General features: G+C 63.6%; 55 protein-coding genes, 2 tRNA genes and 1 pseudogene (2 of these 58 only partly in view). 26 read left to right on the forward strand and 32 right to left on the reverse strand.

Annotated features, from left to right (window positions below; translation table 11 throughout):
* From addB to BRA1417_RS0104040, 4 genes are all read left to right on the forward strand, one after another.
* A protein-coding gene (addB, locus tag BRA1417_RS0104025; protein ID WP_027514713.1) for a double-strand break repair protein AddB crosses the window boundary here: on the forward strand, window positions 1-1362 show its 3' portion. 1785 nt of this gene lie to the left of the window's left edge; the window shows 1362 of its 3147 coding nt (coding positions 1786-3147); the start codon falls outside the window, past its left edge; it ends in the stop codon at window positions 1360-1362.
* Entirely contained in the window at window positions 1356-4865 is a 3510-nt protein-coding gene (addA, locus tag BRA1417_RS0104030; RefSeq protein WP_027514714.1) for a double-strand break repair helicase AddA, read from the forward strand. The genes addB and addA overlap by 7 nt, the downstream gene beginning before the upstream one ends.
* A 63-nt stretch (window positions 4866-4928) precedes the next feature.
* A complete protein-coding gene (trxA, locus tag BRA1417_RS0104035; RefSeq protein ID WP_007598398.1) occupies window positions 4929-5249 on the forward strand; it encodes a thioredoxin in 321 nt (106 codons plus the stop codon).
* Window positions 5250-5391: 142 nt separating this feature from the next.
* A complete protein-coding gene (locus BRA1417_RS0104040; RefSeq protein ID WP_027514715.1) occupies window positions 5392-6405 on the forward strand; it encodes an ATP-dependent DNA ligase in 1014 nt (337 codons plus the stop codon).
* A gap of 24 nt (window positions 6406-6429) precedes the next feature.
* Here BRA1417_RS0104040 and BRA1417_RS0104045 read toward each other — a convergent pair whose 3' ends face one another.
* The 12 genes from BRA1417_RS0104045 to aroA all read right to left on the reverse strand — a co-directional run bounded on the left by BRA1417_RS0104045 (window position 6430) and on the right by aroA (window position 18638).
* Window positions 6430-7170 carry a metallophosphoesterase gene (locus BRA1417_RS0104045; RefSeq protein WP_027514716.1) on the reverse strand — a complete coding sequence of 247 codons (741 nt, stop codon included), beginning with the start codon at window positions 7168-7170 and terminating at the stop codon, window positions 6430-6432.
* Window positions 7171-7246: 76 nt separating this feature from the next.
* Entirely contained in the window at window positions 7247-8590 is a 1344-nt protein-coding gene (locus BRA1417_RS0104050) for a folylpolyglutamate synthase/dihydrofolate synthase family protein (RefSeq protein WP_027514717.1), read from the reverse strand.
* On the reverse strand, window positions 8587-9528 hold the full coding sequence (accD, locus tag BRA1417_RS0104055; RefSeq protein ID WP_027514718.1) for an acetyl-CoA carboxylase, carboxyltransferase subunit beta: 942 nt from the start codon (window positions 9526-9528) through the stop codon (window positions 8587-8589). The genes BRA1417_RS0104050 and accD overlap by 4 nt, the downstream gene beginning before the upstream one ends.
* A 150-nt stretch (window positions 9529-9678) precedes the next feature.
* The gene (gene trpA / locus BRA1417_RS0104060; RefSeq protein ID WP_027514719.1) at window positions 9679-10515 is read right to left on the reverse strand and encodes a tryptophan synthase subunit alpha; all 837 of its coding nucleotides are present in this window, start codon (window positions 10513-10515) and stop codon (window positions 9679-9681) included.
* Window positions 10512-11729 (reverse strand): tryptophan synthase subunit beta, encoded by a 1218-nt coding sequence (gene trpB, locus BRA1417_RS0104065; protein ID WP_027514720.1) that lies wholly within the window; start codon window positions 11727-11729, stop codon window positions 10512-10514. Before trpB ends, trpA begins: the two co-directional genes overlap by 4 nt.
* Window positions 11726-12397 (reverse strand): phosphoribosylanthranilate isomerase, encoded by a 672-nt coding sequence (locus BRA1417_RS0104070; RefSeq protein ID WP_027514721.1) that lies wholly within the window; start codon window positions 12395-12397, stop codon window positions 11726-11728. Before BRA1417_RS0104070 ends, trpB begins: the two co-directional genes overlap by 4 nt.
* Window positions 12398-12478: 81 nt before the next feature.
* Window positions 12479-12871, reverse strand: a complete 393-nt coding sequence (locus BRA1417_RS0104075) for a lipopolysaccharide assembly protein LapA domain-containing protein (protein WP_027514722.1) — start codon at window positions 12869-12871, stop codon at window positions 12479-12481.
* Window positions 12872-12941: 70 nt separating this feature from the next.
* Window positions 12942-13247 carry an integration host factor subunit beta gene (locus BRA1417_RS0104080; RefSeq protein WP_007598410.1) on the reverse strand — a complete coding sequence of 102 codons (306 nt, stop codon included), beginning with the start codon at window positions 13245-13247 and terminating at the stop codon, window positions 12942-12944.
* A gap of 172 nt (window positions 13248-13419) precedes the next feature.
* Window positions 13420-14400, reverse strand: a complete 981-nt coding sequence (sppA, locus tag BRA1417_RS0104085; protein WP_027514723.1) for a signal peptide peptidase SppA — start codon at window positions 14398-14400, stop codon at window positions 13420-13422.
* Window positions 14401-14632: 232 nt separating this feature from the next.
* Window positions 14633-16339, reverse strand: coding sequence for a 30S ribosomal protein S1 (gene rpsA, locus BRA1417_RS0104090; protein ID WP_007598413.1), 1707 nt, complete (start codon window positions 16337-16339; stop codon window positions 14633-14635).
* A 266-nt stretch (window positions 16340-16605) separates the two neighbouring features.
* Window positions 16606-17244 (reverse strand): (d)CMP kinase, encoded by a 639-nt coding sequence (gene cmk, locus BRA1417_RS0104095; protein WP_027514724.1) that lies wholly within the window; start codon window positions 17242-17244, stop codon window positions 16606-16608.
* Window positions 17241-18638 (reverse strand): 3-phosphoshikimate 1-carboxyvinyltransferase, encoded by a 1398-nt coding sequence (aroA, locus tag BRA1417_RS0104100; RefSeq protein ID WP_371259972.1) that lies wholly within the window; start codon window positions 18636-18638, stop codon window positions 17241-17243. The genes cmk and aroA overlap by 4 nt, the downstream gene beginning before the upstream one ends.
* A 112-nt stretch (window positions 18639-18750) precedes the next feature.
* Here aroA and BRA1417_RS0104105 point away from each other — a divergent pair, with 112 nt between their 5' ends.
* From BRA1417_RS0104105 to BRA1417_RS44630, 3 genes are all read left to right on the forward strand, one after another.
* Window positions 18751-19161 (forward strand): TIGR02300 family protein, encoded by a 411-nt coding sequence (locus BRA1417_RS0104105; RefSeq protein ID WP_027514726.1) that lies wholly within the window; start codon window positions 18751-18753, stop codon window positions 19159-19161.
* A 66-nt stretch (window positions 19162-19227) separates the two neighbouring features.
* Window positions 19228-19303 (forward strand) — tRNA-Ala (locus BRA1417_RS0104110).
* 158 nt (window positions 19304-19461) lie between these two features.
* Complete coding sequence (locus tag BRA1417_RS44630; protein ID WP_027514727.1) at window positions 19462-19698, forward strand: GIY-YIG nuclease family protein; 237 nt, start codon at window positions 19462-19464, stop codon at window positions 19696-19698.
* A 3-nt stretch (window positions 19699-19701) separates the two neighbouring features.
* Here the strand turns inward: BRA1417_RS44630 and BRA1417_RS0104120 are convergent, their stop codons facing one another.
* Entirely contained in the window at window positions 19702-20163 is a 462-nt protein-coding gene (locus BRA1417_RS0104120) for a MarR family winged helix-turn-helix transcriptional regulator (protein ID WP_027514728.1), read from the reverse strand.
* A 150-nt stretch (window positions 20164-20313) separates the two neighbouring features.
* Here BRA1417_RS0104120 and BRA1417_RS0104125 point away from each other — a divergent pair, with 150 nt between their 5' ends.
* The 8 genes from BRA1417_RS0104125 (at window position 20314) to BRA1417_RS0104160 (ending at window position 27772) form a co-directional block, all read left to right on the forward strand.
* On the forward strand, window positions 20314-20739 hold the full coding sequence (locus tag BRA1417_RS0104125; protein WP_007598424.1) for an organic hydroperoxide resistance protein: 426 nt from the start codon (window positions 20314-20316) through the stop codon (window positions 20737-20739).
* A gap of 175 nt (window positions 20740-20914) precedes the next feature.
* Complete coding sequence (locus BRA1417_RS0104130) at window positions 20915-22132, forward strand: CaiB/BaiF CoA-transferase family protein (RefSeq protein WP_027514729.1); 1218 nt, start codon at window positions 20915-20917, stop codon at window positions 22130-22132.
* Between the two features lie 416 nt (window positions 22133-22548).
* Window positions 22549-23865: a sn-glycerol-3-phosphate ABC transporter substrate-binding protein UgpB gene (gene ugpB / locus BRA1417_RS0104135; protein ID WP_027514730.1), complete on the forward strand. Its 1317-nt coding sequence runs from the start codon at window positions 22549-22551 to the stop codon at window positions 23863-23865.
* 48 nt (window positions 23866-23913) lie between these two features.
* A complete protein-coding gene (gene ugpA, locus BRA1417_RS0104140; RefSeq protein ID WP_027514731.1) occupies window positions 23914-24795 on the forward strand; it encodes a sn-glycerol-3-phosphate ABC transporter permease UgpA in 882 nt (293 codons plus the stop codon).
* Entirely contained in the window at window positions 24795-25643 is an 849-nt protein-coding gene (gene ugpE, locus BRA1417_RS0104145; RefSeq protein WP_027514732.1) for a sn-glycerol-3-phosphate ABC transporter permease UgpE, read from the forward strand. The genes ugpA and ugpE overlap by 1 nt, the downstream gene beginning before the upstream one ends.
* Window positions 25644-25648: 5 nt before the next feature.
* Complete coding sequence (locus BRA1417_RS0104150; protein WP_027514733.1) at window positions 25649-26728, forward strand: sn-glycerol-3-phosphate import ATP-binding protein UgpC; 1080 nt, start codon at window positions 25649-25651, stop codon at window positions 26726-26728.
* 294 nt (window positions 26729-27022) lie between these two features.
* Window positions 27023-27448 (forward strand): Hsp20 family protein, encoded by a 426-nt coding sequence (locus BRA1417_RS0104155; RefSeq protein WP_007598583.1) that lies wholly within the window; start codon window positions 27023-27025, stop codon window positions 27446-27448.
* Between the two features lie 51 nt (window positions 27449-27499).
* Window positions 27500-27772 (forward strand): DUF1150 domain-containing protein, encoded by a 273-nt coding sequence (locus BRA1417_RS0104160; protein ID WP_007598581.1) that lies wholly within the window; start codon window positions 27500-27502, stop codon window positions 27770-27772.
* A 210-nt stretch (window positions 27773-27982) separates the two neighbouring features.
* Here BRA1417_RS0104160 and BRA1417_RS0104165 read toward each other — a convergent pair whose 3' ends face one another.
* The 11 genes and pseudogenes from BRA1417_RS0104165 to BRA1417_RS0104220 all read right to left on the reverse strand — a co-directional run bounded on the left by BRA1417_RS0104165 (window position 27983) and on the right by BRA1417_RS0104220 (window position 39453).
* The gene (locus BRA1417_RS0104165; protein ID WP_245286140.1) at window positions 27983-29146 is read right to left on the reverse strand and encodes a tetratricopeptide repeat protein; all 1164 of its coding nucleotides are present in this window, start codon (window positions 29144-29146) and stop codon (window positions 27983-27985) included.
* A gap of 53 nt (window positions 29147-29199) precedes the next feature.
* Window positions 29200-29325: pseudogene (locus BRA1417_RS43595) on the reverse strand (transcriptional regulator); the annotation flags it as partial.
* A 412-nt stretch (window positions 29326-29737) separates the two neighbouring features.
* A complete protein-coding gene (ptsN, locus tag BRA1417_RS0104180) occupies window positions 29738-30199 on the reverse strand; it encodes a PTS IIA-like nitrogen regulatory protein PtsN (RefSeq protein ID WP_027514736.1) in 462 nt (153 codons plus the stop codon).
* A 237-nt stretch (window positions 30200-30436) separates the two neighbouring features.
* A complete protein-coding gene (gene hpf, locus BRA1417_RS0104185) occupies window positions 30437-31054 on the reverse strand; it encodes a ribosome hibernation-promoting factor, HPF/YfiA family (protein ID WP_027514737.1) in 618 nt (205 codons plus the stop codon).
* Window positions 31055-31135: 81 nt separating this feature from the next.
* On the reverse strand, window positions 31136-32749 hold the full coding sequence (gene rpoN / locus BRA1417_RS0104190; protein ID WP_027514738.1) for an RNA polymerase factor sigma-54: 1614 nt from the start codon (window positions 32747-32749) through the stop codon (window positions 31136-31138).
* 91 nt (window positions 32750-32840) lie between these two features.
* A complete protein-coding gene (gene lptB / locus BRA1417_RS0104195; RefSeq protein WP_027514739.1) occupies window positions 32841-33839 on the reverse strand; it encodes an LPS export ABC transporter ATP-binding protein in 999 nt (332 codons plus the stop codon).
* A 256-nt stretch (window positions 33840-34095) separates the two neighbouring features.
* A complete protein-coding gene (locus BRA1417_RS0104200) occupies window positions 34096-34806 on the reverse strand; it encodes an LptA/OstA family protein (RefSeq protein ID WP_027514740.1) in 711 nt (236 codons plus the stop codon).
* Window positions 34807-34811: 5 nt separating this feature from the next.
* Window positions 34812-35540, reverse strand: a complete 729-nt coding sequence (gene lptC / locus BRA1417_RS0104205) for an LPS export ABC transporter periplasmic protein LptC (RefSeq protein WP_027514741.1) — start codon at window positions 35538-35540, stop codon at window positions 34812-34814.
* 144 nt (window positions 35541-35684) lie between these two features.
* Window positions 35685-36299: a ribonuclease D gene (locus BRA1417_RS0104210; protein WP_027514742.1), complete on the reverse strand. Its 615-nt coding sequence runs from the start codon at window positions 36297-36299 to the stop codon at window positions 35685-35687.
* A 119-nt stretch (window positions 36300-36418) separates the two neighbouring features.
* Window positions 36419-37933 carry a 4-amino-4-deoxy-L-arabinose transferase gene (locus BRA1417_RS0104215; protein ID WP_027514743.1) on the reverse strand — a complete coding sequence of 505 codons (1515 nt, stop codon included), beginning with the start codon at window positions 37931-37933 and terminating at the stop codon, window positions 36419-36421.
* Window positions 37930-39453, reverse strand: coding sequence for a hypothetical protein (locus tag BRA1417_RS0104220; protein WP_027514744.1), 1524 nt, complete (start codon window positions 39451-39453; stop codon window positions 37930-37932). The genes BRA1417_RS0104215 and BRA1417_RS0104220 overlap by 4 nt, the downstream gene beginning before the upstream one ends.
* A gap of 538 nt (window positions 39454-39991) precedes the next feature.
* Here BRA1417_RS0104220 and BRA1417_RS0104225 point away from each other — a divergent pair.
* On the forward strand, window positions 39992-40477 hold the full coding sequence (locus BRA1417_RS0104225; RefSeq protein ID WP_027514745.1) for a lysozyme inhibitor LprI family protein: 486 nt from the start codon (window positions 39992-39994) through the stop codon (window positions 40475-40477).
* A gap of 307 nt (window positions 40478-40784) precedes the next feature.
* On the opposite strand, the gene BRA1417_RS0104230 is transcribed toward BRA1417_RS0104225, so the two are convergent.
* Window positions 40785-41636, reverse strand: coding sequence for a hypothetical protein (locus BRA1417_RS0104230; RefSeq protein ID WP_027514746.1), 852 nt, complete (start codon window positions 41634-41636; stop codon window positions 40785-40787).
* A 161-nt stretch (window positions 41637-41797) separates the two neighbouring features.
* Here BRA1417_RS0104230 and BRA1417_RS0104235 point away from each other — a divergent pair, with 161 nt between their 5' ends.
* Complete coding sequence (locus tag BRA1417_RS0104235) at window positions 41798-42073, forward strand: hypothetical protein (RefSeq protein WP_027514747.1); 276 nt, start codon at window positions 41798-41800, stop codon at window positions 42071-42073.
* A gap of 143 nt (window positions 42074-42216) precedes the next feature.
* A complete protein-coding gene (locus BRA1417_RS0104240; RefSeq protein ID WP_027514748.1) occupies window positions 42217-42573 on the forward strand; it encodes a hypothetical protein in 357 nt (118 codons plus the stop codon).
* Window positions 42574-42854: 281 nt separating this feature from the next.
* Here BRA1417_RS0104240 and BRA1417_RS0104250 read toward each other — a convergent pair whose 3' ends face one another.
* Both BRA1417_RS0104250 and BRA1417_RS0104255 read right to left on the reverse strand, forming a co-directional pair.
* The gene (locus tag BRA1417_RS0104250; RefSeq protein ID WP_027514750.1) at window positions 42855-43076 is read right to left on the reverse strand and encodes a hypothetical protein; all 222 of its coding nucleotides are present in this window, start codon (window positions 43074-43076) and stop codon (window positions 42855-42857) included.
* A gap of 383 nt (window positions 43077-43459) precedes the next feature.
* A complete protein-coding gene (locus BRA1417_RS0104255; RefSeq protein ID WP_027514751.1) occupies window positions 43460-44470 on the reverse strand; it encodes a hypothetical protein in 1011 nt (336 codons plus the stop codon).
* A gap of 206 nt (window positions 44471-44676) precedes the next feature.
* Here BRA1417_RS0104255 and BRA1417_RS0104260 point away from each other — a divergent pair, with 206 nt between their 5' ends.
* From BRA1417_RS0104260 to BRA1417_RS0104270, 3 genes are all read left to right on the forward strand, one after another.
* Window positions 44677-45315: a recombinase family protein gene (locus tag BRA1417_RS0104260; RefSeq protein ID WP_027514752.1), complete on the forward strand. Its 639-nt coding sequence runs from the start codon at window positions 44677-44679 to the stop codon at window positions 45313-45315.
* 122 nt (window positions 45316-45437) lie between these two features.
* The gene (locus BRA1417_RS0104265; protein WP_027514753.1) at window positions 45438-45950 is read left to right on the forward strand and encodes a DUF488 family protein; all 513 of its coding nucleotides are present in this window, start codon (window positions 45438-45440) and stop codon (window positions 45948-45950) included.
* A 118-nt stretch (window positions 45951-46068) separates the two neighbouring features.
* Window positions 46069-46650 (forward strand): hypothetical protein, encoded by a 582-nt coding sequence (locus tag BRA1417_RS0104270; RefSeq protein ID WP_245286141.1) that lies wholly within the window; start codon window positions 46069-46071, stop codon window positions 46648-46650.
* Here BRA1417_RS0104270 and BRA1417_RS39495 read toward each other — a convergent pair whose 3' ends face one another.
* Together BRA1417_RS39495 and BRA1417_RS0104280 are read right to left on the reverse strand one after the other, a co-directional pair.
* The gene (locus tag BRA1417_RS39495) at window positions 46651-48264 is read right to left on the reverse strand and encodes a DUF6538 domain-containing protein (protein ID WP_051448268.1); all 1614 of its coding nucleotides are present in this window, start codon (window positions 48262-48264) and stop codon (window positions 46651-46653) included. It lies immediately after the preceding gene.
* 47 nt (window positions 48265-48311) lie between these two features.
* Window positions 48312-48398, reverse strand: a tRNA-Leu gene (locus BRA1417_RS0104280).
* 161 nt (window positions 48399-48559) lie between these two features.
* Here BRA1417_RS0104280 and BRA1417_RS0104285 point away from each other — a divergent pair.
* Complete coding sequence (locus tag BRA1417_RS0104285) at window positions 48560-49525, forward strand: complex I NDUFA9 subunit family protein (RefSeq protein WP_027514755.1); 966 nt, start codon at window positions 48560-48562, stop codon at window positions 49523-49525.
* 64 nt (window positions 49526-49589) lie between these two features.
* On the opposite strand, the gene BRA1417_RS0104290 is transcribed toward BRA1417_RS0104285, so the two are convergent.
* A complete protein-coding gene (locus BRA1417_RS0104290) occupies window positions 49590-50396 on the reverse strand; it encodes an undecaprenyl-diphosphate phosphatase (RefSeq protein ID WP_027514756.1) in 807 nt (268 codons plus the stop codon).
* 170 nt (window positions 50397-50566) lie between these two features.
* Between BRA1417_RS0104290 and BRA1417_RS0104295 the strand changes: the two genes are divergently transcribed.
* From BRA1417_RS0104295 to BRA1417_RS0104305, 3 genes are all read left to right on the forward strand, one after another.
* A complete protein-coding gene (locus tag BRA1417_RS0104295) occupies window positions 50567-51259 on the forward strand; it encodes a glutathione S-transferase family protein (protein ID WP_027514757.1) in 693 nt (230 codons plus the stop codon).
* Window positions 51208-52383 (forward strand): tRNA epoxyqueuosine(34) reductase QueG, encoded by a 1176-nt coding sequence (gene queG / locus BRA1417_RS0104300; protein WP_027514758.1) that lies wholly within the window; start codon window positions 51208-51210, stop codon window positions 52381-52383. Before BRA1417_RS0104295 ends, queG begins: the two co-directional genes overlap by 52 nt.
* 195 nt (window positions 52384-52578) lie before the next feature.
* On the forward strand, window positions 52579-53376 hold the full coding sequence (locus BRA1417_RS0104305) for an acyl-CoA thioesterase domain-containing protein (RefSeq protein WP_027514759.1): 798 nt from the start codon (window positions 52579-52581) through the stop codon (window positions 53374-53376).
* A 16-nt stretch (window positions 53377-53392) separates the two neighbouring features.
* On the opposite strand, the gene BRA1417_RS0104310 is transcribed toward BRA1417_RS0104305, so the two are convergent.
* Together BRA1417_RS0104310 and BRA1417_RS0104315 are read right to left on the reverse strand one after the other, a co-directional pair.
* A complete protein-coding gene (locus tag BRA1417_RS0104310) occupies window positions 53393-53863 on the reverse strand; it encodes a nuclear transport factor 2 family protein (RefSeq protein WP_027514760.1) in 471 nt (156 codons plus the stop codon).
* A gap of 185 nt (window positions 53864-54048) precedes the next feature.
* Window positions 54049-54885 carry a carboxylesterase gene (locus tag BRA1417_RS0104315; RefSeq protein ID WP_027514761.1) on the reverse strand — a complete coding sequence of 279 codons (837 nt, stop codon included), beginning with the start codon at window positions 54883-54885 and terminating at the stop codon, window positions 54049-54051.
* Between the two features lie 249 nt (window positions 54886-55134).
* Here BRA1417_RS0104315 and infC point away from each other — a divergent pair, with 249 nt between their 5' ends.
* Window positions 55135-55212, forward strand: partial view of a translation initiation factor IF-3 gene (infC, locus tag BRA1417_RS0104320; RefSeq protein WP_085349942.1) — the beginning only. Its footprint extends 462 nt past the window's final position; only the first 78 of its 540 coding nucleotides appear in the window; its start codon is at window positions 55135-55137; its stop codon lies beyond the right edge, outside the window.

A 55212-nucleotide genomic window follows, 5' to 3' on the forward strand; every position in this document is an offset into this window, starting at 1 on the left:
CTGCCCGACTACGCAGACGTGTTCCAGACCGCGTTCAGTGATCGCGCGGTGCGACGGCGGGACAGGCCGGGCGCTCGCCTGCAGATTTACGGCCCGCTGGAATCGCGCCTGATGCAGGCCGACCGAATCATCGTCGGTGGGCTGATCGAGGGGGTCTGGCCACCAGCGCCGCGTATCGATCCGTGGTTGAGCCGGCCGATGCGGCACCAGCTGGGCCTCGATCTGCCGGAACGCCGTATCGGCCTCTCTGCGCACGATTTTGCGCAATTGCTCGGCGGCGACGAGGTCATCCTCACCCACTCCGCAAAGGCTGGCGGTGCCCCGGCGGTCGCCTCGCGCTTCCTGCACCGGTTGGAGGCGGTCGCGGGCGATGCGCACTGGAAGGCCGCGATTCGCGCGGGCGAAAAATACGTGCAGTTCGCAGCCGCGCTGGACCAGCCCGACGAGGTGAGACCGATCAAGCAGCCCGAGCCGCGACCGCCACGCGCGACCCGGCCGCTCAGGATGTCCGTGACTGGGATCGAGGACTGGCTGCGCGATCCCTATACGATCTACGCCAAACACATTTTGCGGCTCGACGCACTCGATCCCGTCGACATGCCGCTGTCGGCCGCCGACCGCGGCTCGGCGATCCATGATGCACTCGGCGAGTTCACGGAACGCTACGCCACCAATCTGCCCGACGATCCCGCGCGCGTGCTGCGCGCGATCGGCGAAAAATACTTTGCACCGCTGATGGAGCGGCCTGAGGCGCGGGCGCTGTGGTGGCCGCGCTTCCAGCGCATCGCGCGCTGGTTCGGCGAATGGGAGACGGCGCGGCGCGACGCGATCGAGGCGATCGCCGCGGAAACTCGCGGCGAGATTTCGATCCCGCTCGATCATGGGCGCAGCTTCCGTCTTTCAGCCCGCGCCGACCGCATCGAGCGGCGCCGGGGCGGCGGCTACGTCATCCTCGACTACAAGACCGGCCAGCCACCGACCGGCAAGCAGGTCCGCATGGGCCTGTCACCGCAGCTCACGCTGGAAGCCGCGATCCTGCGCGAGGGCGGTTTTCCCGACATCGACGCCGGCGCGTCCGTGAGCCAGCTCGTCTATGTTCGCCTGAGCGGCAACAATCCGCCGGGCGAAGAACGCATTCTCGAGCTCAAATATAGGCAAGGCGACGAGCCGCAGCCGCCGGACACCGCGGCTGCCGAGGCCAGGGCCAAGCTCGAGGCGCTGATTCGCGCCTTCGAGGACGAGAACCAGCCCTATACCTCGTTGAACCTGCCGATGTGGACCAACCGCTACGGCGCCTATGACGATCTCGCCCGGATCAAGGAATGGTCCGCGGCCGGCGGATTGGGGATCGAGGAATGGTGAAGGCACCGCGCCCCATCCCGGATGAGGTGCGCGCCAGGCAAGCGCGCGCATCGGACCCGACCGCATCGGCCTTCGTGTCGGCCAATGCCGGATCGGGCAAGACGCATGTCCTGGTGCAGCGGGTGATCCGCCTGCTGCTTGCGGGCGTGCCGCCGGAAAAGATCCTCTGCATCACTTTCACCAAGGCGGCCGCCGCCAACATGGCCGAGCGCGTCTTCACCACGCTCGGGCATTGGGTGACACTCGACGACACCGCACTCGATGCGGCGATCCGCGCGGTCGGCATCCCGCACCCCACTGCAAAATTGCGGCGCGACGCCCGGAAGCTGTTCGCCTGTGCGCTGGAGACGCCGGGCGGGCTGAAGGTGCAGACCATCCACGCGCTGTGCACTCGCCTGCTTCAGCAGTTTCCGTTCGAGGCCAATGTCCCCGCGCGCTTTGCCGTGATCGACGAGCGCGACCAGACCGACATGATGGAACGCGCCAATCTGAAGGTGCTGCTGGACGCCGCGCGCGACCCTGATAGCGTCACCGGCCGCGCGCTGCTGACCGCGATGGCGAGCGCCGCCGATGTCACCTTCAAGGAAGTGGTGCGCGAGGCCTGCCTGAGCCGCGATCATTTCATGGCCTGGACCGACGAGGCCGGCAGCGCGGAGCTGGCTGCCGCGCAGATGGCGGCCGCGCTGGGGGTGGACGCGAGCGATCGCATCGAAGACGTCGAGACGGAGATTGTCGACGGTCCGTTGCTGCCGCGATCGCGCTGGGATGACATCGCTTTTGCACTGGAGGACGGCAGCAAGTCCGACAACGACCAGGCCTGCCGGCTTCGCGAGGCAAAAATCTTTTCCGGCGCCGCGCAGGTCGATGCCTATCTCAGCGTTTTCCTGACCGACGAAAAGCTGCCGCGCAAGGCGGTACTGACCAAGAAGTTTTGCGATCACAACCCGTCCGTCGCCCGCCTGTTCGAGAACGAAGCGCAGCGCGTCAGTGGGTTGGTCGAGACGCGCCGTGCGGTGACCATGCGCGACCGCACCGCGGCCCTGCTGCATATCGCGACCGCGGCTGCCGCAAACTACCGCCGCGAGAAGCAGGAGCGCGGTCTGCTTGACTATGACGATCTCATCGACAAGACGCTGGCGATGCTCGACCGCGTTTCCTCCGGCTGGGTGCATTACAAGCTCGACCGCGGCGTCGATCACGTTCTGATCGACGAAGCCCAGGACACCAGTCCGCGGCAATGGGACATCGTCGCGCACATCATCTCGGAATTTACCGCCGGCGAAGGCGCGCGCGAGGGCCTCAACCGCACCGTCTTCGCTGTCGGCGACGAGAAGCAGTCGATCTTCTCGTTTCAGGGTGCTCAGCCCCGGGAATTCGACGCGCGCCGGCGCGAACTGCACCGCAAGTTCACGGCGGCCGGACTGAAATTCGATCCGGTCGCCTTCACCTATTCGTTCCGCTCCGGCGCGGCGATCCTGCATTCGGTCGACCACGTCTTCCGCGAGCCCTCGATCTACAAGAGCATCCATTCGGTCGAGACCGGTCATCCCCTGCACAATGCTCTCGGCGATGCCGGCCCCAGCGTGATCGAGCTGTGGGACCTTGCGGAGGCCGACGACAGGCAGGAGATCGAGGGCTGGCGCGCGCCATTCGACGGCGTCGCCGCCACCAGCCCCGAGGTGAAGCTCGCGCGCCGGATCCAGACCGAGATCAAGCGGCTGGTCGAGAGCGGCACGCTGACCGGGCACAAAGGCGAGCGGCGTCCGCTGCGCTATGGCGACATGCTGATCCTGGTGCGCCGGCGCGGCAATGCGTTCGACGCGGTGATCCAGGCGCTGAAGCACGCCAACGTTCCGGTCGCCGGCGCCGACCGGCTCAAGCTCACCGAGCACATCGGCATCATCGACCTGATGAATCTTGCCGACGCGCTGCTGCTGCCGCAAGACGATCTCGCGCTCGCGGTGGCGCTGAAGAGCCCGCTGTTCGGGTTCGATGACGACGATTTGTTCCAGCTGGCCCATGACCGCAAGGGATCGCTGCGTCGCGCGCTGGGCGAACATGCCCCGACAAGCGAGACATTCGCTGCGGCCTTGCGACGCTTCGAAGCCTGCGAAATCCGAGCCCGCGAGGAAACGCCGTTCGCCTTTTACGCCTGGCTGCTCGGGGGCGACGGCGGCCGTGCGCGCATGCTGCGCCGGCTCGGTCATGAGGCCAATGACGCGCTCGACGAGTTCCTGGAGCTGGCGCTGAACTACGAGCGCAAGGCGCCGGCCTCGCTGCAGGGTTTCATGGCCTGGCTGCGCTCGGCCGATACCGAGGTGAAGCGCGACATGGAGATCTCGCGCGATGAAGTGCGGGTGATGACCGTGCACGGCGCCAAGGGCCTGGAAGCCTCGGTCGTGTTCATGGTCGACACCACATCGTCGCCTGCGGATTCGCAGCGGCTGCGGCTGATCCATGTCCCGCGCGGCAATGGCGGCGAGGTGGTGGTCTGGGCCGGACGCAAGGCGGATGATCCCAAGCCCGTCGCCGACGCCCGCAAGGCGATGCTCGAGGAGACCGAGGACGAATATCGCCGCCTGCTCTACGTCGCGATGACGCGCGCCGCCGACCGGCTCATCATCGGCGGCTGCATGCCCGGCAACATGAAGACGGTCCGCAAGCTGAGCTGGTACGATCTGGTCGACACCGGCCTCGCCGGCTCGGGCCTGGCGAAAGAGACAATCGAGACGCCGCTCGGAAAGGTGACGCGCTTCTCCCGACCGGAGGATGTCGTGGCGCTGGGCACGCCTGCGACCTCGTTGGACCAGACGACCGCGCTCCCGGACTGGCTGCGGACGCCGGCACCGCGCGAGACCATCGACGACGATCCGGTGCGCCCCTCCGGCCAGGCGTCCGGGGAAGGCCGCGCCGTGCTGTCGGGCGAATCAGTGCAGTCCCGCGCGCTGGCGCTGCAACGCGGCACGCTGGTGCACCGGCTGCTGCAATCGCTCCCCGACATCGCCATTGAGCGCCGGCGCGAGGCCGCGCTCGGCTTCATGGCGCGCAATGCCGCGGACTGGGCGGAGGCTGACCGCGCCGCGCTGGCCGACAAGGTGCTCGCCTTGATCGCCGAGCCGCGGTTTGCGCCGGTGTTTGCCGCCGGCAGCCGGGCGGAGGTCGCGATCGTCGGCCGGCTGGAGCGGCCGGGCCACGCCACTGCACTGGTGTCCGGCCAGATCGACCGGCTGGTGGTTCGGCCGGATGAGGTCCTGATCGTCGATTTCAAGACCAATCAGGCGGCTCCCAAGAGCGCCGCCGCGGCGCCCGCCGCCTATGTCCGGCAGCTGGCGCTGTACCGGGCGGTGCTATCGCGGCTTTATCCCCAAAAGCCTGTCCGCGCCGTCCTGCTCTGGACCGAGGCCCTTGAATATATGGAGATTTCGGCTCCCGCGCTGGACGCGGCGCTGGCATCTCTTCATCTCGGTGTGAGCGTCCTTGACCCGGCAAGGAGCCATTCATAGGTTGACGCCATGATCTCGGGCGCGATTCCCGTCGCGCCCTTCTCTCAGGTACGAGGTACTCCGATGGCCGTTGGTAAGGTTTCTGACACCGATTTCGAAGCCGAAGTGCTCAAGGCAAACGGCCCCGTGGTCGTCGATTTCTGGGCCGAGTGGTGCGGCCCCTGCCGCATGATCGCACCCGCGCTCGACGAGATCGCCGGCGCGATGGGCGACAAGGTCAAGATCGTGAAGCTCAACGTCGACGAGAGCCCGAAGACCGCGTCGAAATATGGCGTGATGTCGATCCCGACCCTGATGATCTTCAAGGGTGGCGAGATGGCATCCCGCCAGGTCGGCGCAGCGCCGAAGGCGAAGCTGCAGCAGTGGATCACCTCCGCAGTCTGATCCGCCTCGCACAATAATATTTTTGGAAGCGGCCGGCGAAAGTCGGCCGTTTTGCGTTGATGGGACAGTTCCAGCGTAAGACGAGTCCCTGCCTGTGCCTCCCCCCGCAAGACGCGCGCGAAAATCGACGTCCCTCATGGCGATGGAGGCGCGCTCGGTCGACGTAATCCCGCGCGGCAAGGAGTGGCAATACGAGCCGAAATGGGATGGCTTCCGCTGTCTGCTGTCGCGCAACGGCGGCGGCATTGATCTGCGCTCGAAATCCGGCGAAGACCTCGCGCGCTATTTCCCCGAGATTGTCGCCGCGGCGCTGAAGCTGAAGGCGGATCGCTTCACGCTCGACGGCGAGATCGTCGTGCCACACGGCAAGGGGTTTTCCTTCGACGCGCTGCTGCAACGCATTCACCCTGCGGCGAGCCGCGTGAACAAGCTCTCGGAGCAAACGCCGGCGCTCTACCTCGCGTTCGATCTGCTCGCGACGGCCGGGGAGAAACAACTTGCCGAGCAGCCGTTGAGCGAACGGCGACCGGCGCTGGAAGCGTTTGCCAAGGCCAATCTGAAAAGCAGTCTCTTCCGCCTCTCACCGGCGACGACGAGCTACGCCATTGCGAAAAAATGGCTGGCGCAATCCGGCGGCGGCTCGGATGGCGTCATCGCCAAGCGCATCGACCTGCGCTACCAGGCGGGAAATCGCGACGGCATGCAGAAGATCAAGAAATTCCGCAGCGCCGATTGCGTGGTCGGCGGCTTCCGCTATGCGACCAACAAGCTCGCCGGCCGCAAGGTGGTGGGGTCGCTGCTGCTCGGACTCTATGATGATGAAGGTCTCCTGCACCATGTCGGTTTCACCTCGGCGATCAAGGCGGCGGAAAAGCCCGACCTGACCGATCGGCTGGAGGCGTTGATCGGCGAGCCCGGCTTCACCGGCAACGCGCCGGGCGGGCCAAGCCGCTGGTCCACCGAGCGGTCGGCGAAGTGGTGTCCGCTCGAGCCGAAGCTCGTGATCGAGGTCTGTTACGACCATTTCAGCGGCGAGCGTTTTCGCCACGGCACCTCGATCCTGCGCTGGCGCCCCGACAAGGCACCGCGGCAATGCAGCTTCGAGCAGCTGAAGCAGAAAGTGGTGGACCCGATGAAGCTGTTGAAACAGATGTAACCGGTAGCGCCGATGGAGCGATAACTATCCGATCCATCCCGTCGCCAGCGCGTTCGCCAACTCCGGCTGACCGTTGCGGCGAGCGAGCGCGGCCATCGCCTCGTGATCGTAGACGACATGGCGGAACGTGATCTGCCAGGCACCATCGGTGAGCTCGAGGATCGCATAGCGCGCGTGCGGCGTACCGGCCTCGACGACATGCGGGAACGGATGCTTGTCACGAAAGCCGGGGCCGCCGACGCTGCCGGGATTGACGATCAGCCTCCCGTCGCGAAGTCGCACGGCACGGGCGAGATGGGTGTGGGCGCACAGGATCAGCGATTGCGCAATGCCTTGCGCAAACTGCTCGATGCGATCGAGCGGCGACAGCGCCACCGCGCCGTCGGGATGCACGATATCGAGCCAATAGACTTCGTCATTGTAGGGCGTCGCATGACACATGAAAACCTGCTCGCGAAACACGCGCGTCATCGGCTGCGCGCGCAGCCAGTCGAGTTGCGCGGCATCGAGTGCTGCATGGGCCGGACGATCCCACGAGCCCATCTTCTCCGGAGGACGGTCGAGCAGATAGCGATCGTGGTTGCCGAGCACGTGCACGGCATCGAGCTGCATCAGGATCTCGATGGTGCGGCGCGCATCGAGCGGGCCGCTCAGCATGTCGCCGAGATTGACGATCTCGGAGACGCCTTGCGCGCGGATGTCGGCGAGCACAGCTTCCAGCGCGAGGTAATTTCCGTGGACGTCGGCAATCGCTGCAAAACGCATCGGCATTTCTCACTCTATCGTGCCCCGGCTCTGCGGAGCAGCGTTGCACGCTGCACCGCGTCCGGGACAAGAGGAATCATACAGGAGGCGTGCCGTTGATGGCGAGCACGTGGCCGGCGAGATAGAGCGAGCCGGTGATCAGGATGCGCGGCGGCACTTCGTAGGCGAGCTTCGCCAAGGCGCGCAGTGCGGCCTCGACGCCGGGCGCGGGCTCGACGCGCATGCCGAGGCTGCGGGCGGCATCCGTGAGCCGGTCGACCGGCATGGCATTGTCGGTGTCGGGAATCGGCACCGCGATGATGTGGCGGGTCAGACCGGCGAAATTGGCGAGAAAACCCTGCGCGTCCTTGTTGGCCATCATGCCCGCGATGACGACCAGCGGCCGCGACACCCGCTCTTCGAGATCGCCAAGCGCGGCCGCCGCAACGCGGCCGCCTTCCGCATTATGGCCGCCGTCGAGCCAGATCTCCGATCCCAGCGGCCCCCAAGCGAGCAGCTCTCCAGACGCAATGCGCTGCATCCGCGCCGGCCATTCCGCACCGACGATCCCGGCCTCGAACGCCGCCTGGTCGATCTTGAAGGCGTTGGTGGCCCGCAGCGTCGCGATCGCAAGGCCGGCATTGTCGAACTGGTGGCGGCCGAACAGGCGCGGCGCGGTGAGATCCATCAAGCCGCGCTCATCGGAATAGACCAGCCGCCCGTGCTCGACATTGACATGCCAGCTCTCGCCCGCGGCAAACAACGGCGCGCGCATCCGCTTCGCCTCCGCCTCGATCACAGCCATCGCCTCAGCCGACTGCTCGGCGCAAACCACGGGCACGCCGCGCTTGATGATCGCAGCCTTCTCGCCGGCGATCGACGTCAAGGTGTCGCCGAGGAAATCCATGTGGTCCATGCTGACAGGCGTGATCACGCAGGCCGCCGGCGCATCGATGACGTTGGTTGAATCAAGTCGGCCACCGAGGCCGACCTCCAGCAGAACCACATCGGCGGGGTTCTGCGCGAACAGATGAAATGCAGCCGCCGTCTTGAGCTCGAACAGTGTGGCCGGCTCGCCGGCATTGACACGCTCGACCTCTTCCAGAGCCGCGCGCAACTCGTCGTCACCGACCAGCACACCGCCCCCGACGCGGCCGAGCCGGAAACATTCATTGATGCGAACGAGATAGGGCGACGTGTAGGCGTGGACGCGCAGGCCGGCGGCCTCCAGCGTCGCGCGCAGATAAGCGAGCGTCGAGCCCTTGCCGTTGGTACCGGCGATGTGGATCACCGGCGGCAGCTTGCGCTCGGGATGACCGAGCCGGTCGAGCAGGCGGTGCATCCGCTCCAGCCCGAGATCGATGCGTTTCTGATGCAGGGCCGACAGCCGCCCGATCAATTCGCCGAGCGGCGGCTTTGCGCGGTCAGAGGAAGCGTTCACGCGTGCGGCGCGGCCGGCGCCGTTTCGGGAGCCGATACGATCTGTGCCGGGCTCACGACCGGCTGCACCGGTTTCGATGCGCTCTCCAGCGCCGGTGCCCTGGTCAACAGCCGGCAGAGCCGCGCCAGGGTCGGGCGCAATTCGTGGCGATGCACGACCATGTCGACCATGCCGTGCTCCTTGAGATATTCGGCGCGCTGAAAACCTTCGGGGAGTTTTTCGCGAATGGTCTGCTCGATCACGCGCGCGCCGGCAAAACCGATCAGCGCGCCCGGTTCGGCAATCTGCACGTCACCGAGCATCGCATAGGACGCGGTGACGCCGCCGGTGGTCGGGTTGGTCAGCACGACGATGTAGGGCTGTTTCGCTTCACGCAGCATCTGCACCGCCACCGTGGTGCGCGGCATCTGCATCAACGACAGGATGCCTTCCTGCATGCGCGCGCCGCCTGAGGCGGCGAATACGATGAAGGGCGACTTCTTCTCGACCGCGAGTTCAAGCCCGCGCACGATAGCTTCGCCCGCGGCCATGCCGAGCGAGCCGCCCATGAAGTCGAAATCCTGCACGGCGACGACCACGGCGGCACCTTCGAGCTTGCCGTAGCCGACGTTGATCGCGTCGTTGAGGTTGGTTCGCGCGCGGGCATCCTTGATGCGGTCGACGTATTTCTTCTCGTCACGGAACTTGAGCGGATCGGGCGTGACGTCGGGCAGCGCGACGTCGTACCAGGTCTCGTTGTCGAAAATCGACTTCAGACGCGCCACCGCGTTCATGCGCATATGATAGTTCGAGCCGGGGATGACGAACTGGTTGGCCTCGACGTCCTTGTAGAACACGAGCTGTCCGGAATCCGGGCACTTGATCCAGAGATTCTCCGGCGTCTCCCGCCGCAGCATGTTGCGGATCTTCGGCCGGACCACATTGGTAAGCCAGTTCATGGTTTGCTCCGATGTGCGATCCCGCCTGGGGACCACCTGAAGGGATATATGGCGGCCGGACCCCGGCCCGGCAAGCCGCCGTATCGTCCGCCTTGCTCGTCCGCCTTGCTCGTCGGACTTGCTCGTCGGACTTGGCAGCGGAATTAAGGCCTATTCCGCCGCCTGTTGCGCGCCTTTGACGCCCTGGGCCAGGGCCGCCGTCAGCTCGGCGACGGCGTTGACGGTTTTGCCGGTGGCGTGCCCGTCCGCATCGAGGCTGTTCTTGAGGGCATCGACCAGCGCGGTGCCGACCACGGCGCCATTGGCATGCGAGGCAATCGCGCGGGCGGTCTCCGGTGTACGGATGCCAAAGCCGACGCAGACCGGCAGTTTTGTATGCCGCTTGATGCGGGCAACTGCCTCGCCGACGGCCGTGGAGTCCGCGGCCGCAGCGCCGGTGATGCCTGTGATAGAGACGTAGTAGACGAAGCCCGAGGTGTTGGCGAGCACTGCGGGCAGCCGCTTGTCGTCGGTGGTCGGCGTCGCCAGGCGGATGAAATTGAGGCCGGCCTTCATCGCGGGCAGGCAGAGCTCGTCGTCCTCCTCCGGCGGCAGGTCGACGATGATGAGGCCGTCGATGCCGGCGCTCTTCGCATCACCTAAGAATTTGTCGACGCCATAAATGTAGATTGGGTTGTAGTAGCCCATCAGCACGATCGGCGTGGCATTGTCGTCCTTGCGGAAGCCGCGCACGAGATCGAGCGTCTTCTTCAGCGTCATGCCGGCCTTGAGCGCGCGCAGGCCTGCCGCCTGGATCGACGGACCGTCGGCCATCGGGTCGGTGAAGGGCATGCCGAGCTCGATCACATCGGCGCCCGCTTTCGGCAGCGCCTTGATGATCTCGAGCGAGGTGGCCGGATCGGGATCTCCGGCCATCAGGAAGGTGACGAAGGCCGAGCGGCCGGCTTTCTTCAGCTCGGCGAAACGGGTGTCGATACGCGTGGTCACTTGCTCTTGCCCCTCAGGATGTCGCCGACCTGCGGGACGTCCTTGTCGCCGCGGCCGGAGAGGTTGACGACCATCAGGTGATCTTTGGTCCGCTTCGGCGCGAGCTCCATCACCTTGGCGATGGCATGCGCCGGCTCGAGCGCGGGGATGATACCTTCCAGCTTTGACAGCAACTGGAACGCTGCGAGGGCCTCGTCGTCGGTCGCGGAAAGATAGTTCACGCGGCCGATCTCGTGCAGCCAGGAATGCTCGGGGCCGATGCCGGGATAATCGAGGCCCGCCGAGATCGAATGCGCGTCCTGGATCTGGCCGTCGGCATCCATCAGGAGATAGGTGCGATTGCCGTGCAGCACGCCGGGACGGCCGCCTGCGATCGATGCCGCATGCAGTTGCGTCAGCCCGTGGCCCGCCGCTTCGACGCCGAAGATCTCGACGGTGGAATCGTCGAGGAACGGATGAAACAGGCCCATCGCGTTGGAGCCGCCGCCGATGCAGGCGACCAGCGAGTCCGGCAGGCGGCCTTCGATCTCCTGCATCTGCGCCTTGGTCTCGTTGCCGATGATCGACTGGAAGTCGCGCACCAGCGTCGGATAGGGATGGGGACCTGCGACCGTGCCGATGCAGTAGAAGGTGTTGTGCACGTTGGTGACCCAGTCGCGCAGCGCCTCGTTCATGGCATCCTTCAGCGTGCGCGTGCCCGACTGCACTGGAATGACCGTTGCGCCCAGCATCTCCATCCGGATGACGTTGGGCTGCTGCCGCTCGACGTCGACGGCGCCCATGTAGACGATGCATTCCAGGCCGAAGCGCGCGCACAGAGTCGCGGTGGCAACACCGTGCTGGCCGGCGCCGGTCTCGGCGATGATACGCTTCTTGCCCATGCGCCGCGCCAGCATGATCTGGCCGAGCACGTTGTTCACCTTGTGCGAACCGGTGTGGTTGAGCTCTTCGCGCTTGAGATAGATTTTGGCGCCGCCGAGATGTTCGGTCAGACGCTCGGCGAAATAAAGCGGCGAGGGCCGGCCGACATAATTCTTGAGATAGCCGTTCATCTCGGTCTGGAAGGCCGGGTCGGCCTTGGCCTCGGTGTAGGCTTTCTCCAGATCGAGGATCAGCGGCATCAGGGTTTCGGCAACGAAGCGTCCGCCGAAAATGCCGAAATGGCCGCGCTCGTCGGGGCCGCTGCGATAGGAATTGGGTTTTACAACATTCATCGGACGCTCAACTCTTGACTTGCATCTTGGCTTGCGCGCGCGGCGCGAATGAAGGCCTTGATCATCTCGGGGTCTTTCACGCCCGGGGCGCTCTCGACACCGGAGGAGACGTCGACACCACCGGCCCGGGTGACGCGAACGGCTTCGGCGACGTTGCCGGCGCCGAGGCCGCCCGAGACCATATACGGTAACGCAAGCTCCAGGTTTCCGAGCAAATGCCAATCGAACGGTGCACCGAGGCCGCCCGGCCGAGTCGCGTCCTTCGGTGCGCGCGCGTCGAACAGGATGCGTTCGGCCACCTCTGCGTAGCCGGGCAGCACGGCGAGATCGGCTGACGTTGCGACTGGCACGACCTTCATCACCGGGCGATCGAACCGTTGCCTGATGTCGCGCAGCCGGGCCACGCTTTCCGTGCCATGAAGCTGAAAAATGTCCGGCGACAGCGCGTCCACGATGTTGTCGAGCGTGGCGTCGTCGGCATCGACCGTGAGGGCGACCTTGAGCGCGCGCCGCTTCACCTGGCGGCCGAGCTCCCGGCCGGCTTCCAGCGACAAATGCCGCGGCGACGGCGGAAAGAACACAAAGCCCACCATGTCGGCACCCGCCTCGAGCGCCGTTTCGAGCGTCTCGGGCGTGGACAGGCCGCAGATTTTGACGAGCAAGGACATGTTCTCGACGGATATGGGCTCAAAGCAAATGGAGGCCGCAGGTCCGCGGCCGGAAAACGGGCTTTTCGGTTGCGGCCGCTTCTACAACGTCGCGCGCTGCTTGTCTCGCCCGACGGGCCCGTAAAGCCCCATCCCGGAGGGAACGGGGAGGCGCTGGGACTCAGGCCTTGCTGCGGCCGCCTGGGCCCGCAGATCGGCCAGCTCGCTTCGCGCGGCCCGGGCATCCGCGTCATGCCGGCGCGCCGCACGCCGCCAGTGCCGCTGCCCGAACCAGACGGCACACCCGCCGACGAGGACCCCGAGCGCAGCCACCACGATCAGGAGCAGGAACAGCGGCAGCGTGACCGAGAATGACGGTTCGTTGGCAACGAAGGGATCGAACGAGACCGTGACGAAATGCCGGTTGGCGACGGCAAAGACCATCAGGATCAGGCCCAGCGGAATTACGACCAGCGCGGTCAGGAATTTTCGCATCTCGGCTCGCTCGCCTTGAATCAAGGTGCGGCCGCATCGCTCGCGACCGCAGGAAACCCTGAGGTGGACCTCAGTCTGGCGCGCCTGGATCCGGATGGTCGCGATTCAGCCGTTCGCGCATTTCCTTGCCGGTCTTGAAGAACGGAACGCTCTTCTGATCGACAGGCACATGGGCGCCGGTGCGCGGATTGCGCCCTGCGCGTGCAGGGCGATGCTTGACCGAGAAGGCACCGAAGCCGCGCAACTCGACGCGATCACCGCGCGCGAGAGCCGCTACGATCTCTTCGAGAATCGCATTCACAATGTTCTCGACATCCCGCTGGTACAGATGCGGGTTGTGCTCGGCGATACGCTGAACAAGTTCGGATTTGATCATCGAGAGATAGGACCCGGGAGCGTGCGGACGACCATTTCCGTGAAAATACCGTGATCTGTCAAGACGCTAAATGAAGGTTGAGCGTCGTGAAAATACGTGACAAATGCCGAAAAAGCGGGCTGGCCCTGCACGCGCCGAACGGGAAAACCCTCTGGAGTTCGCCCGGTTCCGGTCAGTTCGACGCCGCCGGCTGCCACAAGGCGAGCATTCCATCCATTCCGAGCCGATCGACCGCCTGTGCGACGCCGGTTTGTCCGATTTGATGCGCAATCGAGCCTAAACCCAGTGCTTCCAGCGTCACTGCGGCCGCCGTCTTGAGGAACGGCAGATCGCTGAAGCGCGGCTGCAGCTTGTAATCGCGCACGGAGAGCCCCTTCTTGACGCCCTTCTGCTCGACCAGCCAGGTCACCGCGGTCTTCTCGTCGCCGATCTGATCGATCAGCTTGAGATCGATGGCCTGGCGTCCGGTGAAGACACGGCCATCAACCACTTTCTCGAGCTGCGTGTCATCCATGCCACGCCGTTCCTTCACCAATCCCTTGAACCAGGCATAGGAATCCTTCACCAGCGCATCGAGCGCCGCCCGTGCCTCGGGGCTGGTCGGCTCGAAACCGTTGGGCGCGGCCTTCAGCGGCGTGGATTTTACCTCCTCGACCTTGACGCCGACGGTCTTCAACAGCTCCGAGACGTTCGGGAATTGGAACAGCACGCCGATCGAGCCGACCAGCGAGCTCTGCTGGGCGATGATGTGATCGCTGGCGATCGCGGTGATATAGCCGCCGGAGGCGGCGAGGCCTTCGACGACCACGACGAGCGGCTTCTTTGCCTTCAGCCGTACAAGCGAATCATAGAGCTGCTCGGAGCCGGCGGTGGTGCCGCCCGGCGAATTGACGTGAACGATGACGGCGGCAGCCTGCGAATTCTCCAGCCGCTCGAGCGCCTGCGTGCGATCGGAATCGCTGCGGATCAGGCCGTCGATCTGGACCCGCGCGATCGAGCCGGCGGACGCGAACGTGCCGCGCGCACCCGGCGTCGCGACCAGCGCGAAGCCTGCGATCGCGGCGATCGCGATCAGCGCGGCCAATACGCGCCAGAACGTCAGCTTGCGGCGGATCCTGCGGCGATCGACGATGATGTCCGAATCGAGCGACATCTCAGTATCTCCAAATGAAAGGCCAGGCGCGTTGTGCCGTCGCAGCGTGACCATTGGCTTATCTGGATACATCAATTGCGGCGCAATTAGAAGAAAACAAGGCCGGCAGCGGCATGGGCCCCGGCGTAGCGACACACTCATTGTCGTCCCGGCCTTCGCCGGGACGACCAAGCTCAACAAAAAAAGCCCCGGCTTGCGCCGGGGCTTTGATGCAGCGAAACCTGCGTTTCGCTTACTTGGTGTCGCGGTTCTTGAGCGCGGTGCCGAGAATGTCGCCGAGCGTTGCTCCCGAATCGGAGGAGCCGTACTGCGCGATGGCTTCCTTCTCTTCGGCGACTTCGAGCGCCTTGATCGACACCTGGACCTTGCGGGCCTTCTTGTCGAACTGGATCACGCGGGCATCGACCTTCTCGCCGACGGCGAAGCGTTCGGCACGCTGATCGTTGCGGTCACGGGCGAGCTCCGAGCGCTTCACGAACGTGGTGAAGTCAGTCCCGGTGATCTTCACCTCGATGCCGCTCTCCTTCACGTCGATCACTTCGCAGGTCACGACCGCGCCCTTCTTGACATCGCCCGGCTCGGCGAAGGGGTCGCCTTCGAGCTGCTTGATGCCAAGCGAGATGCGCTCCTTCTCGACGTCCACATCGAGCACCACGGCCTTCACCATGTCGCCCTTCTTGTAGTTGTCGATCACCTGCTCGCCCGGCTGCTTCCAGTCGAGGTCGGAGAGATGGACCATGCCGTCGACGTCGCCCTCGAGGCCCAGGAACAGACCGAACTCGGTCTTGTTCTTGACTTCGCCCTCGACCGTCGAACCGGTCGGGTGACCTTCGACGAAGACCTCCCACGGGTTGCGCATGGTCTGCTTGAGGCCGAGCGAGATGCGGCGCTTGACGGAATCGACTTCCAGCACCTGCACTTCGACTTCCTGCGAGGTCGAAACGATCTTGCCGGGGTGCATGTTCTTCTTGGTCCACGACATCTCGGAGACGTGGATCAGGCCTTCGATGCCCGGCTCGAGCTCGACGAACGCGCCGTAGTCGGTGATGTTGGTGACGCGACCGGTGAAGCGGGCACCCAGCGGGTACTTGGCTTCGATGCCCTGCCACGGATCGTCCAACAGCTGCTTCATGCCCAGCGAGATGCGGTGCGTCTCGTGGTTGATCTTGATGATCTTGACCTTCACGGTCTGGCCGATCGAGAGCACCTCGGTCGGATGGTTGACGCGGCGCCACGCGATATCGGTGACGTGCAGCAGACCGTCGATGCCGCCGAGATCAACGAACGCACCGTAATCGGTGATGTTCTTGACCACGCCGTCGATGACCTGACCCTCTTCGAGATTCTGCACCAGCTCCTGACGCTGCTCGGCGCGAGTCTCTTCGAGAACCGTGCGGCGCGACACGACGATGTTGCCGCGGCGACGGTCCATCTTGAGGATCTGGAACGGCTGCGAGTTGTTCATCAGCGGCGCAACGTCGCGGATCGGACGGATGTCGACCTGCGAACGCGGCAGGAAGGCCACGGCACCGTCGAGGTCGACGGTGAAGCCGCCCTTGACCTGGTTGAAGATGACGCCGTTGACCTTCTCGTTGTTCTGGAAGGCCTTCTCGAGCTTGCCCCAGCTCTCTTCGCGGCGCGCCTTGTCGCGCGACAGCACGGCTTCGCCGAGGGCGTTCTCGATCCGATCGAGGAACACTTCCACCTCGTCGCCGACCTTGAGCTCGCTGTCACGGCCGGGGCCGGAAAATTCGCGCAGGGCAACGCGGCCCTCGGTCTTCAGGCCGACGTCGATGACGGCCATGTCCTTTTCGATTGCAACAACCTTGCCCTTGATGACTGAGCTTTCCTGCAGGTTGCCGCCTGCGAAGGACTCGTCGAGCATCGCGGCGAAATCGTCGCGCGACGGGCTATAGGTATCAGCAGAAGTCGAAGCCATTTGTTCTCCAGTTGCGGATGTCGTGCCGGCCGTTGGGTTCTTGGGCGCACCGTACGCGCAGTGTCGGAAGGTCCGCAGAACCTTCGAGCGACCGCTCGCTGCTCCGACCTGGAGGGCGGAACAGCGGAAGCGGGCCGGCTGAGGCCCGCGCATTCGATACGTGGAAATCTTTTGTCCGGAACCTGGATCGCGTCGGCCCGAGCAGGGACCGAGAGTATCGACCTCAAAGAGCGGGAGCGGGCGCTTCCTCCAATGACGGCAGCGGCTTAACCCCGCGACCGGCCCGCTCGGACGGCCTCGATAATGTCGATGGCGGCCCGGACGCCGCCTTCTATATCCAGTTGGGAGTTATCTAGCAAGTAAGCATCCGCGGCCGGCTTCAAGGGCGCGATCGCCCGGTTCTTGTCGCGTTCGTCGCGCTGGATGATGTCGGCGAGCACGGCCGCCTCGTCGGCCTCCTCGCCCCGCGCCTTGGCCTCCATGGTCCGGCGGCGGGCGCGGACCTTGGGGTCGGCCACGACGAAGATCTTCACGTCGGCATGGGGGCAGATCACGGTTCCAATATCCCGACCGTCGAGCACGGCGCCGGGCGGATCGGCGGCGAATTGCCGCTGAAAGCTGACCAGGGCCTCGCGCACCCTTGGGATCGCCGAGACGATGGAGGCGCCCTCGCCGGCCTTCTGGGTCTTCAGGGCGGGATTGCCGAACTTTTCAGGATCGAGTTCCAGCGCCGCAGCGACCGCCGCCGCCTCGTCCCGGAGATCATGACCGGACTGCATCAGGGAATAGGCCACCGCGCGATAGATCACGCCGGTATCGAGATGACGGTAGCCGTAATGGTGGGCAAGACGCTTGCCGAGCGTGCCTTTGCCCGACGCCGCGGGCCCGTCGATGGCGATGATCATGAAAACTCGGCCCCAAGCGAACGCATCATCGGAATGAAATCCGGGAAACTGGTGGCGATGAAGGCGGTGTCATCGACGGTCACGGGCTGGTCGGAGGCGCAACCCATCACCAGCGCGGACATCGCGATGCGATGGTCCATGTGGGTGGCCACAACGCCGCCGCCGGGAACGTGGCCGCGGCCTTCGACGATCAAATCGTCGCCGGAGACCTCGACCTTGACGCCATTGACGCGGAGCATGGCGGCGGTGGCTTCGAGACGGTCGGATTCCTTGACGCGCAGCTCCTGGAGGCCGCGCATGATGGTCGTGCCCTCGGCAAAGGCGGCCGCTACCGCCAGCACCAGATATTCGTCGATCATCGACGGTGCGCGCTCCGGCGGCACTTCCACACCGCGCAATTTCGAGGCGCGTACGCGCAGCTTCGCCATCGGCTCGCCGGCGTCGCCGCGAACTTCGCTTTCCTCGATCGAGGCACCCATTTCGCGCAGCGTGGTGAAAAGACCGGTGCGCAGCGGATTGGTCATGACGTCGGACAGGACGATTTCGGAGCCTTCGACGATCAGCGCAGCAACGATGGGGAACGCCGCCGATGAGGGATCGGCGGGCACGATGACGTTGGCGCCATGCAGCTCAGGCTGCCCCACGAGCGTGATACGGCGGCCGTGCTGACCTTCCTGCACCGAGGTGATCTCGGCGCCGAAATGCTTGAGCATCAGCTCGGTATGGTCGCGACTGGCCTCGGTCTCGATGACCGTGGTGATGCCGGGCGCGGCCAGGCCCGCGAGCAGCACGGCTGATTTGATCTGGGCCGAGGCGACAGGCGTCTTGTAGGTGATCGGCAGCGGATCGCCCGCCCCCTGGACGGTCAGCGGCAGACGGCCGCCCTCGCCGCCGGAAACGACCTTCGCACCCATCTTTTCCAGCGGATCCAGGATCCGGCGCATCGGCCGGCTGCGCAGCGAGGCATCGCCGTCGAAAATCGCAGAGATCGGGCAGCCCGCGACGGCGCCCATGACGAGCCGGCAGCCGGTGCCGGAGTTGCCGAAATCGAGCGGCGCTTTGGGCTCCGCGAAGCCTGCGACACCCACGCCGTTCACCTTCCAGGCGAAATCTCCGGTGCGCTCGACCCTGGCGCCAAGTGCCTGCATGGATTTGGCGGTGTTAAGGACGTCCTCGCCCTCCAGGAGGCCCGAAATCCGCGTCTCTCCAACCGCGAGCGCACCGAGGATCAGGGCACGGTGGGAGATCGACTTGTCTCCGGGCACCCTGACTTTCCCGGTCAGGGGACCGCTGGCGCGCGACTGGAGCGGCGTCGGCTTGTCGGAATCGGTCAAGTTTGTGTCCTTGGATAGGCCCGAAACGTCCCAGCGGGACTCGCGGGGCAGGTACCACATGGTCTCCCCGCCGTCACGGGCATGTCGTTCTCCCGCAATGCGCTATTGACAGCGGGCCGCCAACTAGCCAAGTGAAGCACCGCTTTTCAGACATTTCCAGGATTCCTCTGCCGTGGCCAAGTCCGAACTCGGAACTAAACGTATTTGCCCGACCACGGGCAAAAAGTTCTATGACCTCAACAAGAATCCGGTGATCTCGCCTTATACCGGTGAAGTCGTGCCGATCGCGCCCATCGCGCCGGCTCGCGCACCCCGCGGCGCCGAAGCCCGCCACGCAGCCGCTGCCGCCGACGCCGCGCCGGAGCCGGCGGAGGTCGAGGAGGTCTCGCTCGAGGAGGCCGATGCCGAGGAGAACACCGGCAAGGTCAAGGCCGTCGTGCCCGAATCCGAGGACGACATCGAAGTCGATGAGACCATCGAGGACGATGACGACGACGATTCGACCTTTATCGCCGACGACGAAGAAGGCGATGAGGACGTCACCGACATCATTGGTGATGTCGGCGGTGACGAAGAGACTTGAGATAATTCCAGAACTGTGGTTCTGGGTCTTTCCCGACGCGTCGCCCAAGGCGCGTCGGACGGTTAAGGGGCCATAGCTCAGCTGGGAGAGCGCTTGCATGGCATGCAAGAGGTCGGCGGTTCGATCCCGCCTGGCTCCACCAGCCTTCGCTGGCTTCGCCAGCTACGGCTCGGCAAGCCAGCTCCGCTCCATCGTAGCGAAGCTAGCGAAGGCTGCCGCGGCGTAGCCCGAAGGGCGAAGCCGGGCTTCAGCAGATCAGAAGCGGATGTAAGCTCTCCCTCGATAACCGGGGAGTGTGCTGTGAAGTACGTCTACATCCTTGAAAGCCTCGATTCCCTCCACTTCTATGTCGGGATTACCGACGATCTGCGCGCCCGACTGACAAAGCACAATGCTGGCGAGGTGCCCCACACCTCGAAATACGGGCCTTGGCGTCTCAAGACTTACGTTGCGTTCAGCAACGAGAAGCAAGCCGTAGCATTCGAGAAGTATCTGAAGTCAGCGTCCGGTCGCGCTTTCGCGAAGAAGCACCTCTAACCCCTACTCCCCGATCGCCGCATTCAACCGATCGCGCAACGCCACAATCTCGTCCTTCATCGCGACCAATTCCGAGACCGAGCAGTCCGATGCCGCCAGGATCGATTGCGGCACGGCGCGCGCCTTGTCCTTCAGGGCGTGGCCCTGTGGGGTCAACGCGATCAGCACCTGACGTTCGTCCTCGCTCGAGCGGGTGCGCTTGACGAGATGGGCCGCCTCGAGCCGCTTGAGCAGCGGCGTCAGCGTGCCCGAATCCAGGTGCAGCTTCTCGCCGATGCTCTTCACCGGCACGTCGTCGCGCTCCCACAGCACCAGCATCACCAGATATTGCGGATAGGTCAGGCCGAGCCGGTCCAGCAGCGGCTTGTAGACGCGGTTGAAGGCATGCGCGGCCGAATAGACCGCGAAGCAGATCTGGTTGTCGAGGCGCAGCGGCGCGTCCGCTGCCGAATGTTTCCGGGGCATGGAGAATCTCACGAGGCTTTTCTCATTCTGGGGCCGGCCATCGCCACATTCAATTGCGAACAATTAAATGTGAGACGCCGCAATTTCAATTGTGTGCAATCTAATTGTTTGCGATAAAGATCCTACCCACCCCAACACAGGGAGACGAGAATGTCAGTGAACGTCCTCTACAAGACCAGCGCAAAGGCCACCGGCGGCCGCGACGGCCATGCCGCGACCCTCGATGGCGCGCTCGACGTCAAGCTCACCACGCCGAAGGAGCTCGGCGGCGGCGGCGGCGCCGGCAACAATCCCGAGCAGCTGTTTGCGGCGGGCTATGCCGCCTGCTTCATCGGCGCGATGAAGTTCGTGTCCTCGCAGGGCGGGCCGAAGGTTCCGGCCGACGCCTCTGTGACTTCCACCGTCGGCATCGGCCCGCGCGCGGCCGGCGGCTTCGGTCTCGACATCGACCTTGCCGTCTCGCTGCCGGGCCTCGCCCGCGCGGAAGCCGAGGCGCTGGTCGAGAAGGCGCACCAGGTGTGCCCGTATTCCAACGCGACGCGCGGCAATGTCGACGTTCGCCTGACGGTCGTCTGATCGGTTAGCTGAAGCGGCCGGCCCGGAATTCCCTCGGACCGGCCGCTTCCCTCGATTTGCCATCCCACGGTATTGCGGCAACCGGCCTGCATGAGGCCCTACGCAGGAGGCCATTGCCGGCTCAGACGAACCTCGCTAGGCCTGTGATCAATATCGACACAGGGGACGCGAAGGCATGACTGAAGCCGCCAGTTCTGGAGCTGCCACGGGCGCAATGAGCGGCCTGCGCGTCATCGATCTCACGCGCGTGCTCGGCGGTCCCTATTGCACCCAGATCCTCGCCGACCACGGCGCCGACGTGATCAAGGTCGAGCCGCCCGCAGGCGACGAGGTGCGCGACTGGGGCCCTCCCTTCCACGAGGAGGACGCGGCCTATTTCATCGGCATCAACCGCAACAAGCGCTCGATCGGCCTCGACCTCGCCTCTGAGGGCGGCCGGACCGTGCTGCTCAAGATGCTGGAGAGCGCCGACGTCCTGATCGAGAATTTCAAGCCGGGCACGCTGGAGAAATGGGGCATCGGCAACGAGGTGTTGCGGGAGAAATTCCCACGCCTCGTGCATTGCCGGATCTGCGGCTTCGGCGCCGACGGCCCGCGCGGCGGCAATCCCGGCTATGACGCCATCATCCAGGCCATGACCGGCATGATCGCGGCGACCGGCTCGCCCGAGAGCGGACCGATGCGCATCGGCGTGCCGCTGGTCGACATCGGCACCGGCCTCTATGCGGCGATCGGCATCCTGATGGCGCTGTCGGAGCGGCAGCGTTCGGGCCAAGGCCAATTCCTGGAGACCACGCTGTACGAGACCGGTCTCGCCATCATGTATCCGCACACCGCGAATTATTTCATGCATGGCAAGCCGCCGTCGCTCACCGGCAACGAGCATCCCAACCTCGTGCCCTATGCGATCTTCCCGACCAAGACCGACAACATCTTCATCGGCGTCGGCAATGACGGCACCTTCCGCAAGCTCGCCAAGGAGATCGGCAAGCCCGAGCTCGGCACCGATCCGCGCTTTGCGCGCAACAAGGACCGCATCGCCAATCGCGAGGCACTGCGGGCCGAGCTCGCCGCCGTGTTCAGCCAGCACGAGGCCGAGCCGCTGTGCAATCGCCTGCTCGCCGCGGGCCTGCCCGCAGGGCCCGTGCAGAAGATCGACCAGGCGTTGACCAACCCGCACACGATCGCGCGCGGCGATATCATCGAGAAGGATTGGTACAAGGGCGTGGCATCCCCGATCCGGCTCGATCGCAGCAAGCCGAGCCTGCGGCGCCTGCCGCCGAAATTCAGCCAGCACGCAGCCGAGGTGTTGGGCGAGTTCGGCTACTCCAGGTCCGAGATCGACGCGATGGTCGAGCAGGGCACGGTCTGCGGACCCGAGCGCAAGCGCTGAGATAAGACGAAGATCGAGCCTCACCGCAGGTGCGCTCCCTCGCCCGCTTGCGGGAGAGGGTTGGGGAGAGGGCGTCGCCGCAACGGGACAATCCCCAAGCGGAGAGAGCCCTCACCCGCGCCTTCGGCGCGACCTCTCCCGCAAACGGGAGAGGTGTTCGAGCCCGCAGCGGCATCGGCGATCTTCCACTGCCATTCCGCGATGACGTCCAATGCCGCACTGCGGTGCGGGCGCTCTGTGCGCCGCGAACGGAGGACGCCGCGCGCGCGGCATTCGCCTATTTGACAGCTTCCCTTTTCCAGCGCTTGCCGCTTTCGTTTCGGCCGCTTACACAGTCATGTGAACGTCATATGGCGCTGCTAGCGCAAGCGATCATTTTTGACGGCCCAAGAGAACGGCCAAGGGAGGTTTACTTGATGGCTCTTAGACAGTTTGGAGCGGCTGCCGCTATTGCACTCACGGTAGGACTATCGGCCTCGCCGGTCTTGGCCGCGACCGAAATCCAGTGGTGGCACGCGATGACCGGCGCCAACAACGACGTCATCGTCAAGCTCGCCAACGACTTCAATGCCGCGCAGAGCGACTACAAGGTGATCCCGACCTACAAGGGCAACTACGCTGACACGATGAACGCGGGCATCGCGGCGTTCCGCGCCGGCAACGCGCCGCACATCATGCAGGTGTTCGAGGTCGGCACCGCCACCATGATGGCCGCGACCGGCGCTGTGAAGCCCGTCTACAAGCTGATGGCTGAGGCCGGCGAGAAGTTCGATCCCAAGATCTACCTGCCCGCCATCACCGGCTATTACTCGACTTCGAAGGGCGAGATGCTCTCGTTCCCCTTCAACTCGTCGTCGACCGTCATGTGGGTTAATCTCGACGAGCTGAAGAAGGCCAATGTCGCGATCCCAAAGACCTGGCCCGAAACGTTTGAGGCCGCCAAGAAGCTCCATGACAACGGTCATGCGACCTGCGGGTTCTCCAATTCCTGGGTCACCTGGGTCAATCTCGAGCAGCTCTCCGCCTGGCACAACATGCCGCTGTCGAGCAAGGCCAACGGCCTCGACGGCTTCGACACCAAGCTCGAGTTCAATGGTCCGCTCCAGGTCAAGCATCTCGAGAAGCTGGTCGAGCTGCAGAAGGACAAGACCTACGACTATGCCGGCCGCACCAACACCGGCGAGGGCCGCTTCACCTCGGGCGAATGCCCGCTCTACCTGACGTCGTCGGCGTTCTTCGGCAACGTCAAGGCGCAGGCCAAGTTCGCCTTCACCGCGGTGCCGATGCCGTATTATCCCGACGTGAAGGGCGCGCCGCAGAACTCGATCATCGGCGGCGCTTCGCTGTGGGTGATGGGCGGCAAGTCGGCCGAGGAATACAAGGGCGTCGCGAAGTTCCTGACCTTCCTCTCGGACACCGATCGCCAGGTCTATATCCACAAGGCCTCGGGCTATCTGCCGATCACCAAGGCGGCCTACGCCAAGGCGAAGGAAGAAGGCTTCTACAAGGACCAGCCCTATCTCGAGACCCCGCTGCTCGAGCTGACCAACAAGGAGCCGACCGAAAACTCCCGCGGCCTTCGCCTCGGCAACATGGTTCAGCTGCGAGACGTCTGGGCGGAAGAGATCGAGCAGGCGCTCGCCGGCAAGAAGACCGCCAAGCAGGCGCTGGATGCAGCCGTCGAGCGCGGCAATACCATGCTGCGTCAGTTTGAAAAGACCGCCGTCAAGTAAGGCGATCAGCGGCAGGCCGATCATCTCGGCCTGCCGCTCCGGGGCATCATGCAAAAGCAAGCCATTTTCCAATCAAAGCTGTTGCCATACGCGCTCGTTGCGCCGCAGCTCGCCATTGTCCTGATATTCTTCTACTGGCCGGCCCTGCAGGCCGTGATCCAGTCCTTCCTGCAGCAGGACGCCTTCGGTCTGTCGACCACCTTCGTCTGGTTCGAAAATTACATCGAGCTGTTCGGGGATACCGCCTATTTCGAGGCGATCGTCCGAACGTTCTTCTTCTCGTTCGCGATCGCCGTCTCGTCGCTGTCCTTCGCGCTGCTGCTCGCCGTGATGGCGGACAAGCCGCTGCGTGGCTCGATGCTCTACCGCACGCTCCTGATCTGGCCCTATGCGGTGGCGCCGCCCGTGGTCGGCGTGCTCTGGATCTTCATGCTGCATCCCTCGCTCGGCGTGCTCTCGCGCTATCTGCGCAACATGGGCATCGACTGGAATCCGCTGCTCGACGGCGACCAGGCCGCGGCGCTGATCATCCTCGCCGCCGCGTGGAAGCAGATCTCCTATAATTTCCTGTTCTTCCTCGCCGGCCTGCAGGCGATCCCGAAGAGCGTGTTCGAGGCCGCCGCGATCGACGGTGCCCGTCCGATGCGGCGGTTCTGGACCGTGACCTTCCCGCTGCTGTCGCCGACCATCTTCTTCCTGCTGGTGGTCAACATCGTCTACGCCTTCTTCGACACGTTCGGCATCATCGACACCATGACCCGCGGCGGTCCCGGAACGTCGACGGTCACGCTGGTCTACAAGGTCTATTCCGACGGCTTGCTCGGCGGCAATCTCGGCAGCTCGGCGGCGCAGTCGGTCATCCTGATGGTCATGGTCATCGTGCTCACCGGAATCCAGTTCCGCTTCGTCGAACGCAAGGTGACCTACTGATGGTCGAGGAAGAGGGCTTCCGGCGCTACATCGCCCACATCATCCTCTGGATCGGGATCGCGGTCGTCGCCTTCCCAGTCTACATCGCGTTCGTCGCCTCGACCCAGGACAACGCGCTGATCGCCAACGGGCAGATGTCGCTGCTGCCGGGCGGTCATTTCTTCGAGGTCTACTACCAGACCATTTTCGTCGGCACGAGCGGATCGACCCGCGAGCCCGTCGGCAACATGATGCTGAACTCGCTGGTGATGGCGCTGCTGATCGCGGTCGGCAAGATCGCGATCTCGATCATCTCCGCCTATGCGATCGTCTATTTCCGCTTCCCGTTCCGGATGCCGATCTTCTGGATCATCTTCATCACCCTGATGCTGCCGGTCGAGGTGCGCATCTATCCGACCTACAAGATCGTCGCCGATCTGCACATGCTCGACAGTTATGCGGGCCTGTCGCTGCCGCTCATCGCCTCGGCCACCGCGACGCTGCTGTTCCGCCAGTTCTTCATGACGGTGCCGGACGAGCTGCTGGAGGCCTCGCGCATCGACGGCGCCGGCCCCTTGCGCTTCTTCTGGGACACGCTGCTGCCGCTGTCGCGCACCAACATGGCGGCGCTGTTCGTGATCCTCTTCATCCTCGGCTGGAATCAATATCTCTGGCCGCTGCTGATCACCACCCGCGACGACATGCAGACCATCCAGGTCGGCATCCGCAAGATGATCACCACCACCGACGCGCTGACCGAATGGCCGATCGTGATGGCGACCGCCGTGCTTGCGATGCTGCCGCCGGTGTTCGTCGTCGTCGTGATGCAGAAATTGTTCGTGCGCGGACTCGTGGAGACGGAAAAGTAAATCCCATGGCTAACGTCACCCTGCGCAACGTCCGCAAGACCTATCCCGGCGGCTTCGAGGCCATCAAGGGTGTCAACGTCGATGTCGGCGACGGACAATTCTGCGTGCTGGTCGGACCCTCCGGCTGCGGCAAGTCGACCTTGCTGCGCATGGTCGCCGGTCTCGAGACCGTCACCGGCGGCGAGATCGACATCGGCGGCCGCGTCGTCAACCAGATCGAGCCCGCCGATCGCGACATCGCGATGGTGTTCCAGAACTACGCGCTCTATCCGCATATGAGCGTCTTCAACAACATGGCCTACGGCCTGCGCAACCGCGGCATGAAGGAGGCCGAGGTCAAGAGCCGCGTCGACGAAGCCGCGCGCGTGCTCGAGCTCACCTCGATGCTGGAGCGCAAGCCGCGCCAGCTCTCCGGCGGCCAGCGCCAGCGCGTCGCCATGGGTCGCGCCATCGTGCGCCAGCCAAAGGTGTTCCTGTTCGACGAGCCGCTGTCCAATCTCGACGCAAAACTCCGCATCGCGATGCGGGTCGAGATCCGAAAATTGCAGCGCCGGCTCAACACCACGTCGATCTACGTCACCCACGACCAGCTCGAGGCGATGACGCTCGCCGACATTCTCGTGGTGATGAATGGCGGCCAGGTCGAGCAGGTCGGCAATCCGCTCGCGATCTACGAGAAGCCGGCGACGACCTTCGTCGCCTCCTTCATCGGTGCGCCGCCCATGAATCTGATGTCGATTCGCGCCGACGAGATCAAGTCGCAGCTGGGCAGCACCGACGCCGGAATCCTCGGTATTCGCCCGGAGGACTTCGTCATCACCGACCAGACCCCCGCCGGCGGCGTTGCCTTGCCGCTCACCGTGGAAGCGATCGAGCGCGTCGGCGCCGAAACCTTCGTCTACGGCACGCGGGCTCAGGACGAGCAGCGCATCGCCGCCAATCCCGGCGAGCTGCCGCCCGGCGAGGTCATCGTCCGCATTCCCGGCTCGGAGGCGCCGCCGATCGGCGCGAAGATCCGCGTCGCAGCGATGCGCCAAAAGCTGCATCTGTTCAGCGGCGACGGACGGACGCGGATCGAGGCCTGACCGGTTCCACGGGGCCGTCGTCAAAAAACGCGAAAACAACCCCATGCACAGTAGAAGGGGGTTTGTTTTCGTTGAGAAAAATCGCGCCGCAAATTAGTCGTGCCGCGCTTGTCGCAGGCGTTTCGCGCCATGACGGCAAGTCAGCCTTTGTGCATGGCAGAGCGGGTGAGCTGCCAATCCACAGCCCCCGGCTACGTCCTTGAACCCACACGCGGATATGCCCATATTGCTGATCAAGGGGTGCCTGTACGGGCCCTGATGCACCAAAGTCGCTTCGAGAGGACTTTGTAAACTATGTCTCGTGTTCCCACGCTTTCCAGTCCGTTCCTTCTGGGCTTCGACGAGATCGAGCGCGTGCTCGATCGGGTCGTCAAAGGCGCCGACGGTTACCCTCCTTACAATATCGAGAGGTGCGACCGGTCGGAGGGCCAGCCGGAGCGTTTGCGAATCACGCTGGCGGTCGCCGGATTCACCCGCGACCAACTCGATGTAACCATTGAGGAAAACCAGCTCGTCATTCGCGGGCGGCAGCAGGACGACAAGACCCGGCAATACATCCATCGCGGCATCGCCGCGCGCCACTTCCAGCGCACCTTCGTGCTGGCGGAGGGGATGCTGGTGCTGGGTGCGGATCTGAAGAACGGATTGCTGGCGATCGATCTTGCCCGGCCGGAACCGGAGAGGATCGTTAAGACAATCGCTATCAATGAGCACGAATAATGGAACGAGTAGCGGACTCGACCGCTTAGTTTCTGTGAAGGAGTCGAGACCATGAGTGAAGGTCACGTTGCGTTCGAATACGAAGCCAAAAACGTCTCGCCGGAGACGCTGGCAACCCTCGGCGAAGGCCATATCGCCTATGTGAAGCAGATCCGCTCCGAGGATGTGCCGGGCCTGTTTCCCGAAGCGCCGAAGATCGCGCCGGGCCTCAAGCTCTTCGCGCTCCACGCCGCCGACGGCACGCCGATCATGCTGACCGACAGCCGCGAAGCCGCCATCGCCAACGCCTGGAGCAACGAGCTGCAAGCGGTGAGCGTGCACTGAGCACGCGCACGTCGCACGTCGCACGAATAGAGTTTCAAGCGGGCATGCCTTCGCAGGAAGGCGTGCCCGTTTTTATTCGGCTGATGAAGTTTCCACGTCATCACTGCGAGCGCAGCGAAGCAACCCAGGATCTTCCCGTGGAGGCAGTCTGGATTGCTTCGTCGCAAGAGCTCCTCGCAATGACGGAGTCGAGAGCGCGCGGCTCCGCCATCACTTCACAAAGCCAAGTCCTTCGCGCGCCGTGTCCACGGCCCATTTGTCGCTCAGTGGCAGCGCGAGCACGCTGTTGAAATCCGCGCGCGCATGTTTTGGGTCGGACATCATCATGTAGAGGAGAGCGCGGTTGACCAGGGCGAGCTGGCTTTTCGGATCGAGCCTGATCGCCTCGTTGTAGTCGGCGAGCGCGCGATCGTGCTGTCCCATGTCCCGAAACAGACCGCCGCGACTGCTGTAGGCTCCCGAATTCTCCGGCCGTAATCGGATCACTTCGTCGAAATCGGCAAGGGCGCGTTTGTCGTCGCCCTTCCTGTGCAGGACGACGCCGCGAACGAGATAGGCCTTCTCGAAAGACGGCGTAATCCTGGTAACTTCATCCAGCTCCCGGATCGTGTTGTCGGCATCATCCTTCTTCAGGAACACCATGGCCCGGCAATAGTGGCCGCCGGCCCTTCCGGGCTCGAGGCGGACGGCGCTGTCGCAGTCGTCCAGAGCGGCATCGATCTCGCCCTTGTTGAGGCGAACGGTGCTTCGCAACTCGTAGGGCCAGGCGGCGGCCGGATTGCGTTGCATCGCCTCGCTGTAATCGGCGACGGCGTGATCGGTGTCGCCCTTCGCTGCATACACCTCCCCTCGCATGACGAGCGCGCGGTAAGCCTGCTTGGGGCTGCGTTCCATGGCCTCGGTGAAGCCGGCGATCGCGCGATCGAAATCGCCCCTGCTGAAATACGCCTCGGCGCGCGAGGTGTAGGACGCCCCATAATTTGGGTCGAGGCGAATGGCCTCGTTGTAGTCGATCATGGCGTGATCGCGATCGCCTTTGGCAGAATAGGCGCGCCCGCGGCAGTGATAGGCCCGCCCGAAATTCGGATCGATCCGGATCGCGGCGCCGCAATCCTCGAAGGCGCGATTCCAGTCGTGCTTGATGTAGTAGGCTTCGCCGCGGAGCTCGTAAGCGACCGCATTGGTCGCATCGGCTGCAATGATCTCGGTCTTCTCCGCGATGACGCGGTCGTTGGACGCCTCGTCGGCGCGGGCCACGGCGGTGGCGACAATGGTGATGGAGCAAAGCAGACCAAAAACTCGGCCGATCGAACCGCAAATCATCTCGCAAAATCCCCGCGCCGAAACCGTGCCGGAGACGAAATATCGCAGCACCCGGCTGCCCAATAAGTCGCAGACGGCGCTGCGTCGGTTCGAGAGAGAAAGGGTTACGCCGCAGTTGCCGGCGGCAGCGCCAGCACGGAATAGATCGCCTGGGCATCGCGCGAGGCGCGGAGCTTTTTGGCGATGTCCTGGTCGCGCAGCAGGCGGGCGATGCGGGCGAGCGCCTTCACTGCTGGCTATCAGCCGAAAGGCGACGAGCCACGCTCAAATCTCAGGCGCGCTCCATTCTAGATCTGCCTGATAGTCGATATCACCATGCAAAATAGCATCACGGCTCCCCACCCGAGTGCGACCCAGTAGAAGCACACGGAGGCGCCGAAAACCGTCTCGTTGCTTGCGCGGGTCACATAGCCGTTGCGACTCCAGACCTTTCCCTTGGTACTCGCAAGCCGCAACTGCCAAACCACGCTGGCCAACCATCCGAGCATGCCAACGAGTACGAGGAATTCAATCAAGCACCAGCCCCCTTGCGAAGCCTGTGAGACATGCCCCAGTCACTGCGGCTCCAAACTTTCCCCTGGAAAGCGTCGGCAAATCTGGTCGATGAAATAGAGCCACATACGAACGCGTGGCTATAGCCTATTACGCCGCCGTCGCCGGCGGCAGCGCCAGCACCGAATAGATCGCCTGCGCATCGCGCGAGGCGCGGAGCTTTTTGGCGATGTCCTGATCGCGGAGGAGACGGGCGATGCGGGCAAGCGCCTTGAGGTGATCGGCGCCGGCGCCTTCGGGGGCGAGCAGCAGGAAGACGAGATCGACCGGCTGGCCGTCCATCGATTCGAAATCGATCGGACGATCGAGGCGGGCGAACAGGCCGAAGATCTTTTCCAGCTTGGGCAGCTTGCCGTGCGGAATCGCAACGCCGTAGCCGACCGCGGTGGTGCCGAGCTTCTCGCGTTGCAGGAGCACCTCGAACACGGACCGTTCGTTCTGCCCGGTCAGCTCGGCGGCCTTGGCCGCGAGTTCCTGAAGCGCCTGCTTCTTGCTGTTGACCTTCAATGCCGGGAGAATCGCCTCGGGCGCGACCAGATCGGTAATCGGCATGGAAGTCTTCCGAGGTGAATGAAAACGTCAGGTTCCGAATTGGCCAGCCTGGACAAAGAACCTGGGCGGGCCGACGTCGAGAAGTTGAAGCAGGAGGCGGACTTAGCTCGCCCCTGATGTGGGGGGCTTCTACTCCAACGCAATCCCGGTGCCAACTCCCGCGTGCAGCTTTGCCCCGGTCATTGTTAAGGCGGAAAGAGGCCCCGGCGCCGGGCCGCAGGGTGTCGCCCAGCGGCCTCAGGCCTTGCCGTCCGCCTTGACCTCGGCCTTGGCCCCTGGGGGGTCGATCCAGCCGACATTGCCGTCCGCCCGGCGGTAAATGATGTTCACCCGGCCCGAGGAGCCGTGCTGAAACACCAGGCAGGGCGCCCCGCTGAGGTCGAGTTCCATGACCGCTTCGCTCACGGACAGCGGCTTCAGCGAGGTGGTGGCCTCGGCGATGATGACGGGGCTGTAGCCGGTGATTTCGTCCTCGTCCTCACCTTCGCCCGGGGCCTCCAGCACGTAGCTGGTGGCATCCATGGCGGCCAGCGCCGCGGAGGCGACATGGGCCTTGCGGGCGGAGCGGTCCTTGAGCCGGCTCTTGTAGCGCTTGAGCCGCTTCTCGATCATCACCAGCGCCTGGTCGGCACTGGCATAGGCGTCCGGTGCGTTCGAATCGGCCTCGAGCGTGATTCCCGAATCGAGATGCAGCGCGCAGTCGGTGCGGAAACCGAAGCCGTCCTTGCTCAGCGTGATGTGGCCGGAATAATTGCCGTCGAAATATTTGCGCAGGACCTCTTCAGTCCGGTCGGTGACGCGGCCGCGCAGGGCCTCGCCGACGTTGACGCTCTTTCCCGAGATGCGGAGAGTCATGTGAACCTCGCTTGGTCCGTGCCTGGCCTGGATTTGGGCCCGATAGCAGATCGAGAGTAGCGCGATTTGGCGCCGGCGCAATCAGGCCGGTTCGGGATTGCGGGAGCGATCGGCCATGGCGGTGGAGAGGACGTTACCAAGAGCGCTCTGCTTGTCGCGACGGCGTTGCACCGAGGAAGGAATGCGCATGGCTTCGCGGTACTTCGCGACCGTGCGGCGGGCGATATCAATGCCCGAGCCGCGCAAGCGTTCCACGATGGTGTCGTCGGACAGGATCGCGGACGGCGCCTCCGCATCGATCAGCAGCTTGATGTGGTGACGCACGGCTTCGGCCGAATGCGCCTCGCCGCCATCGGCCGAGGCGATCGAGGCCGTGAAGAAATATTTCAGCTCGAACGTGCCGCGATTGGTCGCCATGTATTTGTTGGCGGTGACGCGCGACACCGTGGATTCATGCATCTGGATGGCGTCGGCGACGGCCTTCAGATTCAGCGGTCGCAGATGCGCCACGCCATGGGTGAAGAAGCCGTCCTGCTGGCGCACGATCTCGGTTGCGACTTTCAGGATGGTGCGGGCGCGCTGGTCGAGCGCGCGCACCAGCCACGTCGCGTTCTGAAGCGCGTCGGTGAAATACGATTTGTCGCCGTCCTTGCCGATCTTCTTCGAGAGCTGCGAATAGTAGGTCTGGTTGACCAGCACGCGCGGCAAGGTGTCGCTGTTGAGCTCGACATGCCAGCCGCCGTCGGGACCCGGGCGGACATAGACATCGGGCACCATGGTCTGGAGCCGCGCCGTACCGAACTTCATGCCGGGCTTGGGATTGAGCCGGCGGATCTCGCCGATCATGTCGGCGATGTCCTCGTCGTCGACGCCGCAGAGCTTGCGCAAGGCCGCGACGTCGCGCTTGGCGAGGAGATCGAGATGCTCGACCAGGGCCTGCATCGCGGGATCGTAGCGGTCGAGCTCGCGGAGCTGGATCGCCAGGCATTCGCTCAGATTGCGCGCGCAGACGCCGGGCGGATCGAATTTTTGCAGCACGGCAAGAACGTTCTCGACATCCTGTTGCGATGCGCCGAGCCGTTCGGCGGCCTGGCCGAGATCCGGGGGCAAATAGCCGGCCTCGTCGACGAGGTCGATCAAATACTGGCCGATCATGCGCTGCGCGGCCCCGGTGAAGGCAACCGAGAGCTGCTCGGCGAGATGGTCGCCGAGCGTAATCTCCGCGGCGACGAAGGCTTCGAGATTGTAGTCCTCGTCACCGGAGGCGCCGCCGCCCCATTCGGTATAGGTGGTCGGCGCCGCATCCTGGGCGTTGCGCGCGGCCGCCTCGGCCGGTTCCTCGGAGAAGACGTTGTCCAGGCCGGTGTCCATGGTCTGCTCGATCTCGGCGCGGGTGCCGAGATCCTTGCTCATCCACTCTTCCTGACCGGGCTCGAAGGCTTCGCCCGGGCCGCCGCCGGGCTCGTCGTTGTGGCCGCCGTCGCTGTCATTGAACTGGCCGGTCTCGGCCGGCCCCTCGCCCGCAGGCGGCTCGTCATTGGCCCGTTCCAGCAGGGGGTTACGCTCGAGTTCCTCTTCGACGAAGGTCGTGAGATCGAGATTGGACAATTGCAGCAGCTTGATCGCCTGCATCAACTGCGGCGTCATGACCAGCGACTGCGATTGCCGGAACTCTAATCTCTGCGAAAGCGCCATGAAGCAAGAACCGATCCCAAAAAGTTGGTCCGATTTTTGCTTATCCTAGTCCAAGCCCGATGTACACGTCTTGACGAATTGGAAAAACGGGCTAGAGGCGGAATTCCTCGCCAAGGTAAAGGCGGCGCACGTCCGGATCGGCCACGATCTCATCCGGGCTCCCCTCGGTCAGGATCTCACCGGCATAGACGATGTAGGCGCGATCGGTGAGGCCGAGCGTCTCGCGCACATTGTGGTCGGTGATCAGCACGCCGATGCCGCGGTTGGTGAGGTGGCGGACCAGGTCCTGGATGTCGCCGACCGCGATCGGATCGATGCCGGCAAAGGGCTCGTCGAGCAGCATGTAGTTCGGACGCGTCGCCAGCGCGCGCGCGATCTCGACGCGGCGCCGCTCACCGCCGGACAGCGCGATCGACGGCGATTTCCGCAGGCGCGTGATGTTGAATTCGTCGAGCAGCGAATCGAGCTGCTGCTCGCGCTTCTTGCGCGAGGGCTCGACCACTTCGAGCACGGCACGGATGTTCTGCTCGACGGTGAGGCCGCGGAAGATCGAGGCTTCCTGCGGCAAATAGCCGATGCCGAGCCGCGCGCGCTGATACATCGGCAGCTTGGTGACGTCGTGGCCGTCGAGCTCGATCGCACCGCGATCGGCCTTGATCAGGCCGGTGATCATGTAGAACACGGTGGTCTTGCCGGCGCCGTTGGGCCCGAGCAGGCCGACCGCTTCGCCGCGGCGCACATAGATGCTGACGCCGCGCACGACCTGGCGGCTGCCGAAACTCTTTTCCACGCTATGCACAGCCAGGAAGCCCGGGCGCTTCAAGAGCTGAGGCCCGCCGGAACCATTGGGCCTGCCGGCAGCCCTGACGGGGTGAACCGCCTGGGCCCGGGGCGGCTCGGCCTGATAGTCGCCTTGGAATTGATCGGGTGCATGCATCGGTTGGTTACGGGCGATCGGCGGCGCGTCCCTGACCGGGCTGGCCACGAGACCGCCGACGCTGTCACCGAGCGCGGTGATGTCCTGGCGCGCAAATCCTGGCCGGCCGCGTTTGGCGGGGCGCCGACGGAACATGCTGAAGAGATCGACCATCCCCGCCTTCTAGCCTTTCGCGACGATCCTGCGCGGTTTTCGCGCGATCTGCCGCGCCGGCCTCAGGATTCGCCGACGCAGCATGAATGAAGGGATGTCTCATGCCCAGTGAAACACGCCCGAAAAGCGGCGAACCCCGCTTCGAAAGCCCTTCGCGCTAGATACAGTCTCGGCGGGCAAGCTTCAACCTCGGATCGGCAGTATTCGACCCAAGCATCTGAAATCATTCTTCAAATTTACTTTGAGTGGCTTCAGCTCATTTGGGCTTGGTTGCGCCAGGCAATTGCAGAGGTCCCGCGCCGGGTTTGCCCGCGCCGCCGGATCCACAATCATTGCCGCCGCCCTGCGGCAGCAGCGCCTGCACCCGGCCGCTGTCGGATTCCACACGTGACACGCCCGTGGTCATGTCGACCGCCAGCCGGTCGCCGCGCAGCACGTTCTTGCACTGCGTCAACACGACGCCGCCAAGCATGGTGATGAGGTTGGTGCGGGTGTCGAACACGGCGGTCTCGCCCGTCACCACCTGGTCCTTCTGGGTGACCACGACATTGCCGCGCGCCTCCAGCCGCTTGATCGAGGAGTTCCCCCCCGGCCCCGGCGTCGCCGACTGCATCGGCGCCCCCTTTGCCGCCTTTGCCGCAGGCTGTGGCGTGGCCGGCTTGTCGCCGCCCGAATCGTAAAACACCACCAGCGTCTTCGAGGTCATGGTGGTGTCGCCCTGGATGACCTTCACATTGCCGGAGAAGGTCGCTTCCTTCTTCTTGTCCCGCATCTCGAGCGAGGCGGCTTCGATCTGGATCGGCTGGTCGCGGTTTTGCGAGAAGCCCTGCATCGCGTTGGGCACGCCTTGCATCGTGCTCTGCGCGCTTGCCACACCCGTTGCGACCAGTGCGAGGCCGACGGCGAGCGCGGCCGCACCAGGGATGACGCGCCGCTTGTCGTCGTTGCGCGGGAAAAACCTGATCATGAAAATCACTTTGAATTGGCGGACTTGTTCTGGGGCGTACGTGTCTTCGCCGCCGGCGCGGGTTCAGTCGGCGCAGGCTGAGCGGCGGCGGGATCGTCCAGTTTGTCGAGGTGCATCACCACATTGCCTTCGAAGCGGATGACGTCGCCGCCCTCCGTGATCCGCAGCCGATCGGCGGCCAGCGTTCCGTTGGTCAGCTTGACGTCGACATGCTCATCCGAGGAAACCGTACCCTTGCCCATGTCGACGAAGGCCGAGTTCAGCCGCGCCTCGTAGCCGGACGAGGTGCGCAGGAAGATGTCCTTGTGCAGGTCGAGCTGCTGTTGCTTGTTGTCGAATCGTCCGGTGCGGGCATCGAGGAACAGGGTCGATTGGTCTTCCATCAGCACTTTCGCGCGCAGATCATGGAGATCGACATGATCGGGATCGGTGATGTCCTGGGTCGCGGTCTTGGCCCAGAGCTCATAGGGCCGCTGATCCGGGGTGAAGCCGGACATATGCGGCGATTCCATCGTGATCTTGGTGCCTGTCACCACGAGATTTCCGGAGTCGAGCTTCACGGGGATCTGGAAGGGGTTGAAGATGGTCGAGATGAGGACGAGCAGACCCATCGCCGCAGCCACTGTCGCGGGCACCGCGACGCGCAGAATCCGCACCAGGCGGCTGTGGCGCGCCGCGCTGGCGAACTTCGCCGCAAGCGCGGCGTCGTAGGTGACATTATGGGCCGAATTCACCTGGGCTCCTGAGGTGTCGCCCGCCTTGTCCGGCTGGCGGGCGCCCCATTGTAGCCGGCAACGCCAAAATATGCAGCCAGCGACAGGCCGTCACGAAAGTGTCTGAAACGGGGCGACCGCCCCACCCGGCCGCTCCGCGAAACGCTAGGAATGCGCGAAAATGTCCTGTTCGGCCCAGCCCTGGAGATCCAGCAAGGCGCGGGTCGGCAGGAAGTCGAAACAGGCTTTAGCCAGCGCGGTGCGGCCTTCCCGCGCCAGCATGGCATCGAGCCGCTCGCGCAAGCCGTGCAGATGCAGCACGTCGGAGGCGGCGTAGGCGAGCTGCGGCTCGGTCAGGCTGTCGGAACCCCAATCGCTCGATTGCTGCTGCTTGGAGAGGTCGACATTGAGCACCTCGCGCACCAGGTCCTTGAGGCCATGGCGGTCGGTATAGGTGCGGATCAGGCGGGAGGCGATCTTGGTGCAGTAGATCGGCCCGGTCATGACCCCAAACGTTTGATACAGCACCGCGACGTCGAACCGCGCAAAGTGGAAGATTTTCGTGTTCGCGGGATTGGCCAGCAGCGCCTTCAGGTTCGGCGCGTCGGTATGACCTTTGGGGATCTGCACCACGTCCGCGCTGCCGTCGCCGGGCGAGAGCTGCACCACGCAGAGCCGGTCGCGATGCGGGTTCAGGCCCATGGTCTCGGTGTCGATCGCGACCGCTCCGGTGTAGCGGGACAGATCTGGCAGGTCGCCGCGGTGCAGGCGTACGGTCATGGCGTTTCAAACCTCAATCGAATCGATGCGCCTGGGCAGGCTAATCCCCGGGACAGACGCTGGCGAGGGCCGGCCGCGATGTATCCGCTGGCAGCCGCCGGCGCAAGCATCAGACGCGGCTAGTAATTCAGGCGCACGAGTACGTCGTTGGTGCCGAAAGGGCTGGCGAGCGCATCGCAAGCCCCGCGTCGCGCGAAGACGCAGGCCGGCTTGTCATCGCTCATCATTGCGCAACTTCGTGGCGAGAAATCCGCCGGCAATTCGCTGGCCAGGCTCGCCGGGCCGATGATGCGGTTGAACCCGGCCTGATGCGTTTGCACCACAGCCGGAAGTCGCCCCTTGGCCAGGGGGTCGTCCCGATAAAAGGAATAGATCGGCCGGCGGGCCGCGAGCTGCCCGCGTCCGGGCACAAAGGGATAGTTGATCCCGTACAGGGCCAGACCGCAAAATTCAGGATCGGCCTCGAGCTCCGCCATCAACTGGGCCACGCCGATGCCGCGCATCCAGTTGTCGCGCATGATCAGCGTTGCGCCCGACAGACCGAGCGAGAGCAGCAGCCAGCCGCCACATACGACGGCAAGTGAGCGCCACGGGTTTTGCCCGCGCATCATCTGGACCCAATCGGCGGAGCCAAGTGCCGCCGCGATGATCAGCAGGGCGATCGACAGGAAAATGAAACGGTATTCCTTGTGTACGATCATGCTGTGAAACGCGACGTTGACGACGGCCGCGACGATCAGCAGGGGGGCATGTCGCCAGCCGCGCCAGACCGCCAGCAGCATCAGCAGCGTCGCTCCCGACCACAGAATTGAAGCCTGCAGAACGTAAGCGGCCGCCGGCGCGTCACCGAATTCCGATGCGCGGTCATGCAGGAGGTTTTGCTGAACATTCTGAACGAGCCACGCAAACGGCGCTGAGCCGTGGGCCAGGTCGATGGCGCCGGAGAGCACCAGGACCACGCATCCGCCCGCGACCAGGGCGATCGCGTTTCGTAGGTCGCGCCAGCACGCCGTCAACGCAAACACCGCGCAAGCCGGGACATATTGAAAGCGCCAGACACAGGCGAGAGCGAGCAATGCGCCTGCGATGAAGAGCCGGTGTCGCGCCAGCTCGCCCGTCAGCAGATAGGCCGCCGGCAAGATCACGGCCGTCGCCAGCGGTTCGCTGAGCGTGTGGGGCGCGTAGTAGACCAGCTCGAACCAGACCGCGGCGGCAAACGCCGCGACGACGGCATGCGACCTGGAGATGCGTTCGCCGAAATGCCAGGCCGTCACGACGATCGACAGCGAGGCAAGCCCGACCACCAGGCGAGGCACGACGAAGGCACCCCACCCGCCCGGCGCAAGCCAGTCTCCGAGAGCGACCGGCCCTGCGAACAAGGTCGGCAGAAACCAGCTCCGGATGCCGTCGCGCCATTCCCAGGTGACGACCCCCTGGTGGCCAAGCAGGCGCCAGGCCGGCTCCAGATATTGATACAGCTCGTCGACGTGAACGATGTTCGGCCAGAAGGCGAGCGGCAGCCGGACTGCCGTGGCCAGCAGCAGCAATGCGCACAAGGCGCCGTACCGTGTCGCGAAGCTTTCGGCTTTGACGGAAGGCGCGATGGCGGGCAGAGCTGCGGCGCTGGTCGTCATTGTGTTTTGGCTTCGCCAGCCAAACCGGATTGGGGCCTGACGTAAACGGCCACGTAAGCGCCGGTGTATTGCTCGCGCCAGCCTCGCCGCTCCACCAGGAACTGCCGCAACGGTTCGTGCGCCTTGACCCACAGCACGGCGTCGATCCGGTATTTGTCGAGCACCATGTCCCATGCCGCCTCGTCGATCTCCCAGCTCACCAGGTTGAAATAGTCGTGCAGCAAATCGTCCGGATAGGCGGTCGCGGCGCGGCCATCGACGAACGGGCGAACGGTGCCATGCGTCGCGAAAATCAGGTAGCCGCCGACATTCCAATGGTTCAGGACCCGCGCATCGGCGAAATGCTTTTGCAGATAGCCGGCATCTTCGCTCGACAGCATCGTCGGAAGTGCGAGCGCCGGCGCGACACGCAAGTAAGCCAGCGGCAGGGTGCCGAGACCGACGATGCCGGCGGCCAGCAACGCTCCACGCACGTCAACGGCGGTGAGACGCCGAGGCAGCAAGCGGCTGAGGTGAAGCGCCATCGGCGCGGTGGAGAAGATGAAGAAGAACGCGATGTACCTGAACTGGTGCAGTCCGAGAATCAAGAACAGCCAGGACATCAATCTCGGTTCGAGCGGGATGGGCCTGGAGTTTCTGTAGCGAAGCTCGAGCGCGACGAAAGCCAGCATGTACAGGATGCCCGGAATGCTGCCGGGTATTTGAATGTTGTCGTAGTAGGACCGCCATTCGGTAATATTACCCTGGACGAAGTGCCCCATCGTCGCGGCGGCACCGGCATAGATATTCCAGCCGAGCGGATTGACGAATGTCGCAGCGAGGCACCCGATGCCGGCGAGGGCAAGGATCCTGAGATCGGCCCAGGCCGCTCTGAGCAAGGCGGCGCCGCAAAAGACGCCGATCACGAAAAACCCGAGCAGGAAACCGCCGTGCAGATTGGCCCAAAACGCCATCAAAACGGGAAGCACGAACCATCGCGTTCGTCGCAGGCATTCGCGATAGAAGACGACGCAGAACAACATCGTGCATGTATTCGGCGCGACCGCGAGATACATGTTCGGCGCAACTTCGTAAGCGGGATAGAGCAGGCAGGCCAGGAAGACCGCCACGCAAACCGCGATCGCCGACGCGCCGTAGCCGAGAGAGATCGCAGTCAGGATGCCGGCGATCGCTGCGCCACAGGCCACCGTCGACAGGACGAGGCCGCCGAAGCCTGCGTATTGAAACGTCGCACTGGCGAGCGCGTCCCAGAGCCAGGACAGATTGAGCCATGACTTGTCGCCGTGGGTGAACGACCAGGGGTCGTGGAGCGGGATGGCGTTGCGTTCCCGGATGAGATCTCCGGCCGCCAGATGCCAGCCCAGATCGTAATGACCGAGCAGGAGCGGTGCGTTCAAGACGTAGAACAGGCAAATGAACGAGATCAGGAACAGATAAATTCCCGATCTCAGGAAGAACGGGCTGATCGCGTTCGCAACCTTGTCGAATGCCGGCTCGTGCCAGACCTGGTGCTGATCCACCGCTTCCCTCACGACAAAGCGAGCCCGATGGCTCCGCGCTCGCCGACGTCCGGATGCGAGCCTGCCCGCTGACTTAGGGCCAGTTTGTCTAAAGTGGGGTAAATTCGGACGGTGCAATCGAGGGGGTTGGCGGAATGAAATTTGGCTCGACGGCGGCCTTCCGAGGCCTCCAAGCAGCTGTTCCGACTTGAAAATTTTAACGCCCAAGAGGCAGTGCCCGTGCGTGCCTTAACCGGTCCCGCCGTCATTATTCGTCAGCGTAGCTCCTGTTCCACATTCAGGTGAACCAACGCTGGGCCTTCGATGACCAAAGTTGCATGTATCACCTATTGGTCGAAAATCTCGTAAGTCGGGTCAAGGCGCATCCAAAGGCATCGATTGGAGAGGGCGTAGCCGAAGCCGCATACGCCCTCGTTTTCCCTTCGCGCTCGCCGTCCGACCCTTCCGCCACACCCGCGGGTCTACCGTCTCGCTGAGCTTCATGCGCTCGCAGTGGTATTGTTTTCCATATTTTCGATGCGCCGAACGGAGATCTCCAATGAAGCTCAAGCTTGCCGCCGCGATGCTCGCCGCAAGCCTCCCGCTCGCATCGATGGCTTTCGCCCAGGGCATCGCGCCAGCCGACCTTGCGGTGATCGATGGCTGCCTGAAGACCGCGGAGAAAACCGGCGGTTTCGGCGGCGCGTGCGTCGGGCTCGTCGCCGACCCCTGCATCAAAGCGGCAAAGGGCGCGAATGACGACGTCGCCAAATGGAAAGCCTGCACGGCGCGCGAACTCTCCATTTGGACGCAGAAAACCAGTGAGGCGCTGAAGAAGGTTCAGGCCGGCGGGTTCGCCGACGTGATCCAGGCGGTCAATGACTCGCAGAAAACTTTCGCCGCGTCGCGTGATCGCTTCTGCGCGGTCTTCGACAAGGTAGAGCCCGGCATGTACCCGGGCGACGCGAGCTACTGCCGCCTGCGCGAAACCGCGAACCGCTCGCTGAGCCTGATCAAGCTCGGCGCTGCGGTCAACGAGCACTGAGATGCCTGAGCGACTGAAGCCAGCCGCCTCCAGATCGCCTGCGATCCGATCCGAGCCGACCCGACGAGCGATGTAGGCCATTCGGTACGCGATGAGCGCCGTGCCTCGGTTTGTGTACCGGTCAGCAGCTCAAGTTCCCCGCAAAAGCGATTTCAATCGCTTGAGTAGGAGGTGGTGCCCAGGAAAGGATTGGACGCCGCACCGTCTCGACCATTGAAATCACTGACGATTTTCGACCGTCAGGATCGCCTTGTGTACCAGTCCTGTGCCCAAGTCAATTGCGGGGCGACCGCGCAGCTTCCGGGAATCACCTGCGGTACGGGTTTCCTCCGACCGCCGCTTCGACCCGCTCTGTGATGTGCTCGTATGCGACTGCTTCGACGTCAGCTCGCTCCAAATAGCGTACTTCAGGTCGCTCAAACAATTCGAGCACTTCGTCACTGAAGTACCGCACCTCCTTCTCCCAGCCCTTGATGATTTTTTCACCGTAAGCACCTGTCTTGATGAGCTTGCGATACCGCCCGACGAGAGCGGTCAAGTGCGGCGTAATCGCCTCGTCGAGGTAGCCCTCAAGCCGCGCTAATTGATCCTCCTTCGATCCCGCCTGCTCGCGCCGCTCTTGCTCCTCCTGTTCCCACTGTTGCTCTTCCAGCTTCCAGCGTCGTGAGGAGTGTGTCTGCCATTCCCTAAATAGCAGGCTGAGAACTGGTCCCTCCCCCGTATGCCACGCGGTCAGACGCTCGACGATGAAGCGTTCATCGTCGTCTAGGTACCTTTCAGTGACGGCGGCGATCGCCTCGTCCAGTTGGACAAACTCGCCGCTCTCGATAGCTGGTGCCATCTCCTTGGCCACGTACTCGAAGATCTTCAGGCGAGCGGACCTCCAAGCCCCCCACCATCTGCCTGGAAAATCTTCGTCACAATCCGCGGCGTCCATGCAGATCGTCCAGAGGATGTGCTCGACATAAAACTCCGCAAGCTGAAGTGGGCCGAACCGCCGCGCTAATCTGGACGCTCTTGCGATGAACGGGGCCAGTGACCGCTTTCGCTCAGCCTCGTCGTCCCTCGCCTCTAGGTAGGGCAGTAACACTTCGTCGAGGTTGGCGAGTGTGAATCTACAGACAGGATTATCGAGACTGCGCTCTTTGAGGAGTTTCATGCTGGCTTGCCATGTTTCAAGCCCTTTACCCCGAATCGCGACCTTCTTCCAAGTTGACACTTCCACGGAGGCGTCGCACTTGAGTAGGGGAGAATGTCCCCTGCCGTCCGTAGACGATCTACAGATGGCATCCATCATCGCGATGACACTTGGGGACTACCATGACCGACATATTGAAGACTGCGTTTAGCAAACCGTTCACGCCCCTCGGGCGCATCGGAGCCGACCCCTCACGCCTGATGAGTGTGCGCGAGTGGTGGTATGAGATGGACGAACCTGTGTCGATGTTGGCCGATCCCCAAGAAGCGTTCAGAGCAGACGAGCGGACGCTGCTGAAGGTCTGCCTGGACAACGGCATTGCGTATCGAGCGGCCACCACAGGGCGCCCTGCTGCCTTCCCAGCTTGGCTGTTCAGGGAAGTGTATCTTGCGCCCTGAGTGCCCGCGCTAATCTCCCTCATGAGTTCCCCCGGATAGTTGGCGCAAATCCGCAAAGGCTCCATTCTGAGTGGGTCTGGTGCACGCTTTCCCCCGCCGGGGGGTCCTTCTCAACCACAGCAATTCGGTTAGGCAGTCTGACGATGATCGCGCGAAGGCAGTATGCGCCGACGTGGTTGACTAAGGACCAGATAAGGCGGCGGCTCGATGTGCTTGAGACGGTGAAGGGCTTGCTCTGGTACCCGACCACAAACATCCACAGCCCTGTCGAGAAGCGTTTCGACGAGGCGGCGGCAGACGTTGTGAAGCGAGCAATCCGAGAAGCGGAACACGCACTGCGGTCAGCATTCTTGGACGCGGAGGAAGCCGGAAAGGCCCCTGTGGAACAACAGGTCATCAACTTCGTGAAGTCATTCAACTGCATCGGCCCAGCTCGCCTGAAGCAACTCCTTCGCTCCCGACGACAGGGCGGCAGCTCTGCGCACCTCGATGGCCGCTAGGATTGGCTGCGAAGGCCGTACAGAGTCTCGGAGACGTGCTATCGTTGAGACCGTCAGAGCGCATTAGGACTCCCCACGGGCCGCTCTAGGGCTCGCGTCAGCCTTCACGTCTTGCAGTCGAGCGATCCGTCTCGGACCAAGCCAGACCTCGACGGCAATCTCCACTGCGTCATCGCCGAACAGCTCTGCCGCCCTGCTCACGGCCTCTTCATTGCTGTCGCAGTCCAACTCCTGCACGTCCAGAACGTGACCCCAGAAGTTCAGTTTGAAGGCTCGGTAGATCATTCGGGGAGTAGGACGATCATCTTGGCACGGCGCAGGGTGGCGACCTCACAGGCGGCCTTGAAAGGCATCTCTTCCTGCGGAGCGCGGATGTGGTCCTTGGCCGTAGCGATTGCGGAGACGAGCTGGAACGCCCAGTAGCCTCGACCACTTGGCCTCTTGCCGTGCCGTCGATAGTAGCGCTCGATGTCGATCCTGATCTCGCCTGCCATCCCCAACATGTGGTGGTCAGGGCGGAGCGAAGAAATAGGTTGCAGGCTCGCCAGAGCCCCCTCCGGTTCCCTATAGGTTAGAGTGAAGGTGCACTGAAGTGCACTATAGGTACCTGTAGGTGCACCTTAGCTGGCATCAGAAAGAGTTCCTTCAGGGATACTGAGAGGACCACCAGTCATCAATGACATCCAAAGATGATCCTCAAGAAGGGGTCCCCCGTCGAAGAGTCCAATGTCTTGATGGCAGGCGGGTTGCCTAGTTCGTCGAACACATTGAAGAAGGGAGCCCCTGCTCGCGCCCTCCGGCTCGATAGCTCAGCCGTCCCCGCGTCTCCGCCAGCTCTTACGTAGGCCGAATGGAAGCGGGACCTCGGTTGCCCATCAAGCCACAGTCAGGAAGCTGCCGCCTTCTCCGACCCTGACGCTTTGCTGAGAAGCTGGATGATGTTCGAGCCGCCTTCGGCACTTGGCTTTGTGAAGCCCGTCTCTTGAGGCGAGAACATGCACGCAGAGGCGTGAGTGAGGATGATGTCCTTCTTGCTCTCTTCTTTAGCCGCATTCGCAAGAGCTTGGAACGTCAGCAGGGCATTCTGCCGATGCCGATTCACGATGGCGTTGTGGGTGTGAGACAGGAAGTTGCGCGAACAAAGCACTAGCACGTAGCCCATAGCCGCAAAGATCGCGAGTTTCGCCAGCGAGAACTGGACAGCCTCCATACTGTCGGCAGGATGAAGGAATGGGACCTTGTGAAGGAAGACGGTCGATCCTGCAAAGACTGCCAAGACGACCGCAGCGGCGATGGTGTAGGTGCGCCAGTCCTTTGCAACGGCATCATGGTGTTCGGCTTCGGTCTTGAAGTACGTAGCCTGAAACCCGACACCCTGCTCGGCAGCTACCTTTCTCACTTCGGCCAGCACGCGATTTGCTTCGGCCTCGTGTTCACCGAGTTTTTTCGTCAGTGCCGCAGCCTCATCCGTCGCTGCCTGCGATGCAGCTCTGGCTTCGCGTTCGAGCCGCGAAAAATCTTGTCGGTTACTGGTGACGAACAAGATGGCGGGGCTGATCTGATTGTACCACGCCTCGTAGTTGGAGCTGAGTTGCTGGATCAGGCTCTGTCTGGTCTCCATCGCAGAACCCTGCTGCGGGGAGAACTTCTGCATCTGCTCTAGGATATTGAAGAAGGCATCGGCCGCCGAGCGAACTTGGGCACGATGTCCTTGTGGAACCAGCGGCAAAACGTCAGCGGGGATCAACGAGAACAGATGCTGAGCCCTCTGAGCTGGCTCCACAGCGTCCTCGAATGACAGCTCTCGTCCAAGGTCCTCCCGCCTCGGCAATGTCTTGGTGTCGAACGATTGCACCCTGACGAGTGATGCGACCTCCTTCGAGATGTCCTCAGCCATTTGGTTCCTCCCGGTCGCAACTCTTACGAGTGCCCAGTCTGAAGGCAACATGAAGCGGGAGCTGTGAACAGGTTCCACAGCTTGTCCGCAAGGGTATGCCCCTGCGGACAAGCGAAGGAAGTCGGAAACGGCGTCCGCTAGGGTTGACTTCGGTCAACGGACAAGATACTCAACGGACGTTACCCTAGCGGACAACAGGGGCGTCAATGGCTACGATCTTCTACGCGCGAGTATCCACCACCGATCAAACCGTCGAGCATCAGCGAACAGGGGCGGAGGCCGCAGGCTTCAAGGTCGACCGCGTCGTCGCAGACCATGGTGTTTCGGGCATCAGTACCCGCCTTGCCGAGCGACCCGAGGGCAAGCGTCTGTTCGACATCCTCCGCAGCGGCGACACGCTCGTTGTTCGCTGGATCGACCGCCTCGGGCGCAACTACGGTGACGTTTGCGACACCATCAGGGAGTTCATGCGGCGGGGGGTTGTGATCCGCACGGTGATCAACGGGCTTACCTTCGACGGCGCAACCACGGACCCTATGCAGCAAGCCATTAGAGACGCGCTCATTGCCTTCATGGCCGCCACCGCGCAGGCCAATGCCGAGGCCATCAAGGAGGCACAACGCGGCGGCATCGCCCTCGCAAAGGCGACAGCAGGTGAGACGAAGTACCGGGGGCGGAAGCCGACGTTCAACAAGGACCAGCTCGAAACGGTCCTCAACATGCTGGAGCAGTCAGCGGGCGTCGGGCAGATAGCTGCAGCTACGGGGCTGAGCCGACAGACAATCTATAGGATCAAGGAAGACCCTGTTGGAGCCGAGGCGGCGCTGACAAGTTGGGCCGCATAGGCGGCCAGCTCAAACTGCATCTTCGTGGCCCGATCAGTGTTTTTTGCATCTGCTCACTGACCAGCGTAATGGGGCGTTCACACTTACTAAACCAAGATGAGTGCCCAGACAGGGGTGATTGGATGACGACGCTGTACACCATTGGCTACGAGGGCACCGACATCGACCGCTTCGTGGCCACGCTGAAGAGCATCAAGGTGCAGCTATTGGCCGATGTCCGCGCCGTTCCGATCTCGCGGAAGAAGGGGTTCTCGAAGAACAAGCTCCGCGACCGACTTGAGCAAGAAGGCATCCGGTACGTTCACCTCGCCGCGCTGGGCGATCCGAAGCCCGGTCGGGATGCCGCCAGGGCGGGCCAGTTCGATCAGTTCCGGAAGATCTACGGCAAGCATCTCTCCCAGACCGAGCCGCAGCAAAGCCTCCAAGAGCTGGCCAAGCTGGTGGACAAGCAGAGCACCTGTTTGATGTGCTTTGAGCGCGATCCCAGTGAATGCCACAGGTTGATGGTTGCGTCGGCACTACCGACTCAGGTCAAGTTGTTCCACCTCTTTGGTGATGAACCCGATCGTTATGTCCGCAACGCCGCAAAGCTCCCGCGCAGTCGTTCTGGTCAAGGCGCTGCCGCAGCCCAGTAGAACCTACGGGGAGACTGTCTGCTGCGCTGGGGTGACCGCCGACGGGCAATGGAAGCGGCTCTTCCCGGTACGCTTTCGGCACCTTCGGGGTGACAGCAGCTTCTCCCGCTGGCATTGGGTGAAGTTCTCCTACCGGCCGCCGACACGGGACAAGCGAAACGAGAGCTGTCACGTCTACGAGGACAGCATCGCCATGGACGGCCAGTTGCCCCAAGCCGAGCGGACGAGGTTGCTCACGCCCCTCCTCACCGGCTCAGCCAAGGAGGCAATGGCGCTCGGGAGATCGCTAACTCTCATCCGACCTCGGAACACCAAGTTCATTGCGAAACGCAAGTCAGCGGCCGATCTTGCCGAGGAACGAGAGGCATACAAGGCCGCCGCTCAGCAAACATCCATCTTCGACAAGGAGCTGGCGGAACTTGAGCCATCTCCCTTCGACTTCAGGTTTCGGTTCGAGGATGACGACGGCCCCCACGACTACCAGAACGGAGACTGGGAAACGCATGCGATGTTCTGGCGCTGGCAGGCCGAGTACGGCGAGGGAGGTGCGCTGGATCGCATGCGAGCTGTCTACGACGAACAGTACCCCAGCAAAGGCATGGCCTTCGCGTTGGGAAACCAAGCCAAGAGGCCGCAGACTTGGCAGTTGCTTGGCGTCATCCGACTAGACGAGATGACCCAACCCGACCTCTTCAGATAGTCAGGCGGCCGAAGAGAAGCGCTCTAGGTCGTATCGGGGCAGCTTGCAGACTTCGACGTACAATCCTGCAGGGTCACCGTAGACCCGCTCATCCACGCTCTCGCCAGCATGGCCGGTGATCATGCGCCGCTTCTCCTGATCCAGCCCGTGCTTTCGGCTCATGGTGATGAAGCGGTGCCGCCAGCCGTGGTTCGGTGCCACCCGCTTGTCGGGGACGATGTCTCGCACGAACTCAGCGAGACGGTTCTTCAATGCGCGCAGCTTGCCCCGCACATCGTCATCTTTAGCGACCGTCAAGAACAGATACCCTTTGGCTGATGCGGTAACGAACTCGATGAAGCCCAACTCAATGAGGTGGGGGTGCAGCGGCACCTCGCGTGCTTCCTTATTCTTCACGGGGCCAGCCTCGGGGGTGATGGTTGCCACGTAGTGATCGCCCTTACGGCGGATGTCGTCGCGCCGGAGCTGCGCCATCTCGCCAATCCGAGCGCCGCTGTAGGCGCACAACCAAGGGAGCCACCGCTTCGCCGCAGTCGTCTTTGCGTGCTCCTGCCCGGCCCCGCTGTAGCCTAGAGCGGCCTTCAGGATGGCCGCAGCTTCATCATCAGTGAACCCCTTGCCTCGCTCGCGGACCCTCTTCCCGATCTTCAGCGTGACGCCTTGAGCCGGATTGCTTGGCAGTTTGTGGTTCCGCACGCCCCAGCCGAACACCGACTTCATCGCAGACAAGTCGACATCCTTCACAGTCTTCGGGGAGCGGCCATCCGAGAGCCGCTTATCCTTCCAACCAACGACATCGTGAGGGGTGATCCGCGTCGCGTCGTCGTGTCCCACAAAGGCAACGAAGCGCGTGAGCACGGACTTATACTCGCTGACCGTCTTCTCGGTGACACCCCCTGCCCGGCTCTCCAACTCCCAGCCAGCGAACAGCGCGGCCACCGTAAGCCCTGCCTGCCCCCTCGGGGCGGCCTTGGCTTCCCATTCAGGAAACCGCGTCTCAACGAGGTCCGGCCCATAGTCACCTCTGCCTCTCCGCTCCAAGAGCGCCGTAGCGTCCTTGAATGCCTCATGCAGGGCAGCGGCCAACCGCGCTGAACTGTCATCGTCGATCCGCAGGGCCTTACGCTGGAGCAGCTCAGCAACGTATGGAGCCATCTCACTCTGCATCGTTTCAGTGTCCCACTTGAGGGCGGCTTGGTGAAGCATGTTCCAAAGCGTTGCTCGGCCGGGATCGTTCTCCCAAGTCTTCTTGGCATGACGGTAGGCTTCGCCCGCGAGCGCTATGGCCTCCCGATGGGTAAGGCGACGGGGGCTCTCCCGCATGGAACGCCAGACATCATCAAGGTAGGCGAGCGCCTTGGCTTGCCGCGCTTTGGCCTCGCGAGGATCGTGGGTGCGCAGCGAGACCTTGATTGTGCCGTTGCGACCAACCTGCACTTCCGCAGTCTCATCACCTACTGGCACGCGCAGCACCATGCCCACCGCCTTCTCGCTCAGCTCGGCAGGAACGCGCTTTCGCAGGTAATGAACGGAGGAGCCGTCGCGGCGGATAGGAGAAGCCATTCGCAGAAGCATGTGTACCGTCTCTGTGTACCAGTTGAGACGGTCGATCACCCTTACTTATCAGGGAGTTCAGCAACTTCAACAACATCGAGGAGCGATGGTGCCCAGGAAAGGACTCGAACCTTCACGGCCGTTAAGCCACTGGCACCTGAAGCCAGCGCGTCTACCAATTCCACCACCTGGGCATGCCGGTTAGGCACGGAGGCGGTTACTACGGTTCGGTGACGCGGTTGTCAATTCATGCTTGAACCCCGCTTCGGGATGCGGATTGCGCATCGCAAACCGGCCCGATACAAGCCTGACGAGACGCACTCTTCCCGCAGAATGACCCCCAGGAATGGATCCCATGGCATCGAATCTGGACACGCTCGTCACGGTTTTCGGCGGATCGGGGTTTTTGGGCCGGAATGTGGTCCGCGCGCTGTGCCGGCGCGACTACCGGGTCCGGGTCGCGGTGCGGCGGCCGGAGCTGGCCGGGTACCTCCAGCCCTCCGGCAAGATCGGGCAGGTCCACACCGTGCAGGCGAACGTGCGCTATCCGGCCTCGATCGAGGCGGCACTGCGTGATTCGCATGTCGTGATCAATCTGGTCGGCATCCTCGCCGAGGGTGGCGCGCAGAGTTTTGACGCCGTCCAGGCCAAGGGCGCGGAGACCATCGCCAAGGCGGCCGCGGCCGCGGGGGCACAGCTGATCCATGTCTCGGCGATCGGCGCCGACGCGGAATCGCCCTCGCGTTATGCCAGAGCCAAGGCGGCCGGCGAAGCCGCAGTCATGGCCGCGGTGCCGTCGGCGACGATCTTCCGCCCCTCGGTGATGTTCGGCCCCGAGGACCAGTTCACCAACCGCTTCGCGGCACTGGCCCGGATGTTACCGGTGCTGCCGCTGATCGGCGCCGACACCAAGATGCAGCCGGTCTATGTCGGCGACGTCGCCACCGCAATCGCGGATGCCGTCGACGGCAAGGCCAAGGCGGGCGCCAACTACGAGCTCGGCGGCCCGGAAGTGCTGACCATGCGCGAGATCATCGAGGCCATTCTCGAGATTGCCGATCGCAAGCCGATGCTGATGCCGCTGCCGTTTGGCCTGGCTCGCTTCAAGGCCAACTTCCTGCAATTCGCGCCGGGCGCGCTGAAGCTGACGCCGGACCAGGTCACGCTGCTCGCGCGCGACAATGTCGTATCGGACGCGGCGAAGGCCGCTGGGCTAACGCTGGAAGGCCTCGGCATCACGCCCGACTCGCTTGAAGCGATCGCTCCGCAATATCTCTGGCGTTTCCGCGCCGCCGGGCAGTTCCAGCGCAAGAGCGCGTAGGTTTTTTTCACCTCTCCCCGTAAGAACGGGGCGAGGGAGTGCACCGCAGCCTTGCTTCAGAAGTCTACCGCCCCAGCGCCAGCGCGATCAGCCCGAGCGTGCCGACGAGCACGCGCCACCAGGCGAACACCACGAAGCCGTGGCGGGTGACGTATTCCAGGAACGTCTTCACCACGATGATCGCGGTGACGAACGACACCACGAAACCGATCGCGACGATGCCCATGTGGTCCATCGTCATCTCGGAGCGGTTCTTGTAGAAATCGTAGGCGAACGCGCCGATCATGGTGGGGATGGCGAGGAAGAACGAGAACTCCGCCGCCGCGCGCTTGTCGGCCCCGAGCAGCATGGCGGAGACAATGGTTGCGCCGGAGCGCGACACGCCCGGGATCATCGCCAGACACTGCGCGATACCGATGTAAAGATACATCAGCAGCGGAAACCGGGTGGCGTCGTGCTCGCGCGCCTTGAGATCGAGCTTGTCGACCCAGAGCAGGATGGCGCCGCCGACGATCAGCGAGAAGCAAACGACCCAGGGATTGAACAGCAGACTCTTGATGTATTTGCCGCCGACGAGACCGACGACGACGGCGGGCAGGAACGCCACCAGCACGCCGATCACGAAGCGGCGTGCATAGGCGTCGCCCGTGAACATGCCGATCGCGACGTCCCACAATTTCTTGAAGTACAACACGACGATCGCGAGGATCGCGCCGAGCTGGATCAGGACCGTAAACGAATCCCAGAACGCGCCCTCGCCGAGATGGAAGAAGCGCTCCGCGAGCAGCAAATGGCCGGTCGAGGACACGGGAAGGAACTCGGTCACACCCTCGATGATGCCCAGGATCACTGCCCGTATTTCATCTGACATATTTACGGTCCATTTCGGCTGGAAAAGCGGGGTTCTTCTCGCCCATCCGCTCCCTTGCTGCAATCGCAAAATGCGGCGGCGCGCCCTTGCTTCGCGGTTTTGAATGACTAGTGTGGCGCCGCACAAAACATTGATGGATTCTTAAGCACCATCACATAGTCAAAGGCTTCATGTTTACGCTGTTTCATCATCCGTTCTGCCCGCACTCGCGGTTCATCCGCCTGATCGCGGGAGAATACGGGCTTGAGCTGAAGCTGATCGAAGAGCGCAGCTGGGAGCGGCGCGAGGCATTTCTGCTGCTCAATGCGGCCGGCACGACGCCCGTCCTGGTCGACGACGAGCAGCCGCCGGTCCCGGGTGCGGCGATCGTCGCCGAATATGTCGACGAGGCCTATGGCTCCGAGATGGGACTGAAGCGCCTGATGCCGGACACGATCGGCGAGCGCGTCGAAGTCCGCCGGCTGATGGCCTGGTTCAACGAAAAGTTCTTCGAGGAAGTCTCCCACCCGCTCGTCACGGAGCGCATCTACAAGCGCTTCATGAGCGAGGACAACGGCGGCGGCCCGCCCTCGGCCGACGTGATGCGCGCCGCCAAGGCCAACGTGCGCTATCATCTGGCCTATATCGGCTGGCTGGCGCAGACGCGTAATTTCCTCGCCGGCGACCGGCTCAGCTACGCGGATCTCGCCGCCGCGGCGCATCTCTCGGCGATCGACTATCTGGGCGACGTGCCATGGAGCGAGGACGACGCGGCAAAGGCATGGTACGCGCGGGTGAAATCCCGCCCGTCGTTCCGCCCGCTGTTGAGCGAATGGCTGGCCGGCGTGCCGGCGTCGCGGACCTACGTGGACCTGGATTTCTGAACTCCGATCCGACCGAACTTAAGACGGCGCTGGCAAACGAGGCCCGCGCGCTCGGCTTCGACTGCATCGGCATCACGGAGCCCGGCACAATCGAAAGCGCCGGAAAACATTTTCTCGAATTCATCGCATCCGGCGGCCATGGCGACATGGACTGGCTCGCCGCGCAGCCGGAGCGCCGGGTCGATCCCCGCGGGCTGTGGCAGGACGTGCGCAGCGTCATCATGCTCGGCGTCAATTACGGACCCGACCAGGATCCGCTCGCGATCCTGCAACAGCGCACGCGCGCGGCGATCTCGGTCTATGCGCAGGGCGACGACTATCACGACCTCATCAAGAAGCGCCTGAAGGCACTGGCGCGATGGCTGGTCGCGACCTCACCGTCCGAAGTGAAGGTATTCGTCGACACCGCGGCCGTGATGGAGAAACCGCTGGCGCAAGCCGCGCATCTGGGCTGGCAGGGCAAGCACACCAATCTGGTCTCACGTGAGTTCGGCTCCTGGCTGTTTCTCGGCGCGATCTACACCACGCTGGAGCTGCCGCGCGACGATTCCGAGATCGATCATTGCGGCTCGTGCCGGGCGTGCCTCGACATCTGCCCGACCGCGGCCTTCCCGGCGCCCTACAGGCTCGATGCGCGGCGCTGCATCTCGTATCTCACCATCGAGAACAAGGGACCGATCCAGCGCGAGTTTCGCAAAAGCATCGGCAACCGCATCTATGGCTGCGACGATTGCCTCGCGGCGTGTCCCTGGAACAAGTTCGCGCAGGAGGGCCGTGAAGCCAAGCTCGCCGCACGTGACGCTTTGCGCGCGCCAGGGCTGGCCGAGCTCGCAGGGCTCGACGACGCGTCATTCCGTGCGCTGTTCACGAAATCACCGGTGAAGCGCATCGGCCGCGAGCGCTTTTTGCGCAACGTGCTGATTGCGATCGGCAACTCCGGCGATGCGGCACTGGCGGACGAGGCGCGGCGATTGCTCGAGGATGAGAGCGCGCTGGTGCGCGGGGCTGCGGTATGGGCGCTGGGGCAGTTGCTGTCGCGGGAGGAGTTCGAGGCCATGAGAGCAACTGCAATGGCGAGAGAGCGCGACGAAAGCGTGCGTGAGGAGTGGCAATCAGTCTCCTAACATTGCGCTGTCATGCCCCGCGAAGGCGGGGCATCCAGTACGCCGCGGCGTCTCGATGCAATCACAACCGCCTGGGAGTACTGGATCGTCCGCCTTCGCGGACGATGACAGCAGTTGTGTGGTGCGCAGTGCTGCGCCCCTGACATCTCGCCGCCACCCTTGATTTCCCCACACGTTCCTTCAATCTCGCGCATCATGACAAACATGCCTTTCTTCACCCGCGACGGCGACACATTCCACCCGACGGAAGTCGCCAATGGTCCGTGGGATCCGAAATCGCTGCACGGACGCGTCATTGTCGGCCTGCTCGGCTTCGCCATCGAGGAGCGCCATTCCGGTCCTGAATTCGTGCCGGCGCGGCTGACCGTCGATATGTTTCGGCTGCCGACCATCGACAAGCCGATCGAGGTGACGACACGGCTGGTGCGCGACGGGATGCGCATCCGAGTCGTGGAAGCAGAGTTCTTTTCCGGCGGCGTCGGCATGGCGCGCGCCTCGTGCCAGCTGTTGCGGCGAACGCAGAATCCCGAGGGCAATGTCTGGTCGCCGCCGAACTGGGACGTGCCGAAGCCGGTCGACATTCCCAAGCCCACCGATCCCAGGCTTGGCATGAACGGCAAATGGACCACGCGACCGATCGTCGGCCAGATGGGCTCGCTCGGGCCGCGAAAACTCTGGATGAGCGAGGTGCGCGAGCTCGTCGCGGGCGTGCCGATGACGCCGTTCGTCCATGTCGCCACCGGCGCCGACTTCGCCAGTCCGTTCGCGAACGCCGGCGACAAGGGGCTCGGCTACATCAACAGCGACGTCACGATCTATCTGCACCGCTTGCCGGTGACAAACTGGATCGGCTTCGAGGTGGTGAACCACCAAGCCACCGACGGTGTCGCGATCGGCGAATGCTGGCTCTATGACGAGCAGGGCCCTATCGGCACTGCCACGGTCGCCGCGCTGGCGCAGCGCAAGCCGATGGTAAATCCGTCGAAGCGGTAAGGACGCGGAATGCCGGCTAGCCCAAGTGCCGCTTCATTTCCGGCCGCGCCTTGAGCTCCGCGCCCTGCCTGGCCACGATCTTCGCGATCCGTTCCGGCGCAAACTTCAGATCGACAAACGCCGGCGCGGTGTTGGCGACCTCGTGATAGCTGACGATCCCGCCGTCGCGGAGCGTCATGATCGCCACGCCCTCGAACATCGCTCGCGTACCATCAGCCTCCGGCAAGGTCGAGCGATAGCTGAACGTGTAGCGCGCATAAAGCGTGATGCCGTTCGACACCGGGTCGTGCATGTCCCAGCGGAAGTCGGTTGCCGTGCGATAGAACCAGTCGTCGATCATCGCGGCGATCTTCTCGCGGCCGGGGAAAGCGCCATAGAACACGTCGTGATAAACGCCGTCCTCGGTGAAGAGATCCGCGAAGGCTTTTCCGTTGCGCTGTTCGACGGCGTCGCAGAACGTGCGCAGCATGGCGGTGGTGGTTGTCATGGTGCCTCACGGTGTTTCTTGTTGCGCCCTCGCCCCTTGTGGGAGAGGGCAGCTCCGCTCGTTGACACGCATTCACTTGGGTGAGGGGTCTGTTTCCGCGAATGCGCCACTCGCGTTCGCGGAAGCAACCCCTCATCCGGCGTTGCGCGCCACCTTCCCCCACAAGGGGGAAGGAGGAAAGCACTTCACCCGATCTCGGCCACGGCGGCAAGAATGCGGGCGATGTCCTGCGGGCGCGAGAGGCGGTGATCGCCGTCCTGGATCATGGTCAGCACGACGTCGTCGGCCGGCAGGCGATGGGTCAGCGCGAACGCGTGCTGCCAGGGCACGTCAGGATCCTGCGCACCTTGCAGGATGCGGACGGGACAGCCGAGATCGATGGCGCTGCCGAGCACGAGGTGGTTGCGCCCCTCCTCGATCAGATTCCGCGTGATCGGATAGGGCGAGCCGTCGCCATAGTCCGACGGTCGCAGCCAGACGCCTTTGGTCTCGATCTCCTTCTTCACCGCGGCCGGAAAATTCTTCCACATCAGCTCCTCGGTGAAGTCGGGCGCCGGCGCGATCAGCACCAGGCCCGCCAGCGAGGCCTTGGCTTGCCGTTGCTCTTGCCGCTTCTTGATTTCGCGCGCGAGCAGCAGCGCCATCCAACCGCCCATGGACGAGCCGATCAGGACTTGCGGGCCATCGCAGAATCGCTCGAACACCGCGACGCTTTCCTCGAGCCAGCGCCCGATGGTTCCGTCGGCGAAATCGCCGCCAGATTCGCCGTGGCCGGAATAATCGAAACGGACCATAGCGCGGCTGTGATCCCGGGCCCATTCGTCCAGCGCCACGGCCTTGCTGCCCTGCATGTCTGATTTGAAACCGCCGAGCCAGACCAGCCCAGGTCCTTGACCCGATTCTTGACCGGATTCTTGACCGGATTCTTGGGCCGCGCGGCGCCGCACCGCGATCCGGCGTGCGGACGGGCCCTTGCCCACATCGATGAAGTCGAGCACGGCATCGGGGATTGGGTGATTCATGGAACGTTTACTCTGGCTGTGCGGTTTGAGCCGTCCGGACGTGCTCCGCAGCGCAGCCGGACGTCGTCCTTGGCCCTTTGGGACGCTTGCGGAACAGAAGCAAGGTGTCTATGTCCCTCTGCGTGCCCCGCCGTGGCTAAAATGCCTCGCATTTGAGGCTTTTTCGACCGCCGCACGAGCGATTGCTTGCCGGCAACCGTATCTTCCTGCAAAATAGCCGCCTCTTTTCATAACTTTGGAGAACCACCCATTCGCCGTCCAAATAAAGCCCCGCCCACTGCCGCCAAAGACGGGCCGCGCATCAATGACGATATTCGCAATGCGCAG

Origin of the sequence: Bradyrhizobium sp. WSM1417, assembly GCF_000515415.1 — a bacterium.
In the GTDB taxonomy this organism is placed as follows: Bacteria; Pseudomonadota; Alphaproteobacteria; order Rhizobiales; family Xanthobacteraceae; genus Bradyrhizobium.

Bases quoted from the DNA above. Each gene is read 5' to 3' on its own strand.
- addA (WP_027514714.1), top strand. From the start codon at position 1,356: ATGGTGAAGGCACCGCGCCCCATCCCGGATGAGGTGCGCGCCAGGCAA.
- trxA (WP_007598398.1), top strand. From the start codon at position 4,929: ATGGCCGTTGGTAAGGTTTCTGACACCGATTTCGAAGCCGAAGTGCTC.
- BRA1417_RS0104040 (WP_027514715.1), top strand. From the start codon at position 5,392: ATGGAGGCGCGCTCGGTCGACGTAATCCCGCGCGGCAAGGAGTGGCAA.
- BRA1417_RS0104045 (WP_027514716.1), bottom strand. From the start codon at position 7,170: ATGCGTTTTGCAGCGATTGCCGACGTCCACGGAAATTACCTCGCGCTG.
- accD (WP_027514718.1), bottom strand. From the start codon at position 9,528: ATGAACTGGCTTACCAATGTGGTCCGGCCGAAGATCCGCAACATGCTG.
- trpB (WP_027514720.1), bottom strand. From the start codon at position 11,729: ATGAATGTTGTAAAACCCAATTCCTATCGCAGCGGCCCCGACGAGCGC.
- BRA1417_RS0104070 (WP_027514721.1), bottom strand. From the start codon at position 12,397: ATGTCCTTGCTCGTCAAAATCTGCGGCCTGTCCACGCCCGAGACGCTC.
- BRA1417_RS0104075 (WP_027514722.1), bottom strand. From the start codon at position 12,871: ATGCGAAAATTCCTGACCGCGCTGGTCGTAATTCCGCTGGGCCTGATC.
- BRA1417_RS0104080 (WP_007598410.1), bottom strand. From the start codon at position 13,247: ATGATCAAATCCGAACTTGTTCAGCGTATCGCCGAGCACAACCCGCAT.
- sppA (WP_027514723.1), bottom strand. From the start codon at position 14,400: ATGTCGCTCGATTCGGACATCATCGTCGATCGCCGCAGGATCCGCCGC.
- rpsA (WP_007598413.1), bottom strand. From the start codon at position 16,339: ATGGCTTCGACTTCTGCTGATACCTATAGCCCGTCGCGCGACGATTTC.
- cmk (WP_027514724.1), bottom strand. From the start codon at position 17,244: ATGATCATCGCCATCGACGGGCCCGCGGCGTCGGGCAAAGGCACGCTC.
- aroA (WP_371259972.1), bottom strand. From the start codon at position 18,638: ATGTGGTACCTGCCCCGCGAGTCCCGCTGGGACGTTTCGGGCCTATCC.
- BRA1417_RS0104120 (WP_027514728.1), bottom strand. From the start codon at position 20,163: ATGCCCCGGAAACATTCGGCAGCGGACGCGCCGCTGCGCCTCGACAAC.
- BRA1417_RS0104125 (WP_007598424.1), top strand. From the start codon at position 20,314: ATGTCAGTGAACGTCCTCTACAAGACCAGCGCAAAGGCCACCGGCGGC.
- BRA1417_RS0104130 (WP_027514729.1), top strand. From the start codon at position 20,915: ATGACTGAAGCCGCCAGTTCTGGAGCTGCCACGGGCGCAATGAGCGGC.
- ugpB (WP_027514730.1), top strand. From the start codon at position 22,549: ATGGCTCTTAGACAGTTTGGAGCGGCTGCCGCTATTGCACTCACGGTA.
- ugpA (WP_027514731.1), top strand. From the start codon at position 23,914: ATGCAAAAGCAAGCCATTTTCCAATCAAAGCTGTTGCCATACGCGCTC.
- ugpE (WP_027514732.1), top strand. From the start codon at position 24,795: ATGGTCGAGGAAGAGGGCTTCCGGCGCTACATCGCCCACATCATCCTC.
- BRA1417_RS0104150 (WP_027514733.1), top strand. From the start codon at position 25,649: ATGGCTAACGTCACCCTGCGCAACGTCCGCAAGACCTATCCCGGCGGC.
- BRA1417_RS0104155 (WP_007598583.1), top strand. From the start codon at position 27,023: ATGTCTCGTGTTCCCACGCTTTCCAGTCCGTTCCTTCTGGGCTTCGAC.
- BRA1417_RS0104160 (WP_007598581.1), top strand. From the start codon at position 27,500: ATGAGTGAAGGTCACGTTGCGTTCGAATACGAAGCCAAAAACGTCTCG.
- ptsN (WP_027514736.1), bottom strand. From the start codon at position 30,199: ATGCCGATTACCGATCTGGTCGCGCCCGAGGCGATTCTCCCGGCATTG.
- hpf (WP_027514737.1), bottom strand. From the start codon at position 31,054: ATGACTCTCCGCATCTCGGGAAAGAGCGTCAACGTCGGCGAGGCCCTG.
- rpoN (WP_027514738.1), bottom strand. From the start codon at position 32,749: ATGGCGCTTTCGCAGAGATTAGAGTTCCGGCAATCGCAGTCGCTGGTC.
- lptB (WP_027514739.1), bottom strand. From the start codon at position 33,839: ATGGTCGATCTCTTCAGCATGTTCCGTCGGCGCCCCGCCAAACGCGGC.
- BRA1417_RS0104200 (WP_027514740.1), bottom strand. From the start codon at position 34,806: ATGATCAGGTTTTTCCCGCGCAACGACGACAAGCGGCGCGTCATCCCT.
- BRA1417_RS0104210 (WP_027514742.1), bottom strand. From the start codon at position 36,299: ATGACCGTACGCCTGCACCGCGGCGACCTGCCAGATCTGTCCCGCTAC.
- BRA1417_RS0104215 (WP_027514743.1), bottom strand. From the start codon at position 37,933: ATGACGACCAGCGCCGCAGCTCTGCCCGCCATCGCGCCTTCCGTCAAA.
- BRA1417_RS0104225 (WP_027514745.1), top strand. From the start codon at position 39,992: ATGAAGCTCAAGCTTGCCGCCGCGATGCTCGCCGCAAGCCTCCCGCTC.
- BRA1417_RS0104230 (WP_027514746.1), bottom strand. From the start codon at position 41,636: ATGAAACTCCTCAAAGAGCGCAGTCTCGATAATCCTGTCTGTAGATTC.
- BRA1417_RS0104235 (WP_027514747.1), top strand. From the start codon at position 41,798: ATGACCGACATATTGAAGACTGCGTTTAGCAAACCGTTCACGCCCCTC.
- BRA1417_RS0104240 (WP_027514748.1), top strand. From the start codon at position 42,217: ATGATCGCGCGAAGGCAGTATGCGCCGACGTGGTTGACTAAGGACCAG.
- BRA1417_RS0104250 (WP_027514750.1), bottom strand. From the start codon at position 43,076: ATGTTGGGGATGGCAGGCGAGATCAGGATCGACATCGAGCGCTACTAT.
- BRA1417_RS0104255 (WP_027514751.1), bottom strand. From the start codon at position 44,470: ATGGCTGAGGACATCTCGAAGGAGGTCGCATCACTCGTCAGGGTGCAA.
- BRA1417_RS0104260 (WP_027514752.1), top strand. From the start codon at position 44,677: ATGGCTACGATCTTCTACGCGCGAGTATCCACCACCGATCAAACCGTC.
- BRA1417_RS0104265 (WP_027514753.1), top strand. From the start codon at position 45,438: ATGACGACGCTGTACACCATTGGCTACGAGGGCACCGACATCGACCGC.
- BRA1417_RS0104285 (WP_027514755.1), top strand. From the start codon at position 48,560: ATGGCATCGAATCTGGACACGCTCGTCACGGTTTTCGGCGGATCGGGG.
- BRA1417_RS0104290 (WP_027514756.1), bottom strand. From the start codon at position 50,396: ATGTCAGATGAAATACGGGCAGTGATCCTGGGCATCATCGAGGGTGTG.
- BRA1417_RS0104295 (WP_027514757.1), top strand. From the start codon at position 50,567: ATGTTTACGCTGTTTCATCATCCGTTCTGCCCGCACTCGCGGTTCATC.
- queG (WP_027514758.1), top strand. From the start codon at position 51,208: ATGGCTGGCCGGCGTGCCGGCGTCGCGGACCTACGTGGACCTGGATTT.
- BRA1417_RS0104305 (WP_027514759.1), top strand. From the start codon at position 52,579: ATGACAAACATGCCTTTCTTCACCCGCGACGGCGACACATTCCACCCG.
- BRA1417_RS0104310 (WP_027514760.1), bottom strand. From the start codon at position 53,863: ATGACAACCACCACCGCCATGCTGCGCACGTTCTGCGACGCCGTCGAA.
- BRA1417_RS0104315 (WP_027514761.1), bottom strand. From the start codon at position 54,885: ATGAATCACCCAATCCCCGATGCCGTGCTCGACTTCATCGATGTGGGC.